Genomic DNA, 57671 nt, shown 5'->3' with positions numbered 1-57671 from the left:
GCATTTTGATGTATCCACAATCATTTAAGTTTTTTACGGCTCTGCTAATGGTCACCTCAGTTGCGCAATATCTTTCTGCTAACCATGCATTACTTGCAAAAAATTCTTTTCCTTGTGTAGCAATGGTGTAAATGTCTGAATAAATCATTTTTGCGAGATTGGTTACTCGTTTATCAGATTTAATAAAGTCAGGAAACATAGTGAAAGTTTGAGTAGTTTTTTTATTAGTCATGCGCTACTCACTTTCTTAGAAACTAGAAGGGAAGGTCGTCGTCATTAATGTCGATTTCACTACCTGAATTAAATGGTTGTGAATTATCATGTGGTTGTGAATTATCATTTGGTCGTTTTTCACCGTTTGGCTTGCTGCCAGTGTGGTCAATTTTGTCGTAACCTTTAACATTTAAGTTCCATTTGCCACTGTAATCAGATTGTTGCCATTCAGTATTAATGTTCAATGACTTACCAATAATGCCCCGCAATATATCGCTGATACTGTTGATTTCTGTACCGTCAGGCACATCAGCAGCTACTAGCAATGTGTTGAAGCGCTTGATTGATAGTTCAATATTATCGGGTGTCCAAACCACATTGTTAAATCGAATTTGACCACCAGCATATGCACCGTCTAGCACTTCGTAATCAAGCGTTAGCATTTCATTTTCAGTTTTCTTAGTCTTTGAATATTTTGAAGTTGGCAAAACTTTTACATTGTAATGTCCTGCTTCTTCTACAAAAATGCCGCCAAATGTGTTGCTACTGTCTACATTAAATAGTCCCATGATTAATTTTCTCCATTTTCTTTTGTAATTAGTTCTGCTGCTTTAATTAGTGTGCGATCATCAAGTCTGTTCTTAGCATGATTGCCATTTTCAACGTCTAAATCTATTAAGCGTTCACCACCGTCTTTATAAATGCGTCCGACAATGTCAAACGGTCCAGTGAACGCATTGAACGTTCTGCTGTTCATATCGGCTTCAAATCGTCCCTTGCCGTCTAGACCTGATGAACCGTTGTCAATTTGATGAGCAGTGGCAATAATATTTAAGTTGCTTTCTCTCAAAAAATCGCCTAATTTTCTGAACCATGTTTGCAGTTTCAAATAGTTTTGGCGTCCATCTTTTGAAGCGCCGTCAATATTTTCAAGCACCCAATTTTGTAACGCCGATACATTGTCAACCATAATGACCTGATAATCTTTATCTGCTAACATCTTTGTTAAATAGCTCATTACAAGCTTTTGCATATTTGGTGCGTCACTGTATTCAAATGAAATAACATCAACGTCATCAGTATCAGTCAGTGCATTTGTTGAGCCGTCAAAACTTAGTAATAGCTTTTTGCCGTCAAACTGTTTGATTAAACTTGTTTTACCCGTGCCACCGTCACCATAGATGAAATACATATTGCCAACTTTTGGTATTTCACCAGCCTTGTAAAATTTCAAAGCGTTCTCCTTTCTAGCTTCATCAGCTTTGCCATTTCTATTTGTGTCTTTTTCATCTTTTCAATTAACAAATAACTATCTTGATAAACAAACACTTCATCACCCTCAACCACTGAATAGCCAAACAAATCATTGCCGACTGGCTTTTTCAATGTCTCTGGTGTAAAAAAATTGCGTTCCATAAATTCCTGCGCATAATCTCGTTCCATTTAGCACCTCACATTTAGCGAATACGAAGTGATTGAGACTGTTTTAACTCAACCCCTGCAATTACCTGACCTGCCTTTAAATCGTTTAGCATGGCACGTTTATCAAACTTCTTGACGGTCTCTGTCTCGTAATATTTGCTAGGAATGACATTCTCATCTGTGATATTTGTTCCAGCTGGATTATTTTGAACATTAAAATTAAACAAATCTGTTTTAATCTGCGTACGGTCAAGGCGTTCCATATTGTCCTGTAAGTAAGCTTTTAAACGCTTAATTCTGTTTTCAATCGCTTTACGCTTCTTGGCTAGGCGTTCTTCTTCACTCTTATACCCTTGTACATCAGCTTCTAAGCTGCGAATAACTCGCCCGATATTGTCGGCTTTATCTTCAATGACCTCATCAATTGATTCTAATGTGTCAAACCATGCATCTTCATCTAGATCCATGCTGTATACTTGTTGCCATTTGCTACTTAAATCGTATAAATTCATTGTCTTTCCTCCGTGTCAACTCTTTCACCATATTCAATTAAGTAATCGACTGCTTTTTCTAGTGGCACATATTCACCATCAATTTTTACAATTTCATCACCCGCAATAATTTCATTATCTTGGTAGTCGTAACCCCATGGCAATTCATCATTAGGCGGGTCTATCAAATCTTTTGGCATGTTGTACCTCCCTGTGTTATTCTTAGAGGGTAATTTTGTGTCTAAAACTAATTACCCAACGTCTGACTATTGCAGTAGTTAGACGTTATTTTTATGTTCATTTCTCCATTTCAATTCATATTGCGGACCACGAATTGTATCTTTTGATATTTTTAATTGCTTAGCTAATCGCTCAAATAAAATTCTCTTTTGAACACCTTTTGCAGTCGGATATTTATCCCGTTCTTTTTTGAATATTCGATAACGTTCTTCGTGTTTCCTTGATTTCTCATTTTGAAAACTCGAAATCGTTAAATGATATTTCTGACAATATTGCTGTAAATATCTATGCTCTAAGTCACTGCCTTTAATGCTCATTTCCTTAGCAACTCGCATGATAATGGCATTCTTTTCAACATTCGAAATACGTTGCTTGCCATTGATATGCACATTCATATGCTTTTCAAAATCATGGAATGTTACCGTTTTAAGCGTTGGCTTGACCCAAGGGTTATTAGCCATGTTTTCACTTTTAAGAACGATATCTGATGGCAATTGAACTAAGTCACTTGATTTGGCAAAACTGTAATGCAACTTGCCCACACCAGTTGAACCGATATCATAATCACCCATCTTATTTCCTTTCTGTTGACCGCCAGCACCGATTGAAATGCGCATATGGACCCGTGTAAATCGTTTATTTCACATCTCAACCTGTGTTGACGGTCAACCATTTGATTAATTATTTTCGTTGATCACGCCACGTTTTTGTAACGTGATGTGCTGCTTCTGGTTCATTGAACACCATCATGACTAACCACTTAATGAGCCGACCAACGTAACGAACAATCTCACCGCCGTAATTTCTAGCAACTAATGCCGTTGCCATGATTACAATTGTTAATGCAATCGCTGGTGGTAATGCTGCTTTTAGCAATTCCCAAAAAAATAATGCTTCTGTCATATCTATCTCCCAATTTCTCCGTTGCCCCATCTTCTTAACAAGTCCTGCGAAAATCTACCGTCTATTCGCTCAACGCCTGCCGTGACAAATGAGGGTTCTTCTCTAATTTCTTTAAATTTATTTTCGCTATATCCAAGCAAGGCAGCTGCCGTTGGCAGGTCTACCCAAATACGTTGTTCTAGTGGTATTTCTAGTTTTGGTTTTGTCATAAGTTACCTGCTTTCCATAACCATGTAAGATTTCATCACTTCATCACTAATCAAGCCGCTTGCGTGAGCTTCAAGGACAATTTCACGTCCTTTTTCTGAAATAGAGTCTGGATCATAACCAGCTCTGATCATTGCTTGTTCAATGCTTTTAGCTGTCTCATTGACATCATCTGAAATTTCTATACCAACCATGCTTAATATCAGCTCATGATTAAACTTTGCTAATTTGTAAGCTTCAATTGCGCCCTCTGCGTTATCAGCCATCTTGTAAAAGTCTTTTGCTCTGCTGTCGCATAACTCATTAAGGCGTTCAATTGTTTGTTGTTGTCTTTTGATTAAGCGGTTTGTGTATGTTTCATAAATTGCAACAACAATTAAAAGTGAAATTAAAATCATCGTCATTTTTAGTCCTCACGTTCAATTGTTGGCAAAATGTCATTCTCTTTTAGTAAGTTGTAGATGAACAACCGACCTTTTTGAGTCCACTTGGTATTCATTTTTACGTCAGTACTGCCATCTTTCTTTGTGATGTCAACAGTATGACTGAACGTATATCCTTTATCCTGATACTTTGAATACAAAACCCATTGACCACCAATTTTGTACTGAACACCTAATTCATGTAACTTATCGTTCATTTGCTTAGCAGACCAGCCATAATCTTTAGCAATTTGTGTGATGGTTACCAACGATTTAGATTGCATGATTTTGTCATAGTAGTCAGCTTTTGGTCGTGACTCTGCAACTTGTTGGGTGAGCAAATCATTCTTAGCACGTTCATCTTTGACTTGTTTAGCTAGTGAGATGATAGTTTCAGGATCCATCAGAATTTCTTCAATCTTTTCATTAGACAGATAAGCACCATGCATACGAATGTCAGGTAAGACATCAGTCGTTACCCAGCGCTTGAATTTTTTAGCTGATGGTAATTTGCTGCTCAACACCAACGAATAAAGACCTGATTCATTGATAACTACTAATTTTTGAACTCCACCAGGGGTCTCTATTTCACCGACCCCTTTATCTTCACTATCAACATGAGATGCAATTGCATCTGCGGTACGCTTATAACCCAATATGTTAGCAACGTCTTTACCGACAAAATATGGTGTACCATCAATTAACGTTGTGCGAATTTCTGAATTTTCAAAATTGAATACTTGAACTTCATTTGCCATTGTTTATCTCCTTTACTTTTCTGCATCTTTCAGCAACTTCCATGATGTAATGCCAAATACTTTGGCAACTTTTTCGACATTGGTAACACTTGGACTAGACTCATTCCAGCCACGAATTGTTCCATTTCCCAGTCCCGCCTGTTGCTCCACTTTGCGAATAGATAAGTTCATATCTTTTGCATAAGCTGAAACAGCTTCATACAGTCCCATATTTTTTTACCTCCTTTGTAGGATATACCGTTGACATCGAATAGAAAATATTCTACACTAATGGTAAATATAAAAGGCATACAAAAAATGCCTTGAACATCACTTGTAAAATCAATCAAACATTTAGCGGTGTCGTGATTTTATAAGCTATTTAATAGTGCTGATTAGTAGCTAACCCCTATCAACATTTATTAGTTTATAGGATACTTTCTACATTGTCAACACTTTATGTACAATATTTTCTACAAAAGGTGGTTTAGCATGTCTATAACATTCAATGAACGTGTACGGACAGTATGGAAAGAGAAACGACCAGATATAAAATCTGTTCGTAATTTAGAAGAACATATCGGTTTGAGCAACGGTACTATTGCAAGTTGGAAGAAGTCCAGTCCATCTCAAGCCAAGATCGAGCAAGTAGCAAACTTTTTCGGAGTTTCTGTTGACTACTTATTAGGTAATACTGACGACATTCACGCAAGTAATAAATCTGCTGATAGTGAACCGGTAGATATAAAGAAAGTTGCTGAAAACGACACTTGGGACGATTACCTATCATCAGACGGTCGCCCGCTAACTGAACACGATAAAAAATTACTACGGGCTATATTTGGTGATTAAATGGGGCAACAAGATATAATTGATATCATAATAAGTGATATAAGAAGATTAGGAGTAGATTTTCGGGCAGTTGATGAATTAGATGCACTTGCTGTAATAAGTACATCATTAGATAGAGGTTTGTATGATAAGAATAGAGCTACCCCTTTCATACTTGCTCACGAGATGTTTCATAAAATGAACAACCACGGTAAGCGAAAGTACGATAATGATATTCGCAATGCGCAAGAGCATGACGCCAATGTGGCAGCTACTGCTTACCTTTGGTCTCTATACATACAAATGGGTGGTACAACGGAATATGTACAGCATTTTATAGATGTCAGCGGAACGCCCGACTATCTGATAGAACGTTTATTGAAAGTAGCTAATTAAACAATACGTGCAATAATGATCCACGTTAAAAGCTTTTGGGGTTAAGGTTATGAACAAATTATTTAAAATGGGCGCAGTAACGTTAGTTGCAGTTACTTTGGGAAGCGGATCGTTGGGAACAATTGCTGCTGTATCTAACAATAATGTTGTTTCTGCAGCAAAAAAACATAAAAAAGCTAAGAAACTAACTGATGGTAGAACCGTTAAGTTGCGCGACATTGACGTTAAAATTACTAGTTGGAAAGTTATTCCAGTCGGGCAAAAAGGTAATGAATATGGCAAAAAGCCAGTAATTGCTTTCTGGTATGACACCACCAATAAAACAAATAAAGAGATTGATCCAATTAGCGCTTGGTTAGCCGTGTTCAGTGTTTATCAAGATACTAGTAAGTCACAAGTAAATGAACTTGAGGTTGGTAGTTTACCTGATGAACAATTCTTAGATACACAAACTGAAACTATCAAGAAAAATGGTACGGCACCAAATGCCATTGCCTATGAACTTGATAGTGAGACTGTAAAGGTTAATTTGAAGGCTCACAAAGGTGATGGTGGTAAGTTAATTGCTAAACAAAAAATTGCTATTGAACAAGCAATTAAAGATGCTAAAGCACAACCAACACAAAGTACATCATCTGATGATGGTGTTCAATAACAAATAAAAAACACGCACACCCCCGTCGCCAAACAAGTGTGTACGTGCATTCCCATATTAACAAAGCGAAGTTTCCTGCGCTTTTATTTAACGTATCTATTATAACAGACCTAGATACGTCTTTAAACTATCTATATTTTTCCAAGAGAGGTTAGGTTTAAACTAATATGGCTGATATTGAAAAACGTGGCTCTAAATACTTAGCCCGTGTGTCGTATAAAGAAAAAGGTAAATACAAAAGAAAAAGCAAAGGCGGTTTTACAACAAAAAGCGCCGCTAAAACGTGGATAAAACAACAAGAAGCTGATAAGACCACCAGTAAATTCACAGTTGATAGCAAACAACTGTTTCCTGATTATTTTAAATCATGGTATGAACTATATAAAACGGACGCCAGTGACGCTCAACAACGTTGGTATAAATTCGCCTATCATGTTTATTCAGAGCGTTTAAACAATGTTACGTTAGCTAAATTAACTCGTCCAATATTGCAACGTTTCCTTAATGGTCTAGCCAAAGACTATGCTTTCAGTACCGTTAAAAAACTTAAAACATATATGGTACAAGCCATTAAAGGCGCACTTTATGACAACTTAATATCAACCGACCCGACAATTGGCTTAACATATACTGGTAAAGACGGCAAAAATAGAGAATTAAAATTCTTAGAAGAACCACAAATGAAAGCTTTGATAGAATATTTAACCACTATTCCTGTATTTGAACGTAGCGTTAGCGACATGATGATTATAATGGCGCTGAACACTGGTGCAAGGTACGAAGAAGTAGCTGCCTTAACTTGGGGCGATTTAATCAACAGTTCCATTTCAATCAATAAAGCGTGGGATCAAGTATCACGTAAGATTAAAGAAACTAAGAACAAATCATCTAATCGTGTAATAAGTGTTCCTAGCAATCTGATTATTGATTTAAAAGCATGGTCTCCTATTCATGCTAATAATGACTTCGTATTTTGTAATGATGAAACGGGACTACCTCAAACAAGCAATGCTGCTAACAAAAAGTTGCAAAAAGTCTTAATCAAAATAAAGTCACCTAAAAGAATAACGTTTCATGGGCTACGACACACTCACGCTAGTTGGTTGTTATCAAATGGTGTTGATGTTAAATATGTTTCCGAAAGACTAGGGCACTCTTCAATTACTATGACATTAGATATATATACTCATCTATTGCAAAAAACTAGAACTAATGAGGAACAAAAGTCTATTTCTCTGCTATCACAACTATAATTTTAGTGGCAAATTTAGTGGCAAATATTTTGATAAATAGTGATAAATGATGAGCTATTGTGAGAATTAGTATATTTTTATATCACCAATAAAGATTGATGTAAAGGCGTTTGTAGCGTGTTAACAGTGTTTATCATAAACTATCCAAATGCTCCTCGGCTCCATTTAATACCAGCTACAAACGTTGATATAAAGGCATTTTAGTTAAGGTTAGTGCCGAATTAGTGCCGAATTCATTTTTAGTTTGTTTGTTTGCAATTTCAGTCTGTTGAATGATTATTAATTTAGTCGTTCCACAGGCTTTTTGTTTATCAATACAAATTGATTGAATATCTGCTATTTTGTCTAAAAAAACTCCAAAATAGCATACATATTTACTTAGTGAGACTTTATTTATAAAACAACATCCAAAAGAAAAGCGCCAACGCTCTAAACGCTGACACTTAACACTCTAAACTTAGGACACTTGACGCCTGTATGTTTTCGCACACCTTACGAGCTTTTTATATACTGTCAATGTAGTAGATGAGTTAATATTTTGTGAATTTTTATATGAAAATGTACCTCAAATGACAGTTGTTCAAGTACAAAAATTTTTTTCTTACAAGTATCGGTTTACCTAAAGTTTGTAAAAATGGTGGTCACTTACAAAGAACCACCACGGTGTATGTTCGTACTCTCTCAACTAGTTTAATAAATGTACTTGTAAATACACTTGTTATAAATATGGGGCGTATTTATAAACACGCCCCAAAATATTCAATCTCTAAGAGACTATAACCGTTTTAAACTATTCAATGAACTAATTGGTGCCATTTAAGCAATGGTTGATAAAGTTAACAAATTCATTGGCCAGCTTGGTCAACCATCTAATAAATCAATTTGATTTCCTAAAATTTACCGTTTTTTATTGAAAATATTTATCTGTTTTGTTTCCGACGAGCATAGCTTCTCAAGGTTCTATATAAACTCGCAAGAATTTGAACGACAGTGACTATCAATGAGATTTTTTCTAATAAACTTGTTTTCGCTTTTGTTTTTCCCTTTTTCATTGAATCCCCCTATAATTGCACAACAAATCATCAATAACTACTTAGACAATACCAATCTTGATAAATATTTACAATGATTGTGCTCGAAACAACTATAACGATCAATCAATTTTCAATAAATAATTTTCATCTATCTTTTATCACTATGCATCCCATAGTGATATATCCAAAAAGTAAACGTATCAACGACACTACTTTTTCAGAACTGATAAAATGTCTGCTAACACACCGCGTTGATAAAACTGTTGTCTTTGAAACTTTGCTCTTTCAATTTCAACAGCTTGAGTTGCTTGTTCAGTAATTTCTTGTTCCAGTGTCGTTTCTGTTTTTTTCTGTGCAGCGTTTGTTGCTTGAATTAATTGTCGCATGCCATAATAATATCCCAAGAACCAGCCATTAAAGTAAGGCATAATCACATTTTCCATGACCAATTGATTATTATTGTGGGCTGTCACCTCATGGTATTCTTCTGACAACATACTAGCAATTTGCTTTTCTAGGTCACCGTTAATTTGCTGAACATGTGGCGATTGCATCACTAACTTTTCAAATTTTTGATCTGCCAAATGTTCAATGCTATCAATCCATTCAGCTGATTGATTTTCAATGAGTACTTCTTCAGTTAAACTCACAATTTCTAAATAGGCTGCCCGATATCCCTGTCGCATACCTTTCATTAAAATTGGTCGTAATATTTGATTTAATGACTTCACATCTAATGATTGATTTAACTTCTTAATCATTTGTTGTAATTGTTCTTTCAACATATCTTTTCCTACTTTTTATAAATGATATTCAAAAGGTCGAAGTCTCCTACCATAAGGTATTAGAAAAACTTCGACCTTTATCAAACAAGTTAAAACACTCGTATTATTTTTCCCTATTTTAAGCTAAAGCACCCATTGGATCCCAAGGAGCCAATTCTTTAGGTGTATTATTTTCGTACACATTGCGTAATTCTTCAGGCAAAAATTCCTTCTTAATAACAACTTGGTACGTAAATTGATCAAACCATTCATCAGACATTGTGAAGTAACCCTTGTGACCATTCTTATCGCCCCAAGAATTTTCAACCTTCCACTTTGTTGGTTGACCGTCTACTAGATCAACACCTGTCAAAACCATAGCATGAGTCATCAATGAATCACCATAATCTAGACGTTCTGCTTTAGTCATACTAAAATCAATATCAAATAGGCTATCCTCATCATACAATTCTGTATCCATTAAACCAGCAACACGATCCAACTTTGGTCCCATATCAACACCAAACCAAACATTTTCACCTGCAGACAATTGTTTAATAGCCAATTCCTTAAATGTCTTCAAGTCCAAATTTAGGTGTTTAACTTCACGACCACCGACTACTGATCCTAACATTTTAACACCATAAGTTTGATTATACGGCTTATCAGACGTTGGTGCATTAATGATTGAAATATACTCACTTAAATCCCAACCAACATACTTTTTAAAGAAGTCTTGTGGTGTAATTGCTTGTTCACGATGATATTCATTATTTGTATCACGGAATGAAAAATCAAATGATACAGGTGGCTCACCAAATGTTAATGATAACATGTGATAATTTTCTTTGTTAAATGCCGCAATTTTTGCTGACACTTGTTCATCTGTTGCTCCATCAACAACTAATTGACGCAATATAATAGCATCCTTGCGTAATTTTCCATTAAACAAACGGTTAAATTCAGCAGAATGTGATGATGCCTGTGATTCTGGGAAGGCTGATTGTGGTACAACACCATACTTCTCAATAATGGCAACGATCATATCCCATTGACCACCATCCTGTTGTGGTGTTGCTAATAAAAAGCTAACTTCACGATTTGTTGTTGGCTGATCAGCAGTGGCAACAATGTTATTGTAGAAATAGTTTGCTTTTTCTAGTTTATCCCAGAAAAATGTATAACTTTGTGACAATTCAAAATCACCAGGTAATCCATGCGTTGACTTCATATCATGGCGCATTGTATTTAACGCTGCAAACATCCAGCAACGACCTGACTGCAATTGATTAGCCACTGGTGAACTTTCCAAATCAACACTAAACGTTGGTGTTAATTCACCAGCACGTTGATTATTACGAGCCGATTTCAAAATACCATTGGTGGTTACAGCACCACGCAAAACTGCCGCCTTAGGGCTTTCATTCACAGCTTTTTTAAATGTTGTTAATTGTTCTTGGGTAATTTCACTCATTTTTTAACCACCTTTTTCTCATAATCATTTAAGTTTAGCGCTTTAATAACTAATATGCAATATATCCAACAATTCTTAATGAATGTGAATCCGATAAGCTCGATAGACGTAACCCTTCGACTGCAGATTAGATAATTCGACATTAAAGACTTGATAGCCCTCAGGTGTCACTTCAATAATATTTGAAGCATCCCCCTTCTTTGCATTGAGATAGCCAAAGTCAATTAAGAAATTACCATTACGTAATAATCTATTAGAACCAATACGATCTGTAAAATTAGCTTCTCCTAACGCCTGTCCATATGACCACACTTCCTTTGCTGTCATGGTCTTTAAATTAATTTTAATTTTACGACCAGCCGAATACTTTTTCGTTGTCTTTTTATCACCATAGCTTACTGCATAATTATTATCGTAAATAGAGATTGTTTCCTGATCATTCTTTTGTGAACCTGGAATGACTCGTGCATCATGTTGGCCACCATTAATAGTCGTCCCCTTAGCAAATTTCAATACATATTGTTGCCATTTTTTGGGCCATTCTTTTTTAGGCTTACCTGATAAAATCCAAACAGGCTTTAGCGTTTTATAATTTAATTTCATAACAAGATCCTGATGACGTGATGAAATAATGATACTATTATCTTTTTGATCATAATTAATTGCATTTTGATGCAACCAGTCAATTTTCCCGTCAGAACGTTTTGTTGTTGTATATTGTGCATATGTTTTTGTTGGGAAAATACGTTTTAAATCAATGACTCGTACAATTTTCCCTGTTTTACGGTTAATTTCAACCATCGTATCCTCAGTGAATTTTGATCCATCAGATACAGTTGCTAAGATATTCCCATTTGGTAATTCAATCACATCATGATGAATTGCCGTTGTTTCACCATCAGATTTACTTGTTGATTTAATATTTTCAGTTGAAGACGTTTTATTACTAAATTGATAATTGCGATATATTTTTCCCAAGTAATTTGTTTCAACTAAATCGTTATACACTAATTTTGTATTATTTTGTTTCCGCAAAATCAATAAATGCCCATTTTTGAGCGTTTTAAAAATATGTTGATTATAGTAAGTCGCGTACCATCGAATGGCCCCATCGGCATCAATTGCAAAAGGTTGCTTTGTTGTCCGCGTAAAAACAGTTAACCCATTTTTCCCAATGGCCATTTGTTCTTTATTTGCCATTTTGACAGCTATTTTAACGTTTGCTAATGCCTTAGGTAATGGTGACGTCTGTACTGAGATAACTTTTTCTTCAGTTTGGCCATCTTTATAAGTAATAGTCAGCTTAACTTGATTTGCATAGTTTGCATACAGCCCCACAACATTAAGACGATGATTTTTTGTTTGCTTGTTTACTGAATTAGTAATCGATGTCTGTGCCGTTTTACCAACAACCGTATAACTAACTTTTGCAGCACGGTCTGTATGAAAAATAACTAATGCCGTTAATGGTGACGTACGATATGGGTTAACCTTTACATACATATTATTAGTTGTATATTTCTTATTCGTCGCGATGTTTGTATATGTTTTATCTAATCCTTTTTGCTGGTTAATTAATTGATTACTGAGATGAACCCCTAAGTTATTTTTTATTTGGGTGTCAGTTAATAATTTCGGATGTGCTTCTCTGTATATCTTATAACCATGATGACCACCAATAAGGATAATCAAAACAATGATTAAAAGGGCCCCCCATTTAAAGAGCGTTTGCCATTTGCTTGCGTGCTTCATTATTAGTGCTCTCCTTTTATGTGTGCCTACTTTTTCTAATTAATCTCTAACATAGCGGTTTTATCTCATGAAATCAAGTTGATTGATAAAAAAATGATAACTTTTAAAAAACAAAACACCCATCAAGATTATCCTGATAGGTGTTTCGGATCAAGTCGGCTATCAAATAACCAACGATCTATTAAGGAGTAGGTTGTTTAAAGTAGCGTACTTTAAACGAATAGGTAAATTTCTATGAGTGTGGGCTATTGATAGGAATGGGCTTTCCTTATCAACAATACTTATAGTAAAGGTACCGACTTAAAAAAAATATAAATCTGACTAAAACTAACCTTTAATGTCGAAATTAATCAAAAAAAAGTGATTTCAATGCTACCAAAGTAACATGAAATCACAATTCATCATCTATTTAAGAGTAGAAAATATGAATAAAGTTGATGACTTACGCTAAGTATATCATAATAAATGACAAACTCAATCATTTTTCTAACCCAAATTTAATTTAACAACAATTATTACTTTTCATCACTATCTAACGCTTTTTCTCCTAATAACACTCTAATCATTTCTGGATAAACACCGCCATTTTGATTTCTTTTCATGACGAGTGCTGTCAAAGCTTGCTTCAAATAAAATTCATTGTGATCATTAATTGCACGCCAAGTTGCTGAGCCACCCATTGATTTAAAGGTAATATGTCCAGTTGCAGCATAAACATCTTGTTGATCTTCCATGTAATAATCGTAAACAATTACATCTCTATCTTCATACCGCTTAATAACTGTTAACATATTACTTCTCACTTTTTTATCACTTGTTGTTCAACTCACTAATTATAACGCAGATTATACAAATTACCAAAAAGTCATCGTTCGTTTAATCAGCAAGCAGTTCTTTAGCCAAGTAGAAACAACCATAGATACCTGCGTTATCACCATTACCAACAGATACAATGTAATGATCCAAATCAGGAACTGATAAATAGTCATGTAATTGTTCAGCAAATGATTCACGCACCATTGGTAAAAGAATCTCTCGATGAGGAACACCGCCACCAAATACAATGCGTTCTGGCCTCAATGTTGCTGTATAAGTTACTGCAGCTTGTGCAAGGTAAAAGGCCTCAATTTGCCATGCCAAATGATCATCAGGTAAATCTTTTGCAGAAATTCCCCAACGTTCTTCCATTGCTGGGCCAGCAGCTAATCCTTCTAAGCAACGATCTTCATGAAATGGACAGTGACCAGAATAATGATCTTCAGGATGTTTAGCCATCATAATATGTCCAGCTTCAGGATGTGAGTAGCCACCAACAAATTGACCATTAGCGATGATACCTGCACCAACACCTGTTCCAACCGTTAAGTAGACAATATTATCCACATCCGATGCCGCACCTGATATATACTCTGCCCAACCTGCAGCATTAACATCTGTCGTCCAATAGTAAGGAATGTCGCGCCAAGCTTTCATTGCCCCTAAAAAGTTATACCCAGACCAACCACGCTTAGGTGTGTCCAAAACATAACCATATGTTGCACTTTCTGGCTTAACATCTATTGGTCCAAATGAAGCAATGCCAATCGCTGCAATATCCTCATATTGATCAAAGAAATCTTGTACTTTCTTAACTGTTGTTGCACCATCTTCTGTTGGAAAACTCTCACGAGCCACAACAGCCTCTGGATCATCAACGGGTGCTACCGCCACCACAAACTTTGTTCCACCTGCTTCAATTGCACCAAGTAATGCCATTTGGCAATTCCTCCTAAATTATTAGTATACAAATATTTTAAGCGATATTCGATTTAATTGCAAACGGTTACAAACATTGTTATTAAAGGCTTACAAACGTTTACGCTTTTGTAGTTAGATTATTTTAAATCATGCTTTATTTCGGACAAAACATTGTCATCATTATTCCTTATTAAAAAAACGCCTATCTTGCGCGTTTAGATAGGCGTTTTTTAGTTTGTGGCATCGATGTCTCAAATTTTTGTCATTTACTCCACAACATTTTGAATATGCTCCTATTATAACGTATTATCCATAAAAATGGCGAATTAGTTTTTAATTAGTCGGCGATACATCCAGACCGTTAAAACATAATACATTATGTAGAGAATAAATATGATTATTAGTGATGGCCAAAAGCCAAGATAAGCATTCTTTTGTCCACCCATTAATGGTGCAAACATTTGTAGACCAAAGATAACATCTACCGTCCCGATTAACATTGGAATAAAGAATAAAATTCCTAAATCTTTGGCGACTGTTTTTGTCACAACCTTATTGCTGGTTCCAATCATTGTTAACACACGATAGCGTTTTTTATCATCTGCGACACCTGACAAAGTTTTAAACATTAATGTTGCTGCCAACATTGCCAAGAAACCTATTCCTAGGAAAATACCCATAAATTCAATGCCACCAAAAACACCTTTTAATTGTCCATAAGTTGCAAATGATCCCGTAGCAAATTCAGGATTAACATCCGCTAACTTGGCTTGCATTTTCATATTGTGCGATAAAGCTTTTTGGTTTGCCATCATATCAGCTACTTTAAACATTTGAACTGACTTAACAGTTCCTTGTTTTGTCATCTCTGCTGATGTTTTTGTAATAATCACTTTTGCACCATAGCGTTGATTCAAAATCTGATTGGCAACACCATCAAGTGTATATTCTGAGCCAGGTGTTTGCCGGAGATAATCACCGGTCAACCATTTTGTCTGTCCGGTTGAACTGTTTGATGTATAAACCTTGGTTGGCAACTTATGGGTGTTAAATTCTTCACCATTAAAGTAAACATTTTGTCCCTTAACAACGTAATGATAAGTTTGTTGCCAAGTAACATCTTTTAGGTTGTCTGTATTAACCTGCTTTGTCACATAAGCTGCAGTTAAAGGATAAGATTTTTCAGCTTGGTGTGGCAACATCTGATAGTAACCTTGTCCAACAGACATTGCACCTAGTGCCAAGGCAAACATCACCGCAATAGATGATAAAATACGTTGATAATCTGGTAACCGAAATGCTAACTGTCCATTAATAAAGGCACGTAAACCACGCATACTATACTTTGAGTGACGCATCCAATTTGTCACCATCTTCAGCGTCCGACTGATAAACCAGTACGTTCCCCAAACATTTAATACCAAAATAACTATAAAGCCAGCTAAGCCAACCTTAGCAATATCAGGCATCAGAACATAACTTGCAATCAATAGACCTAAGCCAATAAATCCTAACACTGGATCCAATACTTTATGTGGCTTAGGATGACTAACTTGTTTGTTAGCCAATAGTAACGTTAATGTATCTTGCTTACGTAATCGACGTCGATTGTATAAACCATTAAGCGTAAATAAAATAACGAAAAAAATTAATGTCGTCAACACAGATTTCATTGAAAATGATGCCCAATGATCTAGCTGTACCCCTAATAAATTCATTAAATAGTAACTACTAACACTCGTTAAGCCAATCCCAAAAACAATTCCAATGATTGTTGCAATGACACCAATGCTTAGTGTCTCCCTCATCAACAACGAACCAATTTGTTTTTTATTAGCACCCAACATTGACATCAAACCATATTCTGATTGACGCAATCGTAATAGGAAGCCATTTGCAAAATTCAGATACACAAATGTAATGATTCCTAATAAAATTTCACCAATAATGAAGATAACCGTTATTTGTGAAATCATCGAATTAGCTTCTAGAAAAGCCTTATTGGTTGCCATTGCACTAAACATATAAAAGATTGCTGCCGATATAATTAACCCAACAAATAGTACAATATAATCTCGCCATTTAGACCGTAACGATTTTAAAGCAATTCCAAACATACTACTATGCGCCTCCTAATTAAAATTTCCTAATTCAGACAACACACGCTGATAGAATATTTCTCGCGATTCACCATCACGAGTAATTGTTTTGGTTATTTGTCCATCTGTCAAAAATAAAATGCGTGAAGCAAATGAGGCCGAAAATGCATCATGAGTTACCATAACAATCGAAATACCCTCTGCTTCATTAATGCTCGTCAAGTAATTCATCATTTCACGGGCATTTTCTGAATCCAAAGCACCCGTTGGCTCGTCCCCAAAAATTAGTGTCGGATTGTGCACAAGTGCCCGTGCTGCACCAACACGTTGTTGCTGACCACCTGATAATTCTGTTGGATATTTATCAAGATAATCTTCAATATGCAATAATTGTGCAACTTTTTGAACAGATGTTTTAATTGTTTTATGATTTACCTTTTGTAAGGTTAACGGTAAACTAATGTTTTCTCTAACGGTTAAACTATCAATCAAATTATAATTCTGAAAAATAAAACCCATATCTTGACCACGAAATTTTGAAATGGCGTTATCATTCATATTTAAAATATCTTTACCATTAATCGAGACCGAACCTGATGTTGGTTTCATCAATGTCGATACGATGTTCAATAATGTTGATTTCCCTGAGCCAGAAGGTCCCATGATTGCAACGAATTCACCCTTACTTACTGATAATGAAAGATTGTGTAGCACATCTTGTTGTACACCGGCCGCACTTAAGTAACTCTTATTCAACTGATTTGCAACTAATACTGATTCAGTCATATTTCTTCTCCTAATCATTATTTCATTTGTGTTACAAGCAATACTATACACAATCTAATATTGGATTGTCAAATCATTTTTTTAATTTAAAAAGAAAAACATGGTTGGACCATAATTTTGTCCGACAATTAAGGCCGCGAATCTAACCATTTTAAACTGGTTGATTCACGGCCCTTTAACCACAGATTGAAGGTTTACTGTCACAATAATTACGTCATTATAAGTCTGCTTTTGCTTCAAACCCAAATCCTCTAATTATTGTTACAATTATCTTCAAAACATTTTTTATGCTTTTGTTGTTGTTATACTTCTGGTAACTTTAAGTCTTTTGCTTCAATGAGTTGTAATTTATCAATAAAAATGTACTTCATCAAAAATGCCAATGCAATTGGTATAACAAAGAATACAATTATAACTCGTATGCCAATACCAGTACCAGCTGATTCATTCAATGCTGTAATTGGTCCAATGAAACCTGACATACCAAAGCCGGCAGAAAATGGGGTGCCAGACATCTTTAACAAACTTGAAATACCACCAGTAATTGCTGAAGCAATAATAACTGGAATAAATAATTTTGGTTTTGACAGCATATTTGCCATTTGAATCTTAGGAGAACCCATGAAATGGGCAATAAATAGTCCCCATGAATTCTCTTTCATGCCCATAATAGCTAAGACCAAAGAAGCTGTAACGATTCCTGCATTCGCTGATCCAGAACCAACGCCAGCTAAACCAATCGCAGTTGCAATACCTACTGAAGAAAGTGGTGAAACAATTAAAACTGCAAAGATAACACCTAGTAATATACCCATGACTAATGGTGCCGTTTGTGTGGCGGCTTCTACCACCTGACCAATAGTATTTTGAATAGCAACCATCATTGGTAGGGTCATTAAACCAAGTCCACCACCAACTACTAAGACAGCTAATGGTTCAAAGACCGCCCTCAACTGTCCTAATAACTTATGAAAGATAATTGTTACAATACTAGCCATGAATGTAGTTAACATGATATTTAAAATAACGCCCGATCCGCTTATGATAAATTGACTATTATGTATCGTGACAACACCTGAAGATATAAAAGTTGCTAACGCCATTGACGCACTTTCAACTGTGCCAAATTTTAGTAATGCTCCTACAGCAAACGCTGCAATAATTGGTAAAGTACTTTGTGCTAAGGTTACCATCATTGTTAACGTCTTAACGATTTCAACCTGTGGCATTGCTGCTAATAGTTGACTAATAATTGCTGCTGGAATTAGTGCAACAATAATACCACTGGCATTACCATTTAAGATCGCGAAACCAAATTCTCTTTTACTTATTTTATGAACATCCATACTTCCCACCTCTTAAAATTTTTAATAGTTATACATGCAACACAACTTTATTTTTGATAACGCCTAATTCTCCTAATACATACCACCACAAAAAAAGAACTGAGTATTTATAAAAAATACCCAGTTCCTAATACGTCTTATGGTGGTCATTAAGCCGTATTATTTTGGTTCCGGATATTTTTTTATCCGAAACCTAGCAAAAATGCTTTTGGTCATTTCGGATAGTCACCTAAAAAACCAAAAGTAATACACCGTTTCAGTTGTCAACGTTATATTCGCCATCATTTTTGCTCCTCTACTTAATTGATAACTTTAATTTTAATTTATTTTTCATATTTGTCAATGCTTTTTAATAAAATAAACAAAAATAACGCCGTATGTCTACGACGTTTAGTACATAAATGCACTAGATAGTTATGAATTTAACTACCACGGGGAATATCTATAGTATATCTTGATGTTGCAAAATAAGCGAATAATTTGATTATCATTAAATTTTAACAAATTTACGAAATAAAAAAATCGCTCTGCGTAACCGCAAGGCGATATGGCGTGGATGACGACCCACAAATATTTTTTGATTGTGAAAGCGTTGATGTTGATTAAGAGTCGTCTCATCACCCTCTTACTGCTCGAATTATTTTAAACAAATATCGTTCTAATTTTTTCTGAAGGAGAAGAGTTTTCAGCAAGTTTTTAAGATCAAACGATTATTCGAACAGTAAGAGTGAAATGCGACAATAACATCCCAATGATCCCCATACCACTGGTGTTTCAAAATCTTTGATAGTTTCGTATACGTTCCCCCGTATCCTTAACACATTTATCATTGTAAGCGTTTTCAGTGTATTTGTAAACCTTTTCATTAAATTTTTTTATTTTCTTTGTATGAATCCCATGAATTATATGTATTTGTAATTAAATTCTATCAAATGCATCTTTATTTAAAGTAAAAGAGCCAGTATTTTCATACTGGCTCTTGCCTGTTAATATTAGTTATCAGCTTATTTTGCATACTCGATTGCACGAGATTCGCGAATAACCGTGACCTTAATATGTCCCGGATAATCCAGATCATTTTCAATTTGATTTCGAATATCCCGAGCTAAGACAGTTGCTTCAATATCTGAAACAGCCGCTGGTTCTACAATAACACGTACTTCTCGGCCAGCTTGAATAGCATACGACTTTTCAACACCGTTAAATTCATTTGCAATCGCTTCAAGTTGTTGCAAACGTTGAACGTAGTTTTCTAACGATTCCGATCTTGCACCTGGACGTGCCGCTGAAATGGAATCAGCAGCAGCAACAAGCACAGCAATAACAGAATCTGGTTCAACATCCCCATGGTGTGAAGCAATCGAATTAATCACGACCGGACGTTCTTTGTACTTGGTTGTCAATTCTACACCAAGTTCCACATGAGAACCATCTACTTCATGATCTACAGCCTTACCAATATCGTGTAACAGTCCTGCGCGCTTGGCAAGCGTAATGTCTTCCCCTAACTCAGCTGCCAACAAGCCAGTTAGTTTTGCGACTTCTATTGAATGAACAAGCACATTTTGTCCGTAACTTGTTCGATAGTTCATCCGACCAACAGTTTTCACTAGATCTGGATGCATATTATGGATTCCTAAATCAAAAATTGTCTGTTCACCAACTTCACGAATATGTTCGTCCATCTCTTTACGCGATTTCTCAACCATTTCTTCAATGCGAGCTGGATGAATCCGACCATCCGCAATTAATTTCTCCAATGTGTTCTTAGCGATTTCTCGACGAATTGGATCGAAACCACTTAAGACAACAGCTTCCGGTGTATCATCAATAATTAAATCAATACCAGTAACCGTCTCAAGTGCTCGAATATTACGACCTTCACGTCCAATAATCCGACCCTTCATATCGTCATTAGGCAGTGTAACAACAGAAACGGTTGATTCAGCTACCATATCGGCAGCTGATCTTTGAATCGCACCAACAACAAGATCCTTAGCACGTTTATCCGCTTCTGCAGCTGCACTTTCCTCACTATCTTTAATCATGACAGCACGCTCAGCTACAAGCGCTTCTTGAGTTTCTGATAAAATTTGATTTCGAGCATCTTCACGTGTTAAGTTAGCAACTTCAACCAACTTATTCTCACGTTCAGCCACAAGTTCTTCTGCTCGTTTTTGCTTATCATTAACACTTTGCCGTTGATGATCTAACTTTGTTTCTTTACCCGAAATAACTTCTTCACGTTTTTGCAATGAAGCATCTTTTCGATCCAACACAGATTCACGACTTACCAAACGTTCTTCTTGTGACTTAACCTCAGAACGACGTTCCTGTAATTCACTTTCGATACGTTGTTGGTAACGTTGGCTTTCATCTCGCGCCTCAACTAGAGCATTTTTCTTTAATCGCTCAGCATCAGTGGCAGCTTGATTCGTTATATCTGTAGCAGTTTGATGTGAAATAGTTAATGTATGGTTAATTTTTGTCTTAGCCACTGTGTAACCAATTCCACAACTTATTACGATTGCGACAAGCAACAACAGGATGATCAATAATATGTTCATCTTGTTTCTCCTGTCTAAAGAATTGACGTTTATGTCAAATCAATAGTGTTTTTTTGCGCTTAATAACACATGTTTAATTTTAGGCTTTTATTTAAAATAAGTCAATGAGATGAACAACTGATGTAAGTTACAAAAGACCGTTATATCAACATTTTGATGATATAACGGTCTTTTACCTTGATATTTTACCAAGCATTTAATTTTTAACACGTACTCGTAAAATATAACTCATTATGCAGCGTACAGTAATTGCTACGATTGGTGCAACATATAACCATGAAGAGATAAAAATCCCTAATCCAGCAGCCAATAATAACAAAATAATAATTGGTAAACTAGTTAACGTCAACATTTTTTTATCAATCTGCATTAAACGATCTGCTGTTGCCCATAAGCGTTCCAAATCAGCAACACTTGCCACATGAATATCTGCATTAATATCTGGACGATTCACGGCCACTGTAATTGCTTTTGTTTCCGCTGGCAAATTATCTTGATTCGTCACAATCATTGTATGTGGCGCAGCTGCCCAAGCAGTACGTTGTGCTGCCTTTTCACTTGGCGTCAAATCAGATTGTACCTCGCCTAAAGAGGTCATGATATTTGTTAGTTGCATTGTTGCCCCAATCGTATCACCAGAAGCAATTTTTACATCCAAATGTCTTTTCGTAAAGAATCGATCTAATGAAATAAGCGCTTTATTTAGAGTGTCACCAAAGGTAATCACACCAATAACCTGCAAACTATCCACAATATAGCTGACTGAATTACCTAACATTTTATAGGTCTCTAAAGCTTCTAAATCAACAACGTAATTTTCAGCTAACACTTCAGCAGCAGATAATACTGCAAAGCGCTCATTTAAGATGACCCCTCTTACCCCTGCACCATCAATAATTTCTGGTTCTGACGCCGTTGATGGAAACACACCATGCTTTTCAGCATACTGCATAATTGCTTGTGATAACACTGATGAATCATTCATTGCTAGCAATCCTGTTGCAATACCCAATATATCAAAATCGCTATACCGCTTATCTAATGACATAATTGAATGTACTGTGATCCGATTATCAGTTAAAATACCGCTTTTTTCAGTAATAATCGTTGTGACATCGGGTAATGATTCAATCACACGTGCATTTCTAAAATTAACCCCATTTGTTGCTAGTTTTTCAAGACTTTGCTCTCTATGCCATCCTGACCACAAAGCAGGCCAATTAGCATCGGTGATGATTAAAACAGATACCATGGTTGTTAAACCATAAATCCAATTTGTAGTTAAGCCAAAAAACAACAAGGCATATACTGATAAAAACATGGTAGCGATATTCAAGCGATGTGCCGTACGTTTCATGGGCTGATTTAAAATAATAGATAATGTCTCTTTCTGCAACAAGCCTAAAGAAACCAATAATAGTGCCACACCCAAACACAATATCGGCAATGTCATTGTGACGATCATACGACCGTTTGCATTAGTTAAATAAATCCACAGTACAACAAGATACCAAACTGTCTGACCCAAAACTGGTAACCACAGTGTCACTATTTTCATTTGCTTTTGTTGATACAAAGCTTGTTTAATTATACGATCATCTAAATAAACAATCATAACAGCAACAATTCCAAAAACGGTCATTGTCATATTTGAAATATGCGCTGTAATTAGTGCAGATGTTCCAATTAATGTTGGTAAGAATATCGCAGAAAATATTGCTAAAACAACCATCAACACTGCATATTGAAAATATCGAATTTGACGTATCGGCATATCTTAAACTCCTCACATATTCAGAATGATATTGATACAAAAATAACCGTGTCCCATGGACACGGTTATTTATAAAGGAGATGGAGGGATTCGAACCCTCGCGCCGGTTTCCCGACCTGACGGTTTTCAAGACCGTTCCCTTCAGCCAGACTTGGGTACATCTCCATTAATTGCGGGTGTAGGATTTGAACCTACGACCTTCGGGTTATGGGCCCGACGAGCTACCAGACTGCTCCAACCCGCGATAATATAAAATTATAACATCACAATGGATATCAAAGGAGATAGGGGGATTCGAACCCTCGCGCCGGTTTCCCGACCTGACGGTTTTCAAGACCGTTCCCTTCAGCCAGACTTGGGTATATCTCCATATGTGTTCATAGTTAACACAATAACCACAAAAGATATCATACCTCTTTATTTCAGGCATGTCAAGAAAAACTATTCCAATTATAAATAACTCAGTTACGTATTATTTTTTTAACAACAAAAAATAGGACAAGCATCCTATTTACAGTATACATTAATTTGGGTACTATGATACCACATTAAGCTAAAGACAAAAAGCAAATATACTATCGTTTTATCTTATATTCAAAATTATCCAAAACCATTAACGAAGGAAAAATGATTGGATTAATTGGTTTAGTGACTATTATATTTGGTATCTTATTGACAATACTTGGTCAAACAGCACCACTCATACGGTTATTTTTTGGTGATAAAAGTGTCATTTATCAAATCTGTTGGGGTAGCTTACTATTCATCATTGGCACAATAATCCTAATTTATCATGCCATTCATATATAATATATCAAAACAGCACCATTACTAAATGCAATGGCGCTGTTTTGATTGCACGCAAAAGACATCATCAGACTATTATACTAACGTTTATAAATATTTTGTCGCAAAATTTAAAACAATTGTTTTGTCCAATAAATATATTGTTATGTTCTCAATATCTATCATATTTTTTATTGGAAAAGAAATAAAATGAAACAATTATTTTATGTTTATTTAATTTTTTAAACATTGTTCAATAATACAATATATATGCCATGTTATATGTTATCTTTTGGGAAGATTAATATTATTGAGGCATATCATGAAAAAGTATATTCAACCAATTATCATATTTTTTATTATTGCAATATTTGTTTCTAGTCCGATTATCCTTAACAAAACACCTGTGTTAGGAGTTGATGGCTATTTTCACTACAACAGAATATATGAAGCTGCAATGCAGATCAAACACTTAAATTTTTCAATGCTAAATTTATATTCATTTCAACAATCTGGACGCATTGTAAATGCACTATATAGTCCCTTCTTTACCTATATTTTCGGATTATTATTATTGATTGCCGGCTCTTGGCTAAGATTTCAAATCATATTAAATATTTTAGTTATCTTTACAGCAGGTTTTACCACTTATTTTGTCTCAAGAAAAATAGGATTTAGCCAAACCATGAGTATGGGATTAGGAACTATTTATTTAAGCACTAATGCCATTGCATCATTCTTAATAGTTTCTGGATGGCGTTCAATAGGCTTAGCATTTCTGCCCTTAATGATTTTACCTATCATGGACATGTTAAAGGGCCATTTTGGCCTAAAACATGCTCTTTTACTCGCATTAACCGTCAGTTTACAAGTTCAAGGACATTTACTAAGTGCCGCATTTGCAATACCTGTATTGATTTCTGCATTTATTGTTGGGTTCATTCAAACACCTAAAAAATGGTCAATGATTAGGTATCTAGTTATAGCAGTTATTACTTCGATTATATTATGCTTAAATACTATTTTGCCTTATCTACAGGTATCAACACATAACGTGTTAGTACCACCAACGCGCATAGATGTCACAGATAGTATCTTTAATCCATTTGATATTTTTTCAACAAATGGTATTCCCTTGTTAGGCAACCACATATCAGTATCTGAAAACATATTGGCCCTTTTAGCAGTACTAGGAATTGCTTTAATTATGATGTTCTGGAAAAGAACATCTATTTTAAGTAAAATTTTAATTATTTCAGGACTTACCTATTTTGTCTTAGGTAGTAATTTAATGCCATGGTCAATTATCCAACGAAATTTACCTGAAATTAGCAATTTTTTACAATTTTCATTTCGATTTACACTCGTTGGTGAAGTATTTATTTTAATTGGCACATTATTGGCTATCAAAGAATTAATAAATAACGCCAATCTTAATTTTAATAAATTACTAGAATTCACAACGATTACAATGGCTATCATTAGTGTTATCAGTCTAGCAACCTCGGTTTCAAACAACGTTATTTCAAACGATAAACAGACCACTACTGTTGCACAAAGTGCCGCAATCAATCCAAAAGATTTAAGGTCCAACCCCCTAGATGGTCATCCAGTAAATACAACAACTGACTTAAGGCCAGCTTGGAGTAGCCCCGATTTAAGTCAACTTATAAATACAGTAGATCGAACAACACCAGACTACTTACCAATTATTAAAGTTGATAATAACACAGATTATTACGGGCTATATACTGAGCATGTTTTAGCAAGACATCATACATTTAATAAAGATGTGCAATCAAACGGTGTCTTGCATATTTCTTGGCATCAAAATAAAACTCATCAAATTGAAGTGCCTGCTTTTATATATAAAAATACAAATGCTTACCTTAATAACAAAAAGCTAAATAACGCCACTATTTCTAAAACATCCATCGGAACATTGAATCTTAATGGTGTTAAAGGTAAAAATGTTCTGACGTTACACTATAAAACTAGTCATATGTTTAATTTGATAATCATAATTTCTGATTGTAGCTGGTTACTTTTACTTTGTTATTTTATATTTATAAACATACTAGTAAAATTTGATAAAAAATCATCTCAATTAATATCACATTAAACAGAAAATTTCACTAATCTATTCAATTTGATTGTTGGTCAAATCATTCTAATAACATTATTATTTCGTTGAATAGTTTAACTATTAAACAACTGAACTTGCCATCAGTTTGGTTGTTTTTTTATGTGTCATTTTGCGAGTAGAAATTATTTTCGAAAGATTTTGTCGTAAATTTGTCGCAAATGTTTTAGTAAATAATACTATCTAATGGTTAATTATAAGAATAATGACCATATCAAAGTAAACAAAAAGCCTGACATAACAACGTTTTACTGTTATATCAGGAACTCTATAAAATCATTAAAATGCGAACGGAGGGGGTCGAACCCTCACGGTATTTCTACCACAGGATCCTTAGTCCTGCGCGTCTGCCAATTCCGCCACGATCGCATACCATGTTGCTCAACGCCAACATAGCTAATGTTATCAAAGATAGTTAAAACTTGCAACATTTCTAAAAACGACTATTTTGAAATTCGTTCTTAATGATTTACTTCATTTTTTGGTGCGACCATCGTTAATCCAATCCGTTGCCGTTTCTTATCAATTTCAGTCACCCAAACAACCACAATATCACCAACGGCAATGATATCATGTGGATTAGTAACGCGTTGTACTGATAATTTTGAAATATGAACCAGCCCATCTTCATGAACACCAATATCGACAAAAGCTCCAAAATCAACAACATTACGTACTGTACCCTGCAATTGCATACCAATACGTAAATCATCTATTGTTAATACATCTGATCTTAATGTTGCTGCTGGTGCAGCATCTCGTAAATCACGACCTGGTGTTTCTAATGACACAATAATGTCATGTAAAGTTGGATAGCCAATATTTAATTCATTCGCAAAGTTTGGTGTATCGAATTTTTGCAATTTTGACTTTATTTCTGAACCCAGTTGGTCCACATTAGCAGCTTTCAAAATTTTTTTGGCAACTCCGTATGACTCTGGGTGGATATCTGTATTATCTAATTGATTTTTCCCATCTGATATACGTAAAAATCCGGCCGCTTGTTCAAATGCTTTCGGTCCTAATTTTGGTACTTTCTTTATCTCAGTCCGCGACTCAAAGCGCCCATTTTCATTGCGATAAACCACAATATTTTGGGCCGTTATCATATTCAACCCTGCAATGTGGGTTAATAATTGTGGTGATGCTGTATTCAAATTAACGCCAACTTGATTAACCGCTGTTTCAAGAACATGATCTAATTCTAAAGACAATTCTTTCACTGGTAAATCATGCTGATATTGACCCACACCAACTGCTTGTGGGTCAATTTTAATTAATTCAGCCATTGGATCTTGTAACCTGCGAGCAATTGAAATGGCAGAACGCTGTTCAACCGGTAAATCAGGAAACTCAGCACGTGCAACATCACTAGCTGAATAAACCGATGCCCCAGCTTCATTGGTGACAACATATCTCAACTCTGGTAAATCATTTTTAATAATGTCTGCAATAAATTTTTGTGATTCACGTGAAGCAGTACCATTCCCAATTGCAACCAATGATATATGATATTTTTTAACCAATGCAATCACTTTTTCACGTGCGCCTTGCGGATCATACTTTGCTGCTTTATGTGGATAAATTACAGCTTTATCTAAAAATTGACCGGCTTCATTAACGACGGCTAACTTAGATCCGGTACGAATACCAGGATCAAATCCTAAAACAATTTGTCCACGTAATGGCGCTGCCATTAATAAATGATATAGATTTGTACCAAATATCTTAATTGCATCCCCGCTTGCTCGATTAAATAATGTTTTCCTAATTTCTCGCGCAATTGCAGGACCGATAAAGCGCCTATAAGCATCAATTGCAGCAGTAATCAAAATATCCGCTATTGGTCCTTCACGATGACCTACTAATCTAAATTTTAAATAACGTGCAATTGCATCCTCATCCGCAATAATATTGACCGTTAAGACACCCTCATTTTCACCACGATTAATTGCTAAAATTTGATGGTTTTGAATATTCTTAATGGCAACATTGAAATCATAATATAATTCAAAAACACCTTGTTCATCTTTCTTATTAGCACCACGTTTTATTTTTGCAACAAAACGCCCATTTTTTAATGTAAATTGACGTACCCAATCACGTAGCCCTGCATTTTCACCAATGACCTCTGCAAAAATTTCATGCACTCCTGTAAAAACAGATGCCGTATCTGGTAATCCTTTTTCTGAATTCACATACTTTTCTGCTTCCACTTGCAAATCAATATCAGGAAAAGTTTGAATAAGCTGTGCAAATGGCATTAATCCTGCCTCTTTAGCCAACGTTGCTTTTGTTTGTCTCTTTTTCTTAAACGGTAAATAAATATCTTCTACTTTTTGCAAAGTATCAGCTGTTACAATTGCACGTTGTAAATTTTCAGTCATCATATGTTGTTCAGTAATTGCTTTAAAAACAGAATGCTTACGAGCCTGTAAATCTATCAATTGCTTTGTATGTGTTTGAATATCTCTGATTTGAACTTCATCTAAATTACCGGTTACTTCTTTACGATAACGCGCTATAAAAGGTACTGTGTTTCCTTCATCCAGTAGCTTATTAACCGCTGCTACCTTATTAGTAGGTATGTTTAAATTTTTCCCAATTTGTTGTGCAATATTAATTTCTAATACATCAGTCATTTTAATTACCTTTATTTTTTAAGACGCAATCGATGTAAAAATACGTCGAATTTGTGTTAAGAATTTATTCATATATTTATCTTGCTTTGCTTCAGAGTCCCTAAAATTAACAATATTAACATCTTGTGCTGCCACATCTAAAGCATCAGCCATCTGTTTTGTTGCAGTAATATAATCTGCAAATATTTGTTGAAGATTTTTATGTAGGCCTATTAAGCGTACCGGTGCTATAATCTGATTAAATTTTTGTGAAACATTTTGATAAATATCAACAGTATTTTCAAATGCTGTTGCAATCTCTTTAAACTCTAACACTGACATTTTATCTAGTTCTTCTTTTTTTAGAGCGTTATCAATTTTTTCAAAAAAAGGAGCAACTTGATTTCCTGCTTCTTGAATCGTTTCAAACATTTCACTCAATAATAATCCATAGCGTTGATTTGTCATATACTTACTTTTTGCCATTTGTTTTCCTCATTTTAAATTATTATCGCTTATCAATTTAATTATTAAAGATAAAAAGACCAGGAAAGTTTCCCAGTCTTTCAAATTTCAAATTCAATTAGCTTGTATGGCAATTCCCCATTTTGCCTACAAGATATCATGACACTAGTTTACGGTGTCAAGTAATGCATATTTGCCATCACGTCGCTTATAAACCACTGCTGGCAAATCTGTTTCAGCATCTTGGAAAATAAAGAATTCATGACCCAAAAGTTCCATTTGAAGAACTGCCTCTTCAACATCCATTGGTTTCAAATCAACGTGCTTTGTTCGCACAATCTTTAAACCATCTTCTGCTTCGTCATCAGTTGATGGTGCTGCAGGATCAACCATGAAATCAGTATTTTCAATACCCTTGTAACCCTTTTCACGGGACTTACGATTAACTTTAGTCTTATACTTGCGAATTTGACGCTCTAATTTATCAGAAACAAAATCAACTGTTTGGTACATATCTGTTTGCGTATCCTCTGCACGAAGTAACAAATATGGCAATTGAATAGTTACCTCAGTTTTAAATGTACCTTCTTTGTATGATCGTACATTCACGCGAGCGATATAACTAGCTTCAGTATTTAAATAACGCTCTAGTCGAGAAATACGCTTCTCAATGTATTCTGACATGGCATCAGTGATTTCAATATTCTCACCACGTACTTTAAATTCTAGCATAATCCTGTCTCCTGTCTGACTATATTTATAAGATATATCCCCAAAAATTATATCTTACACGTCCCGATATAATCATTTCTGTATCCTATCGGTAAGTATATTGTAACATATTGATAATAAAAAAAGAAAGCGTTAACATTCAACAACCATCATTATCGCGCGAGCGTTAACGAAATAATCTTAGTCGCACCAGCTGCGACTAAGCATTGTGCAGCATGTCTTAAAGTTTGTCCCGTTGTATAAATATCATCCACAATGCAGATACTTTTTTCTGAAATATCTTCTGTTGACGAAGCTATACTAAATGGTTGATTTGTTAATAATCTTGCCTGTCGTGTTTTATGAGATTGTGTCATTTTTTTTGTTTCTCGACAGCGTAACAATGGTTCAAACGTTAAACCCTCTAGCCAACCAACTACCTGATTGTATCCTCGGTGACATAAAGTGTCATCTGTAATAGGAATAGGGACTATTTTATCTACATTTACTTTAAATAACCTTTGTTGTAATTCATATTTAAAAATATTTCTCAAATGATATCCACCTTGAAATTTATAAGCTTTAAAATATGACTGCATTTGATTATTATATTTAAATAGTGCTTGGTTATTAATATTTGGATAGCCTAATCGAAGCCACCAAGTACAATCTGAACAATATTTTTCATTAGTTTCAGACTGACATCCAAAACATCCTGTATTGGGCATTATTCGTTGAAATCCATCTTGACAAGTTCCACAAATCATAGATTGCTGACGCACTGAAAAGTTAAAAAAATCATTAAGTTGCCATTCATCATTAAATATCATGCCACATAGTTCACATTTCATACAACTTTCCTAATGTATTTAAGTAGTTGATTTCCATTATTGCATTACTCAATGCACTTGTTTTTTCTTGTACATATACTTTTACTAATCCATCTGGTCGTTGCGTACTACGGCCACATCTACCAGCTATCTGAATTAAGGTTGCTGTTGAAAAGATTAATTCGTCACCACCTAAAATAAGGACATCAATTCCCGGAAAAGTAACGCCACGTTCTAAAATGGTTGTTGTTATTAGTCCATCTAACTGACCATCACGCATTTTTTGAACCTTTTCTAACCGGTCTTTATCGGTCGCATATGTGCCCATTATTTTAATACTTTTAATTTTTAATGCCGTATTCTTTAACTGCATTAATATATTAGTAACATCAATCACTTCTGGTACAAATAATAGAAATTTTATACCTAATTGTTTTAATTTATTCATTTGTTTGATTAACTTATGAGGTATCTTTTTACGCCAAGCTCCCACTCTCTCTAATTGAATATTTGGCAAACAATAACCATGAAATCGTCTAGGCAACATTGATAACTTCACTTGCTTTTTATTAATCATTTTTTTTAATGCAATATTCAAAGTAGCTGTTAAATAAAATATAATCCCATTATTTTTTTTAGCTTGCTTAACCGCTCTTATCAAAAACGGATTATTGGCATACGGGAATGCATCAACCTCATCAATAACAATTAAATCAAAAGCAGCTTTAAATTTGAATAATTGATGTGTCGTGGCTAATACCAATTGTGTATATTGATATGTGTCTTCTGTTCCACCATATAAAGTTATAAATGATAATTGAAAGCTTTGCTTTATTCTTTTTCTCAACTCCAAAACAACATCTACACGAGGCGAAACGATTGCAATTCGCTTTCCTTGTTTTATTGCTAAAGATAACATTGGGAAAAGCATTTCTGTTTTACCAGCTCCGGTTACCGCATAAGTTAGGTGTGATCGATTATCTATCAATGCCTCAATTTGTTGACTAGCAATCCGTTGTTGCAAGCTAGTTAATTTTCCAGACCATATGCACGGACTTTCTGGTATTACAAAATCATTTGGTTCTGGAATCGTAACCAAATAATCTTGTGAAGTTATTCTACCTAACTTTGCACATTGCCAACAATATAAAACATTATCTGGTAATTGCCATTCATTCAATATGAAACTATGACACCGACCACATTGATTTTTATGAATTGCTGGTTCTATGTTCACCTTTTTTGGTAATTGACTCAATTTGTTTTCTGTACAAGTTATTAGACGACCATATAGTAAAGATTCATCATATTTTTTCATTATTACCACCCAATTAATAAGGACGGTAATAAACCAATAATGTTCAAAAATTTTGATATTCTTTGCAAAATGACTGATTACCATCATTCTGCCTAGTACTATTTATAAAACATAAAAAAAGACTCACAATTAATTGTGAGTCTTCTCTATTCGCATCGCAATGTCCTATCCTCGCAGGAGGCGATCCTCCAACTACTTTCGGCGTAACTGAGCTTAACTGCTGTGTTCGGTATGGGAACAGGTGTGACCTCAGTGCCATCATCACGACACGTTTCTAATTGAGTGAACTTAGTTCCCTCAAAACTGAATCATAATTGCTTTTTTGCCTTACACCACTTGCTACTTGGTTAAGTCCTCGAACCATTAGTACTAGTCCGCTCCATGCGTCACCGCACGTCCACTTCTAGCCTATCTACCTCATCATCTTTGAGGGGTCTTACTTCATTGCTGAATGGGAAATCTCATCTCGAGGCGAGTTTCACACTTAGATGCTTTCAGCGTTTATCTCATCCGTACATAGCTACTCAGCGATGCTCCTGGCGGAACAACTGATACACCAGTGGTACGTCCACCCCGGTCCTCTCGTACTAAGGGCAGCTCCTCTCAAATTTCCTACGCCCGCGACGGATAGGGACCGAACTGTCTCACGACGTTCTGAACCCAGCTCGCGTACCGCTTTAATGGGCGAACAGCCCAACCCTTGGGACCGACTACAGCCCCAGGATGCGATGAGCCGACATCGAGGTGCCAAACCTCCCCGTCGATGTGGACTCTTGGGGGAGATAAGCCTGTTATCCCCAGGGTAGCTTTTGTCCGTTGAGCGATGGCCCTTCCATGCGGAACCACCGGATCACTAAGCCCTACTTTCGTACCTGCTCGACTGGTAAGTCTCACAGTCAAGCTCCCTTGTGCCTTTACACTCTGCGAATGATTTCCAACCATTCTGAGGGAACCTTTGGGCGCCTCCGTTACCTTTTAGGAGGCGACCGCCCCAGTCAAACTGCCTGCCAGACACTGTCTTCCACCACGCTTAGTGGTGTGAGTTAGAGTGTTCATACAACGAGGGTAGTATCCCACGTTTGCCTCCATCGAAACTAGCGTCCCGATTTCTACGGCTCCTACCTATGCTGTACAAGCTGCACAAACACTCAATATCAAGCTACAGTAAAGCTCCATGGGGTCTTTCCGTCCTGTCGCGGGTAACCCGCATCTTCACGGGTCTTTAAATTTCACCGAGTCTCTCGTTGAGACAGCGCCCAGATCGTTACGCCTTTCGTGCGGGTCGGAACTTACCCGACAAGGAATTTCGCTACCTTAGGACCGTTATAGTTACGGCCGCCGTTTACTGGGGCTTCAATTCGTACCTTCGCCGAAGCTAAGCACTCCTTTTAACCTTCCAGCACCGGGCAGGCGTCAGCCCCTATACGTCATCTTACGATTTTGCAGAAACCTGTGTTTTTGATAAACAGTCGCCTGGGCCTATTCACTGCGGCTCAGCTTGCGCTGAGCACCCCTTCTCCCGAAGTTACGGGGTCATTTTGCCGAGTTCCTTAACGAGAGTTCACTCGCTCACCTTAGGATGCTCTCCTCGACTACCTGTGTCGGTTTGCGGTACGGGCAGGTAAACACTAACTAGAAGCTTTTCTCGGCAGCGTGACATCACAGACTTCCCTACTTGATTTCGGTCCTCATCACAACTTGTCCTTATGACAGCAAGCATTTGACTCACTCTCAGACTCATTGCTTGACCCAGCTTTTCCAACTGCTGGGTTCTGTTAGCCTTCTGCGTCCCTCCATTGTTCAAACATGTTCACCTGGTACAGGAATCTCAACCTGTTAGCCATCGACTACGCCTTTCGGCCTCGCCTTAGGTCCCGACTAACCCTGGGAGGACGAGCCTTCCCCAGGAAACCTTAGTCATACGGTGGACAGGATTCTCACCTGTCTTTCGCTACTCATACCGGCATTCTCACTTCTAAGCGCTCCACCAGTCCTCACGGTCTGACTTCATCGCCCTTAGAACGCTCTCCTATCGCGCCACTGATGTGGCACCCGTAGTTTCGGTGGTGTGTTTAGCCCCGGTACATTTTCGGCGCAGAATCACTCGACTAGTGAGCTATTACGCACTCTTTAAATGGTGGCTGCTTCTGAGCCAACATCCTAGTTGTCTATGCAACTTCACATCCTTTTCCACTTAACACACACTTAGGGACCTTAACTGACGATCTGGGCTGTTCCCCTTTCGACAATGGATCTTATCACTCACTGTCTGACTCCCGGACATACGTGATTGGCATTCGGAGTTTATCTTAATTTAGTAACCCGAGATGGGCCCCGCACCAAAACAGTGCTCTACCTCCAACACGCTATCTTCCGAGGCTAGCCCTAAAGCTATTTCGGAGAGAACCAGCTATCTCCAAGTTCGATTGGAATTTCACCGCTACCCACACCTCATCCCAACATTTTTCAACATGTACGGGTTCGGGCCTCCAGTGCGTTTTACCGCACCTTCACCCTGGACATGGGTAGGTCACCTGGTTTCGGGTCTACAACAACATACTCGAACGCCCATTTCAGACTCGCTTTCGCTACGGCTCCGGTCTTTCCACCTTAACCTTGCATGTTATCGTAACTCGCCGGTTCATTCTACAAAAGGCACGCTATCACCCATTAACGGGCTCTAACTTGTTGTAGGCACATGGTTTCAGGAACTTTTTCACTCCCCTTCCGGGGTGCTTTTCACCTTTCCCTCACGGTACTGGTTCACTATCGGTCACTAGGGAGTATTTAGCCTTACGAGATGGTCCTCGCAGTTTCCGACCGGATTTCACGTGTCCGGCCGTACTCAGGATCCTACACGGGAGTTTGCTTACTTTCGCATACGGGGCTATCACCCTGTTTCGCTCAGCTTCCCAGCTGCTTCTGCTAATAAACAAATTTGTAACTCCACAACGGTAGTCCTACAACCCCAGTGTGCAAGCACACTGGTTTGGGCTCCTCCGCGTTCGCTCGCCGCTACTGACGGAATCGATTTTTCTTTCTTCTCCTGTTGCTAATGAGATGTTTCAGTTCACAACGTCTACCTTCGTTCAACTATGTATTCATTGAACGATAACTTGCATCACAAGTTGGGTTCCCCCATTCGGAAATCCCCGGATCATAGCTTACTTACAGCTCCCCGAGGCATATCGGTGTTAGTCCCGTCCTTCATCGGCTCCTAGTGCCAAGGCATTCACCATGCGCCCTTAATAACTTAACCGATCAACTCTCGTTGATGATTTCGTTTGAGTATTGTGACTCAATGGTCACAAGCGATTTTAAACTGATTTAAAAAACTCAAAAAATTACGCGGTGTATTTTTTCGGCTCAATTTAATTGATTAATATCAATTGAAATGAATTTAAAAATTTACAATTATGATTCAGTTTTCAAAGAACTAATAAGCAACCGTTTGGTTGCGATGGAGAATATCGGGATCGAACCGATGACCTCCTGCTTGCAAAGCAGGCGCTCTCCCAGCTGAGCTAATTCCCCATATCATGGGACTGAGAGGACTCGAACCTCCGACCTCACCCTTATCAGGGGTGCGCTCTAACCAGCTGAGCTACAGTCCCAGAGATTCGACTCTCTGTCTTCATTGAGTGTAAATCACTCAAAACTAAATATCGTTTCGTTGATTGTGTAGGTTTCCGATTTTCCTTAGAAAGGAGGTGATCCAGCCGCAGGTTCTCCTACGGCTACCTTGTTACGACTTCACCCTAATCATCTGTCCCACCTTAGACGGCTGGCTCCTAAAAGGTTACCCCACCGGCTTTGGGTGTTACAAACTCTCATGGTGTGACGGGCGGTGTGTACAAGACCCGGGAACGTATTCACCGCGGCGTGCTGATCCGCGATTACTAGCGATTCCGACTTCATGTAGGCGAGTTGCAGCCTACAATCCGAACTGAGACATACTTTAAGAGATTAGCGCACCCTCGCGGGTTGGCGACTCGTTGTATATGCCATTGTAGCACGTGTGTAGCCCAGGTCATAAGGGGCATGATGATTTGACGTCATCCCCACCTTCCTCCGGTTTGTCACCGGCAGTCTCACTAGAGTGCCCAACTAAATGCTGGCAACTAATAATAAGGGTTGCGCTCGTTGCGGGACTTAACCCAACATCTCACGACACGAGCTGACGACAACCATGCACCACCTGTCACCTTGTCCCCGAAGGGAACGTCCTATTTCTAGGATTAGCAAGGGATGTCAAGACCTGGTAAGGTTCTTCGCGTTGCTTCGAATTAAACCACATGCTCCACCGCTTGTGCGGGTCCCCGTCAATTCCTTTGAGTTTCAACCTTGCGGTCGTACTCCCCAGGCGGAGTGCTTAATGCGTTAGCTGCGACACTCAAGGGCGGAAACCCTCGAACATCTAGCACTCATCGTTTACGGTGTGGACTACCAGGGTATCTAATCCTGTTTGCTACCCACACTTTCGAGCCTCAACGTCAGTTACAGTCCAGAAAGCCGCCTTCGCCACTGGTGTTCTTCCATATATCTACGCATTTCACCGCTACACATGGAGTTCCACTTTCCTCTACTGCACTCAAGTCATCCAGTTTCCAAAGCCATTCCTCAGTTGAGCTGAGGGCTTTCACTTCAGACTTAAATAACCGTCTGCGCTCGCTTTACGCCCAATAAATCCGGATAACGCTTGGAACATACGTATTACCGCGGCTGCTGGCACGTATTTAGCCGTTCCTTTCTGGTAAGATACCGTCACACACTGAACAGTTACTCTCAGTGCCGTTCTTCTCTTATAACAGTGTTTTACGAGCCGAAACCCTTCATCACACACGCGGCGTTGCTCCATCAGGCTTGCGCCCATTGTGGAAGATTCCCTACTGCTGCCTCCCGTAGGAGTATGGGCCGTGTCTCAGTCCCATTGTGGCCGATCAGTCTCTCAACTCGGCTATGCATCATGGCCTTGGTAAGCCTTTACCTTACCAACTAGCTAATGCACCGCGGGTCCATCTCTTAGTGATAGCAGAACCATCTTTCAACCAACAACCATGCGGTTGTTGGTATTATACGGTATTAGCACTTGTTTCCAAATGTTATCCCCTGCTAAGAGGTAGGTTACCCACGTGTTACTCACCCGTTCGCCACTCTTTGTCAGATAAAATCAAATCTGAGCAAGCTCGTCATTTCATTTAAAGACAAAGCGTTCGACTTGCATGTATTAGGCACGCCGCCAGCGTTCATCCTGAGCCAGGATCAAACTCTCATTTTAAAAGCTTGAGTATAACTCATTGTTTTTTTGTTGTTTAACAGAAGTTAAACGAATTTATTAGCGAATTGACTTCGCAAATGTTTTTGTATCAAGCAAATTGCTTGATGACCCTACACATTTGTTTCATCGAAACGATATTCAGTTTTCAATGATCAACATTTCGTTGTCTTGCTGACAACTTAATCTATAATACAGAGAGAAGAATAATTTGTCAATAATTTTTTTAACAACTCATTGATAAATTGAATATAATTTTCTTTTAAAATAATACCATTATTGTTCACAATAATATAAAAATAAATTATATTTTCCTCCAATTGTTCTCCCGCAAAAGACAACTTTTATATAATACCCCTATGCAAAATATAATGCAATAGTTTTTGATAATATTACTCAAAAAAACATAATTATTACGTGTTATACTATTAAAAGAACTTGAATAAATTAAGGATGTCAATATGTCAAACAAAAATAATAAAATAAATCCTGAAAATTTTCTAGCAATATTACTACAATATAGTCGTAATTCTCATTACAATCATATTAACGTTAGTGTTAGATTAAACAGAAATCCTGCTTACACTCGTCAGGTAATGAATATTAAATTAAAGCGTATCTCTAAAAAATACGGTAACGACGAACGTCTATATGTATCAATGACAGCTGAAGAAGCACAACCATTCTTATCGTTGATTAATCAACTAAAAGAAGAAATGTTTGCAAACTTTGCTGATAAAATCATTTGGCATACAAATATTCTTGAACGCAATTTACAAGAATTTGGTTATCATCAAATTTGCGAACGTGATCAATATAACAATTTAGAATTTGAACTACTACTATAAAGATGCACCAATATTATATATAATCTATTTATCTTAAAACTGATCAAGTAAATTTTAGAATTAGCCTAAAATTCACTTAATCAGTTTTTGATTTATTTATAACCCTTTTACCAATAGGTTCCATAATTATAATTTGTATATTAAATTAGTGAATTTACATTTATTTACTTATCTATTGGAACAGGATATTGTGCAGTATACAACGCTGCAATAATACCATGAGCCACCGATACATTCAACGAGCGTACTGACCCTGTTTGGGGAATATATATCATTTCATCAGCAGCTTCAATTAATTCATCAGCTAAACCAATTTGTTCCTCCCCAAATAAAAAAACACTCTTCTTTGGAAATTTTATTTCAAAGACATTATGTAATTCATAACCTTCAGTATTATCTACTGCATAGATAACATATCCTTCACGGTGCCATTGCGCAAATAATTTTTGATAATCTAAGATACGGTAATGGCTAATATGTTCATAATGCTGTGTACCAACTGCACCTTTTTTATTCCATTTTTTGGCACCCTCTGTATTTTCTTTATCCATTGGATTATCTGGATTTAAAAATACAATTTCTCTTCCCGAAAAAGCATTATGATTTCTTACCGCCGTTGCTTTATTAAAATCATGTGTTAGATTCTGTAAAACTGTAATCATTGCGCCACGACGCTGATCTAATGCTTGCATAATTTGATCATTAGTCATCCCTTTAAAATTTGCTCCCAAATTACGGTAATCCATACCGTTTTGTAAATTAATATGACTCATTGTTTATCCCCTATATTATTTTCATTTCACTAATCTATATTAATGATTATACCTAATTAAGGTACTAGTTTACTTTCTTAAAAGTGCTCGTTAAAAAATGTTTGATTATATGCAAAAAGACTCACAATTAATTGTGAGTCTTCTCTATTCGCATCGCAATGTCCTATCCTCGCAGGAGGCGATCCTCCAACTACTTTCGGCGTAACTGAGCTTAACTGCTGTGTTCGGTATGGGAACAGGTGTGACCTCAGTGCCATCATCACGACACGTTTCTAATTGAGTGAACTTAGTTCCCTCAAAACTGAATCATAATTGCTTTTTTGCCTTACACCACTTGCTACTTGGTTAAGTCCTCGAACCATTAGTACTAGTCCGCTCCATGCGTCACCGCACGTCCACTTCTAGCCTATCTACCTCATCATCTTTGAGGGGTCTTACTTCATTGCTGAATGGGAAATCTCATCTCGAGGCGAGTTTCACACTTAGATGCTTTCAGCGTTTATCTCATCCGTACATAGCTACTCAGCGATGCTCCTGGCGGAACAACTGATACACCAGTGGTACGTCCACCCCGGTCCTCTCGTACTAAGGGCAGCTCCTCTCAAATTTCCTACGCCCGCGACGGATAGGGACCGAACTGTCTCACGACGTTCTGAACCCAGCTCGCGTACCGCTTTAATGGGCGAACAGCCCAACCCTTGGGACCGACTACAGCCCCAGGATGCGATGAGCCGACATCGAGGTGCCAAACCTCCCCGTCGATGTGGACTCTTGGGGGAGATAAGCCTGTTATCCCCAGGGTAGCTTTTGTCCGTTGAGCGATGGCCCTTCCATGCGGAACCACCGGATCACTAAGCCCTACTTTCGTACCTGCTCGACTGGTAAGTCTCACAGTCAAGCTCCCTTGTGCCTTTACACTCTGCGAATGATTTCCAACCATTCTGAGGGAACCTTTGGGCGCCTCCGTTACCTTTTAGGAGGCGACCGCCCCAGTCAAACTGCCTGCCAGACACTGTCTTCCACCACGCTTAGTGGTGTGAGTTAGAGTGTTCATACAACGAGGGTAGTATCCCACGTTTGCCTCCATCGAAACTAGCGTCCCGATTTCTACGGCTCCTACCTATGCTGTACAAGCTGCACAAACACTCAATATCAAGCTACAGTAAAGCTCCATGGGGTCTTTCCGTCCTGTCGCGGGTAACCCGCATCTTCACGGGTCTTTAAATTTCACCGAGTCTCTCGTTGAGACAGCGCCCAGATCGTTACGCCTTTCGTGCGGGTCGGAACTTACCCGACAAGGAATTTTGCTACCTTAGGACCGTTATAGTTACGGCCGCCGTTTACTGGGGCTTCAATTCGTACCTTCGCCGAAGCTAAGCACTCCTTTTAACCTTCCAGCACCGGGCAGGCGTCAGCCCCTATACGTCATCTTACGATTTTGCAGAAACCTGTGTTTTTGATAAACAGTCGCCTGGGCCTATTCACTGCGGCTCAGCTTGCGCTGAGCACCCCTTCTCCCGAAGTTACGGGGTCATTTTGCCGAGTTCCTTAACGAGAGTTCACTCGCTCACCTTAGGATGCTCTCCTCGACTACCTGTGTCGGTTTGCGGTACGGGCAGGTAAACACTAACTAGAAGCTTTTCTCGGCAGCGTGACATCACAGACTTCCCTACTTGATTTCGGTCCTCATCACAACTTGTCCTTATGACAGCAAGCATTTGACTCACTCTCAGACTCATTGCTTGACCCAGCTTTTCCAACTGCTGGGTTCTGTTAGCCTTCTGCGTCCCTCCATTGTTCAAACATGTTCACCTGGTACAGGAATCTCAACCTGTTAGCCATCGACTACGCCTTTCGACCTCGCCTTAGGTCCCGACTAACCCTGGGAGGACGAGCCTTCCCCAGGAAACCTTAGTCATACGGTGGACAGGATTCTCACCTGTCTTTCGCTACTCATACCGGCATTCTCACTTCTAAGCGCTCCACCAGTCCTCACGGTCTGACTTCATCGCCCTTAGAACGCTCTCCTATCGCGCCACTAATGTGGCACCCGTAGTTTCGGTGGTGTGTTTAGCCCCGGTACATTTTCGGCGCAGAATCACTCGACTAGTGAGCTATTACGCACTCTTTAAATGGTGGCTGCTTCTGAGCCAACATCCTAGTTGTCTATGCAACTTCACATCCTTTTCCACTTAACACACACTTAGGGACCTTAACTGACGATCTGGGCTGTTCCCCTTTCGACAATGGATCTTATCACTCACTGTCTGACTCCCGGACATACGTGATTGGCATTCGGAGTTTATCTTAATTTAGTAACCCGAGATGGGCCCCGCACCAAAACAGTGCTCTACCTCCAACACGCTATCTTCCGAGGCTAGCCCTAAAGCTATTTCGGAGAGAACCAGCTATCTCCAAGTTCGATTGGAATTTCACCGCTACCCACACCTCATCCCAACATTTTTCAACATGTACGGGTTCGGGCCTCCAGTGCGTTTTACCGCACCTTCACCCTGGACATGGGTAGGTCACCTGGTTTCGGGTCTACAACAACATACTCGAACGCCCATTTCAGACTCGCTTTCGCTACGGCTCCGGTCTTTCCACCTTAACCTTGCATGTTATCGTAACTCGCCGGTTCATTCTACAAAAGGCACGCTATCACCCATTAACGGGCTCTAACTTGTTGTAGGCACATGGTTTCAGGAACTTTTTCACTCCCCTTCCGGGGTGCTTTTCACCTTTCCCTCACGGTACTGGTTCACTATCGGTCACTAGGGAGTATTTAGCCTTACGAGATGGTCCTCGCAGTTTCCGACCGGATTTCACGTGTCCGGCCGTACTCAGGATCCTACACGGGAGTTTGCTTACTTTCGCATACGGGGCTATCACCCTGTTTAGCTCAGCTTCCCAGCTGCTTCTGCTAATAAACAAATTTGTAACTCCACAACGGTAGTCCTACAACCCCAGTGTGCAAGCACACTGGTTTGGGCTCCTCCGCGTTCGCTCGCCGCTACTGACGGAATCGATTTTTCTTTCTTCTCCTGTTGCTAATGAGATGTTTCAGTTCACAACGTCTACCTTCGTTCAACTATGTATTCATTGAACGATAACTTGCATCACAAGTTGGGTTCCCCCATTCGGAAATCCCCGGATCATAGCTTACTTACAGCTCCCCGAGGCATATCGGTGTTAGTCCCGTCCTTCATCGGCTCCTAGTGCCAAGGCATTCACCATGCGCCCTTAATAACTTAACCGATCAACTCTCGTTGATGATTTCGTTTGAGTATTGTGACTCAATGGTCACAAGCGATTTTAAACTGATTTAAAAAACTCAAAAAATTACGCGGTGTATTTTTTTCGGCTCAATTTAATTGATTAATATCAATTGAAATGAATTTAAAAATTTACAATTATGATTCAGTTTTCAAAGAACTAATATTGAGTGTTAATCACTCAAAACTAAATATCGTTTCGTTGATTGTGTAGGTTTCCGATTTTCCTTAGAAAGGAGGTGATCCAGCCGCAGGTTCTCCTACGGCTACCTTGTTACGACTTCACCCTAATCATCTGTCCCACCTTAGACGGCTGGCTCCTAAAAGGTTACCCCACCGGCTTTGGGTGTTACAAACTCTCATGGTGTGACGGGCGGTGTGTACAAGACCCGGGAACGTATTCACCGCGGCGTGCTGATCCGCGATTACTAGCGATTCCGACTTCATGTAGGCGAGTTGCAGCCTACAATCCGAACTGAGACATACTTTAAGAGATTAGCGCACCCTCGCGGGTTGGCGACTCGTTGTATATGCCATTGTAGCACGTGTGTAGCCCAGGTCATAAGGGGCATGATGATTTGACGTCATCCCCACCTTCCTCCGGTTTGTCACCGGCAGTCTCACTAGAGTGCCCAACTGAATGCTGGCAACTAATAATAAGGGTTGCGCTCGTTGCGGGACTTAACCCAACATCTCACGACACGAGCTGACGACAACCATGCACCACCTGTCACCTTGTCCCCGAAGGGAACATCCTATTTCTAGGATTAGCAAGGGATGTCAAGACCTGGTAAGGTTCTTCGCGTTGCTTCGAATTAAACCACATGCTCCACCGCTTGTGCGGGTCCCCGTCAATTCCTTTGAGTTTCAACCTTGCGGTCGTACTCCCCAGGCGGAGTGCTTAATGCGTTAGCTGCGACACTCAAGGGCGGAAACCCTCGAACATCTAGCACTCATCGTTTACGGTGTGGACTACCAGGGTATCTAATCCTGTTTGCTACCCACACTTTCGAGCCTCAACGTCAGTTACAGTCCAGAAAGCCGCCTTCGCCACTGGTGTTCTTCCATATATCTACGCATTTCACCGCTACACATGGAGTTCCACTTTCCTCTACTGCACTCAAGTCATCCAGTTTCCAAAGCCATTCCTCAGTTGAGCTGAGGGCTTTCACTTCAGACTTAAATAACCGTCTGCGCTCGCTTTACGCCCAATAAATCCGGATAACGCTTGGAACATACGTATTACCGCGGCTGCTGGCACGTATTTAGCCGTTCCTTTCTGGTAAGATACCGTCACACACTAAACAGTTACTCTCAGTGCCGTTCTTCTCTTATAACAGTGTTTTACGAGCCGAAACCCTTCATCACACACGCGGCGTTGCTCCATCAGGCTTGCGCCCATTGTGGAAGATTCCCTACTGCTGCCTCCCGTAGGAGTATGGGCCGTGTCTCAGTCCCATTGTGGCCGATCAGTCTCTCAACTCGGCTATGCATCATGGCCTTGGTAAGCCTTTACCTTACCAACTAGCTAATGCACCGCGGGTCCATCTCTTAGTGATAGCAGAACCATCTTTCAACCAACAACCATGCGGTTGTTGGTATTATACGGTATTAGCACTTGTTTCCAAATGTTATCCCCTGCTAAGAGGTAGGTTACCCACGTGTTACTCACCCGTTCGCCACTCTTTGTCAGATAAAATCAAATCTGAGCAAGCTCGTCATTTCATTTAAAGACAAAGCGTTCGACTTGCATGTATTAGGCACGCCGCCAGCGTTCATCCTGAGCCAGGATCAAACTCTCATTTTAAAAGCTTGAGTATAACTCATTGTTTTTTGTTGTTTAACAGAAGTTAAACGAATTTATTAGCGAATTGACTTCGCAAATGTTTTTGTATCAAGCAAATTGCTTGATGACCCTACACATTTGTTTCATCGAAACGATATTCAGTTTTCAATGATCAACATTTCGTTGTCTTAGTGACAACTCAATCTATGCTACAGAAACAAATTCAACTTGTCAACACTTTTAATATTACCAAATAATACTTATTCATGCCATAAATTTGAACCTTGTAACTGCCAACTCGATTAATATTACACACTTCAATAAATAAAGTCAATATTTTTTTCAAATATCACTACTTTTTAAATTTTATTAAAAATAATAACGTTCATTAATTCATCGCATCGATACAAGAATACATGCGAATGATACTAGGGAAACTTTAGACAAAAGTAACTTTTGGTAAATAAAAAAAGAGGTGTCAATCTACCTTGTTTAATACTGGTAGATTGACAACCTCTTAAATATGTTGTCAAAGACAATAATAACCTTACGCCGTACCCTATTTCACTAATTATGTTTAACAATCCATTTTAGAAAAGCGCCAATTGATTTTCGTCAGGCATGCCATTCAAAACACCATTTTCATCCAAAAACTGTAATAATGTTTTCGAAATACCTCCTCTTTGTGCAAGGTCTTCTTTAGACAAAAATTCTCCTTCTGCTCTGGCGGCAATAATCCGTTTCGCAACATTATCGCCTAAACCAGGTACAGAATTGAATGGTGCAATTAACGTGTTGCCATCAATTAACCAAGCATCAGAGTCTGATTTATAAAGATCAACCATACTGAAATCAATTCCTCGCTCTAATGCTTCATTCGCGATCTCAAGCACTGTTAACAAATCCTTATCCTTTGCAGAAGCATCATTACCTTGATGTTTAATCTCCATAATTTTTGCTTTAGTGCTATTTAGTCCCCGTGACATCGCAACGATATCAAAATTGCTAGCACGCACTGAAAAATAAGCTGCGTAATACAGAGTCGGGAAGTAAACTTTAAAATAAGCAATCCGTAATGCCATTAAAACATATGCTGCCGCATGCGCCCTTGGAAACATATACTTAATCTTTAAGCCAGAGTCAATATACCATTCAGGAACACCTGCTGCACGCATCTCCGCTTGATATTCATCCGTAATTCCCTTACCTTTTCGAACTTTCTCCATAATCTGAAATGATGACTCAGGATTAACACCATAATTGATTAAATCGGTCATAATTTTATCACGGGTTCCAATAACAGTACCAATTGTTGCCACACCCCGTTCAATCAATTCATCGGCATTTCCACGCCAAACATCAGTTCCATGCGATAGACCAGAAATTTGCAATAATTCTGAATAATTTTTAGGATGCGTTTCTTCTAACATTCCTCGAACAAACGCAGTTCCAAACTCTGGCACACCTAATGTCCCTGTTTTAGAAAAAATTTGTTCCTCGGTAACACCTAGTATTTCTGGTGAAGAAAATAAACTCATCACGCCCGGATCATTCATTGGAATGGTCGTTGGATCAATTCCTGACATATCTTGCAAAGCACGAATCATTGTGGGATCATCATGCCCTAAGATGTCCATCTTTAAAATATTATCGTGAATAGAATGAAAATCGAAATGCGTTGTTCGCCAAGTTGCTGATAAATCATCAGCCGGATATTGAATTGGCGTGAAATCATAAATTTCCATATCATCAGGCACAATCAAAATACCAGCAGGATGTTGTCCAGTTGTTCTTTTAACACCAGTCGCTCCCATTGCTAGTCGTTCAACTTCTGCACCTCGATACTGTTTATCATGATCACGTTCGTACGCCTTAACATAGCCAAAAGCGGTTTTATCTGCAACCGTCGCAATCGTTCCAGCACGAAAAACGTTATTTTCACCAAACAGTGATTTCATATAATTATGCGCAAATGGCTGATAATCACCTGAGAAATTCAGATCAATATCTGGCACCTTGTTTCCTTTAAAGCCTAAGAAAGTTTCAAACGGAATGTTATGACCGTCCCCAATCAGCTTCGTACCATCAATTGGACTATATTTTTCAGGCAAATCATAACCCGACTCATAATCACGTGGGTTCACAAATTCAACATAATCACCATTAACACTACGGTAGTGTGGCGGCAATGCATTAACTTCAGTAATCCCAATCAATAAAGCAATCAAAGATGAACCAACTGACCCACGAGAGCCTACCAAATATCCATCTTTATTTGATTTCGCAACTAATCGCTGTGCAACTAAATAAATAACTGCGAACCCGTTTTTAATAATTGAATTAAGTTCTTGCTCGATTCGTGCTTCAACAATTTCTGGTAAAGGATTACCATACATGCGATAAGCCGTTTCGTAAGATTTTTGACGAATTTCATCATTAGCGGTTGGCATATTAGGTGGATAATTACCTGTTTTGATTGCTTCAACATCATCAATCATATCCGCAACAACATGAGTATTATCAATCACCAACTGCTTAGCAAGTTCAGCGTCCATCCAACTAAAATCATCTAAGATTTCTTGTGTTGTCCTAAAATGTAGTTCAGGTAAAGCATAACGATTTAATGGATTAGCACCACCTTGTGAACTTACCAAAATTTTACGATAAATGGCATCTTCTGGGTTAAGATAGTGCACATCTCCCGTGACGACAACTGGCTTATTCAACTCATTACCAATTTTAACAGCCTGCATCATTAATTCACGTAATCTCGCCTCATCCTTAATGAGTTCACCTTCAATTTGAGGTGCGTAATTAGATGAAGGCTGAATTTCAATATAATCGTAATACTTTGCTTTTGCTTTTGCTGCTGCATACCCTTTTTGCATGAGGGCTTCCCAGAATTCTCCTGAACTATCACCAGTTCCCAATAATAACCCGTCACGATATTTATTTAACACAGAACGTGGTACTCGTGGGTTACGATAAAGATAATGAACATTAGATTCAGAAATTAATTTATATAGATTTTTAACGCCAGTTTGGTTTTTAATCAAGATTACAGCGTGATTTGGCCGGCCGTGTCGCCAGGCATCATTATCTGTCATATGATCATTTAATTGGTCTGCATGCGTAATACCGTAAGACTTGCGAGCTTCTTCCAAAAATATCCGATTTAAATGCCCTGTTGTCTCAGAGTCAAAAATCGCCCGGTGATGTTGTTCTAGTACTACCCCAAAATGTTTTGCCAGAGTATTTAAACGATATGAACGCATATTTGGATATAAGAAACGCGCTAATGTCAGGGTATCAATCACAGGATTAGTAATAACCCCCATACCATGACGCTCATATCCTTCGTTCATAAAGCCCATATCAAATGTCACATTGTGACCAACTAAAATTGCATCACCATAAAACTCTCGAAAGGCCGTAAAAACGTCCTTTTCTGATTTAGAACCATGCACCATATCATCAGTAATTGATGTCAAATTAACCGTTGTTTCACTCAACGGAAAACCTGGATCAATAAATTCTGAAAATTCAGCCGTAACGTTACCCTTTACCATTTTAACAGCTGATAATTCGATAACTTTATCATATGCTGCTGACAAACCCGTTGTTTCCACATCAAATACCACATATTCTGCATCAGCCAACTCAATATGTGCCGGGTTAAAGATAATTGGTTCACCATCTTCAACGAGATTTATTTCAACACCATAAATCATTTTAATATTATTCGTCGCTGCCGATGAAGCTGCTTCTGGAAAAGCCTGGGCTCCAGCAGTATCTGTGATGGCAATTGCATCCATTCCCCAGTCACTAGCTTGTTTTACATAATCTTTAATGCCGTTTGTCGCATCCATCGTCGACATTAATGAATGTGTATGTAATTCAATTCGTTTACGATCACCTTCATAATTTTCATGACGTGGTTCATGACTAACTATTTGAATATCGTACGCCATCATCGTTAGGTCGTGTAAAAAATCATCCTGTTGCACTGGTCCACGGGCACGAATCCACATACCTGCTTTAATATTAGCAAAAAATGCCTCATCATTTTCATCACGTGAAAATTTTTTCAAGATAAATGAACTCGTATAGTCCGTGACCTTCATCGTTAGTAATTGGCGTTCAGATTTTAAAATTTTTACTTCAGCATCAAACACATAGCCTTCGACAATTACTGAACGTTCTTCATCAATAATGTCGACCATCTCAGTAATTTCAGCATCATTCGCAATCTTGCGGCCTAAATTATTACCACCATGACTGGTATGCCCGTGATTACTTGTCTGTCGATGCTTTGCAGCCTGCTCTAATTGTACTTGGGCTAATTGTGCTAATTGTTCATCTTGTGATGCCCGTTGTGCCATGGCTTCTGCTTGTGACTGAGCAACCAACTCATCATCAACATGAATTTGAAATGGTAGTTGACCGCTCACACCAATTTGTTGATAACTTTGTTGAATTAACGTCAATCCAGTTTGTTGGGCATAATTAGCCCAAGCTTGTGAATCAAAACGTAATATCAATTGATTATCATGTATTTCTGGCATGATTTGATCAAATGCTCGTTGGAAAGCACCCGGTTCATTTTGATGTTGTTGTAAAATCCAACGCCAATAATCAACAATTTGAGTCAATTCAGGTTGTTTTACGAGATTAATCTCATATTGAATGCTTGCAATATTTGCAAATGTCGTTTGTAGTTTATTAATTAACGTTGCTAAAGTTGTCACATCTGGTAATTTTGGTAATGATAGGTGAAATTGCCAAATTCGTGATTTCTTATGGATCGTTAGTTTCGTTAAAGCTGCTGCTTGGAAAGTGCTGGGCACCTCCTCATATTGCAACTGTTGTAACAATACTTGAAATTGTTCTTGCGGGTTCAACGCCATCACTTATAGCCCCTTTCGTTACTTTTACAATCTATTGCTATTATACATTGTCCAGGCGTCATGAAAATATCAAAACGATTAATTGATTAGACAAATACAAAAAAAGAGGAAGCAACGGGCTAGTTGCTTCCTCTTAAGATAATAAACAGCACATCATACTGCGTCATTATCACTAATAAAACTGGATGGGCTTCCAACTTTATTATTAAAAGGTATACTCACATATACCAATTTAAGGAGTAGTTGCAGGAACGGGCATTCCTGCTAGGTTATGAGTAATCATTATGGGCATCGATAGGACATCTCTGTATCCCTCATCGATAGTTATACTATAAAGCTAAAATCTTAAAACAAATATAAAGTCATTCAATTGATTTAATCTTTATGGCCATTCAAAAATACTTGAAGCGTTGATACAAGTTCTTCAGCTCGCACTTCAATTGCCTCATCTGCTTGACGAAGTTTCACTTCAACGATACCTTCACTAGCTTTCTTACCAACTGTTACTCGTACTGGCAAACCAATAAGATCTGAATCTGCAAATTTTACTCCCGGACGTTCATTACGGTCATCTAACAGTACTTCATAACCAGCAGCCGTTAAACGATCATTTAATTCATCCGTTAATTGTGCTTGCGCTTCATTTTTATACTTAATTGGTACCAAATGCACATCCCATGGTGCAACAGCTGCTGGCCATGACAAACCGTTTTCATCAGCGTTCTGTTCAGCAATCGCTGCTAGCAAGCGTGAAACACCTATACCGTATGATCCCATAATAATATCAGCTTGACGCCCATTTGCGTCCAATACTTGTGCACCCATTGTTTTAGAGTACCGTGTACCCAATTTAAAAATGTGTCCAATTTCAATTCCCTTAGTAAACTGTAAATGACCTTTGTTATCAATTGCAGGATCACCCTCACGTGCAATACGCACGTCGGCAACTTCATCAATTCGGAAATCTCGATCAACATTTGCATTAAGATAATGGAAGCCAGCTTCATTACCTCCAACAACCAGATTAACCATATCAGTTACCCACTCATCAGCAATGATTTTGACATCTTCACCAACACCAACAGGACCCAATGAGCCAAATGGTGCGCCTAAATATTGTTGTGCTTCATCTTCTGTTGCCAAGCGGAGCTCATTAGCATGTAAATAATTTTGAACCTTTACTTCGTTAACTTCATAATCCCCACGTACCAAAATCATAACAGGTTGATTATCAGCCATCATAAACAACGTCTTAACCAATTGGTCAGCTGACGTCTGTAAGTAATTGGCTAATTCAGCAATCGTTGCCACTTCAGGCGTTGCAATTTTTTGTAATTCAGCTAATGGTGCATGTGACTTATTAGGTGTATATAAATCCTTTGCCATTTCCAAATTAGCTGCATAATCTGATTCATCAGAATATGCAATTGTATCTTCACCAGCAGCTGCTGGTGCAGAAAATTCTTTTGAATCAGAACCACCCATGGCACCCGCATCACCAACAATAACACGATAATTTAAACCAACCCGATTAAAGATATTAACATATGCAGATTCCATTTTCTTGTAAGCTTCATCTAGACCAGCTTCGTCTATAGAAAATGAATACGCATCCTTCATAATAAACTCACGACCACGTAAAACACCAAAACGTGGTCGATCCTCATCACGCAATTTGGTTTGAATTTGATATAACGTTAGTGGTAATCGTTTATAAGATTTAATATCGTCACGAATCAAGGTTGTCATTGTCTCTTCATGTGTTGGGCCTAAAATCATATCACGACCATGACGATTCCTTAATTTAAATAAATTTGGTCCATAAGTTTCATAACGGCCTGATTCTTGCCACAATTCAGCAGGCAAAAGAACTGGTGCAGTCATTTCAACAGCATCAATTTTTGCCATTTCTTCACGAATAATTGTATTAATTTTATTTAGTACACGCTGTGCTAATGGTAGATATGCATATACACCGGCAGTTACTTGACGTACATAGCCGGCACGTAACATCATTTGATGTGAAATAACTTCGGCATCAGCTGGTGTTTCACGTAACGTTGGAATAAAAACTTTTGATTGTTTCATGAATTATACCCATTCCTAATCTTTGTGCTTAAAAGCACATTAAAATTCTTTTTCTATCTTACCACATTTGTCTACCAACAGCATTTTCGAGCACAGGGTCACTTAATAAAATACCGCAAAATATCGTTACCTGTCACAGCAATCATTAAAATAAACAATAACCCAACACCAATCAAAGTCACTGTCAATTCCGCTTTTTCTGGTACCGGTCGTCTAATGATTGCTTCAACTGCATTTAACAATAACTTGCCACCATCTAGGCCAGGAATTGGTAGTAAATTCATCATGCCAAGGTTCACTGATAACCATGCCATAAATGAAATAATTGCTAAAATTCCCATCCGACTTACTTCAGAAGTATTTTTATATATTGCCACCGGTCCGCCTAATTTATTTAACGAGAAACCTTGTACAAGATTTTTAATCGCTCTAAAAATTTGAGTCATTGATTGGCCTGTTGCTTGGAACCCATAACGTAACCGAGCACTAATGGCTGTTGTTTGTTTTGAAGTCACACCAATTTGACCAATGACCATCCCCCCATTTTTAATACCATGTGGCTCTAGAATGGCTTGTTTTGTGTGTCCTTGACGTTCATAAGTTAGTACCACGCGTTGATCTGGTAACAATTGAATGGTATTCTGCATGTTTTGCCATGAAGTCACCCGCTTACCATTAATTTCAGTAATCGTATCATTATGACGTAAACCAACCATGGCAGCTGGTGAATCTTTTGCAACTTGATCAATTGTTGTTGTTGAAACACCAGGTAACATGAAAGCTAACCCAATAAATAACAATAATGTCAAAATAAAATTATTCATTGGTCCGGCAAAATTTATCAAAGCACGTTGCCATAATTTTGCAGATTCAATGTGCGTATCTCGTGGCGCAACCAATACCTTCGTGCCATCTGCCTCAATAATTGACGCATCATGATCTACAGGTACCCGAACAAGTTCATCACTATCCGACCAATAGCCTTCAATGAACATATCATCTACCAAATCAACTCGATTGACCGTGATTGTACGACCACCGACCAATTCCTCTTGCTCAGATAAATTAATACGAGTAATCACTTCGTCAACAACGACAACCGTTACTGACATTCCTGGTTGAATTGGTTCTTCATCTGTATCGCCACGGCCAGCCATACGCACATAACCACCAACTGGGAGAATTCGCCAAGTATAAGTTGTCCCATTATGCTGCGTCTGTAGTAATTTTGGTCCCATTCCTATCGCAAATTCTCGTACACGAACACCTGATTTCTTCGCAAAATAAAAATGGCCAAATTCGTGAACAATGACGATAACACCAAAAACAATAATAAATGTAATAATCGCTGTCATTCTTTTCTCCGTCCCTAGTCTAAGTAGGGCTAGTATACAATAAAAACAGGGCGAAAGGATAATTTGTTCTATAATTTATGGTTAAAACTGGAAAGGGGCTGAGACATAAGTCGTTATGATCAGCTGAAAAAGACGCTAATCTATCAATTTTGATTGGTAGATTAGCGCCTTTAAACATGTTCCAAAAGACTGAAGCCTTACTGTAACAATCGGCTTCAAACCGTCTTTTGTCACACGCTCTTTGACCTTATAATTAAAATACACCTAACAAATACATTAATGGTAACACAATCAACATTGAGTCAAATCTATCTAAAATGCCACCATGTCCCGGCAATACTGTACCAGAATCTTTCACATGGTAAAAACGTTTTAATGCTGATTCAATCAAGTCACCGAATTGACCTGCGACTGACAAAATAATACTAATGACTAGCATGATTCCCCAATTGTAAGTTTGTGGGAAAAAGTATGTATAAATCGCAGCGACAACCACGGCGATAACACTACCGCCAATTGAACCCTCCCATGTTTTATTTGGGGAAATGGCCGTTAATTTATGTTTACCAAGTTTACGACCAACTAGGTAAGCACCTGAATCGGTAATCCAAACGATTAAAAAAGCATACATCAACGTAGCAAACCCAGCAGCTCTGGCAGTTACCATCATACCAAAGCCCATACCAACATACATCATTGTAAGTGTAAATACGCCCGCATCTTCAAAATTAAATTTATTACGTGCAACAACCGTATGCAATAACATTAATATAACGAATATATAAAGCATTGACGACCGTTGTAACGTCACTGGTAATTCAATTTTTTGCCAGATACCTGTTGGTAACGTCATAATCAAGGCCCCTAACATCGTTAGGATCGCCCCAAAATCAACTAACAGTGTGCGGCGCATCAAAACAACTTCTGATGCGGCAACGACAGCTAGTACTGATGCTGCGATCTGAATCCAAATACCACCTGCAATCAAAATGGGAACAAAAATGGCTAACGCAACCACTGCCGTAATGACTCGTGTCTTCATGATCTTTTTCTCCTATTTTTTATCACTCTTATTTTCTGTCAAGCCACCAAATCGACGGTGACGTGATTGATATGTTAAAATCGCGCGTTTGAATACGGTTGGTGTAAAATCAGGCCAATGTTCATTAACAAAAACAAATTCAGCATAGGCAACTTGCCATAACAAGAAATTTGATAAACGCTCTTCACCACTTGTTCGAATCAATAAATCGGGATCAGCGTAATCCTTTAAACTTGCCGTCATCATGGCTCGACTCATCATGTCTTCATCAATTGCATCAGGTGCTAATGCACCACTGGCGACTTGTTTAGCAATTTTTTGCACACCCGAGACAATTTCAGAGCGTCCACCATAGTTAAGAGCAAAATTCAATACCATGCCTGTATTATTTGCAGTCTGCGCAATTGCATTATTAACTGCTTTTTGCGTGAAACTAGGTAACTGATCAACATAGCCAATCACATTTACACGAACATTATTTGCCACAAGCTCAGGTACAAATGTGTCAAAAAATTTACCAGGTAACTTCATCAAAAAACCCACTTCAGTTTCTGGTCGTTTCCAGTTTTCAGTTGAAAATGCATACAATGTGAGCACTTTAACGCCTAAATCACTGGCAACTTTTGTTATATCTTTTACAACTTCCATACCACGTTGATGTCCAGCAACTCGTGGTAAGTTTCGACGTTTCGCCCATCGGCCGTTACCATCCATAATAATTGCAATATGATTTGGAATCTGTTGCTGATTAAGCATAATGGTTTGCTCATCAGTATCTTCCTCATGTCGATCATTAAAAAACACGATTTTTCCTCCGCTATTTGACAAATAATCACTATGAATATGAAAATATAAACCACATCATAACCTTATATATTATACCAGTTTGTGTCTTTAGATTTAGGCATTAGCCATTATTTATCAAAAATTTTGTTTGTATTATCATCAAAAGCACCAGCTAACAATGCCTCAATGGTATCCAACACACCATTATGATTATTATCATTAACAGCAAGATTATTGACACGAACCTTCATAAAATCTTCTGCATTTGGCATGACAAATGGATATTTAACATATCTTAACATCTCTAAATCATTACCATTATCACCAAACGCTGCCATTTCTTCAGGTTTAATGCCCCATATTTCCCCTAATTCTTCAAGGCCTGTTCGTTTATTCACACCTGGTGCTAAAATATCAACCGTACCAAAGCCAGACCCTGTTGTGTGCAATTCCTCACCAAATGCTGCCCGTAACTGTTGAATATGTTGATGCACATCAATCCCTTGTTCCCAAACAAATGTGAAACGAAAAATATTATCATCAATATCTTTAAATTTTTCAACTTGATGAACAACTGGATAAAATTGTTTTACCATACTAATAATTTCAGGTGTCGCATGATTAGAGACATAGGCGCCATTGTGCCCTGATAAAACAATCAGGTTAGTCATATCAGGATTGACACTATTATTCCAATCAATGACCCGATCAATTTGTTCACGAGTAATACTTGATTCAGCAATCACTTCGTCATGATTCATAACTAACGCACCATTATCAGAAACGTAAGTAACACGATCAGGATTAACTGGATTAAAATATGAACGTAATTGCTTATATTGGTTACCACTTGCTGCAACAAAACGAATGCCTTTTGAATCTAATTCGTCCAATAAATCTTCCATACGTGCGTAATCAAACGTTCGATCATCTCGTAATAATGTGCCATCCATATCTGTTGCAATTAATTTAATTGTCATTTTTTAATCTTCTCCTTTAACCTAAATATCATTACTTTACTTAAAACATAATTAGAAACTATCACAAAAATATTCTGAATAATATTCCAAAGCATATCGTTTTGATGCAACATCTGTACACCAAATTGCAAGATAATGTATCCTATCACACCAGTTGCTATTCGAGCAAAGAAAAATTTAAACATTTCCAGTAAAATATTAATAAAGCCTGATGTCTGACTATCAAATACCCATTTTCGATTTGTTAAATAAGCAAACAATACACTCAGTAGCCAGGCTAAAAGGTAGGCGCCATTTATTGATAAATGTGCCCATCGTGCACCAGCATACACAATGATACTGACTAATGTGGTTAAACCACCAAATATCAAATACATAATTTGCATTCGATACTTGTTTATTAATTCGATGATTGTCTGCATGTTATTACTCCATTTCACTAATTCGACAAAATAATACTCAAAATATTATATCAAACTCCCAAGTAAACGGTTAGTTTGCTACAATAATGTAGTGAGTTCTTACAATTTTTTTAGAAAGGCATTCTTATGAATATAGATTCTCATGATAATGTATCTCGTTTAAACCAGCTTAAAGAAGCGCCTGTTGATAATCAGCCAATGACTCGTCAACGCCGTCTAAAAACATCATCGCGTTTAAAAGAAATGCAATGGATTGCCTTAATTGTCAGCGTCATTGCTCAAAATATCGTTTGGTGGGTATACCCGTTAATTTATTCAAACAATCTTGCTGGTGGTCAATGGCAACATAACCCGCTACTAATGACTTATAGTCTTATCTTAGCTATTGCAATCTTTTTAACTTTTAACCATGGTTTCTCTCGTTGGATCAATTATATCGTTATCTTAATTCCGCTCTTATTTTTATATTTTCTATATAAACAATTTACCGGACAACAGGTCATGTTGCTTGCATTACTCCCAATCTCGTTACTATTAATCAACATACCATTATTAAACTTGCAAAATATTCTTGGCCTAATATTATATTCAGGTGTTGCAACCCTTGTCATGCCTGTGGTCATTTTTTATCAACAGAATACGTATTTAACTGAGCCTTTTATCCTGAGTTTATTGCCACTATTTTTTAGTTATCTCTATTTCATGAGTAGTCTATTTGTGACAGAAGGCCGCAATAAACGACTAACTTCTTTAATATTTGGTGTTATTTTATTGTTGAATGTTTTAGCATTACCTTGGAATTTTTGGACAATTCTAACAACAATCATTATCGTCTTTACTTGGATGGTGCTGATTAATTTCAATTTGAAACAACGTTATCGCATGATATTTTTTACAGTGCTACAGACTATCACCATTATGGTCATTTTCTTACAGCAAATATAAATACAATCCAGTCACAGACAAACGATTTCTTCCGTTTTGTTTGTGCTTTTTTATTATCTAATTAACATATTAAAATTTCATTATATCATTACTTTTCAACCAACATACTTTCATCATATGAACTATATTGATAAAAAATTGACTAATCAACTAATTTAAAATTTAATAACAGAATGACTTTTCAAAAACATATTAACGATTTATAATATATTTATGGATGAACAATTATCAGAATTTTTTAAATTATTTTCGAATGTTCTACGATTGAAGATACTAAAAATATTAGTCAATCATGAACAAAACGTCTCAGATTTCGTTAACGCAACTGGCTATTCGCAATCAAATATATCGCAACAATTAAAAATGTTGAAACAGGCCGACATTGTTGATTCTCATAAACATGGTAAGCAAGTCTTTTATGCTTTAAAAGATGATCATATTCGGTTAATTATTGCTTTAGCAACAAAACACTTGGAGGAAAAATTATAATATGCATAATCACCATGAGCATGCAGGCGTTCCAAAAAGGCAATTACCTTATCTAACAGGTATTATTCTCAATACGCTCTTCATCATTGTTGAAATGATATTCGCACACTATGCCCATTCAACTGCCCTTTTTGCTGATGCTTTACATAGTATCAGTGATGTTGCTTCATTAATTTTAGCATGGGCAGCCGTGGCCGTTTTTGGGTTACGTGCCACATCGACACACACATACGGCTGGCATAATGCAACTATTTTAGCAAGTTTCATTAATGCTCTCTTTTTGTTAATGGCTGTTTTTGTTATTTGGTATGAAGCCATCGTGAAACTCGTTAATGGTGGCACGGAACCAGCTGGAAATCTTATTATGATCGTGTCAGCTGTTGGTATCCTTATTAATTTTGTGGCTGCAAAGTTTTTTGCGATGGCTGGCGATCACAAAGATGATATTAATGCCAAGGGCGCCTATGTTCACTTAATGGCTGATGCAGGTGTTTCACTGGGTGTCGTTATTGCTGGATTATTAACCATGCTATTAAATTGGTATTGGATCGATCCAATGATTTCAATCATTATCGGCTTTGTCATTATTATTTCATCTTGGGATATTTTTAAACAATCAATCTTATTGATTTTCAATGGTGTACCAGAAAATATCGATGAAGAAGTCGTTAAACAGGCAATCTTAGATAATCCACAAGTTATCAGTTTACACGATTTACACAT

Annotated in this window: 44 protein-coding genes, 6 tRNA genes, 6 rRNA genes and 1 pseudogene (2 of these 57 cut by a window edge); 9 read left to right on the top strand and 48 right to left on the bottom strand. The window is 37.8% G+C overall.

Annotated features, from left to right (window positions below):
• The 12 genes and pseudogenes from AC3B5D_RS00495 to AC3B5D_RS00440 all read right to left on the bottom strand — a co-directional run.
• Positions 1 to 232, bottom strand: partial view of an LvrA C-terminal domain-related protein gene (locus AC3B5D_RS00495; RefSeq protein WP_489840040.1) — the start only. It extends 587 nt beyond the left edge of the window; only the first 232 of its 819 coding nucleotides appear in the window; it begins with the start codon at positions 230 to 232; its stop codon lies off the left edge, out of view.
• A gap of 22 nt (positions 233 to 254) precedes the next feature.
• Positions 255 to 782, bottom strand: coding sequence for a DUF669 domain-containing protein (locus tag AC3B5D_RS00490; protein ID WP_489840041.1), 528 nt, complete (start codon positions 780 to 782; stop codon positions 255 to 257).
• Between the two features lie 2 nt (positions 783 to 784).
• Positions 785 to 1447, bottom strand: a complete 663-nt coding sequence (locus AC3B5D_RS00485) for an AAA family ATPase (RefSeq protein WP_489840042.1) — start codon at positions 1445 to 1447, stop codon at positions 785 to 787.
• Positions 1444 to 1656, bottom strand: coding sequence for a hypothetical protein (locus AC3B5D_RS00480; RefSeq protein ID WP_489840043.1), 213 nt, complete (start codon positions 1654 to 1656; stop codon positions 1444 to 1446). Before AC3B5D_RS00480 ends, AC3B5D_RS00485 begins: the two co-directional genes overlap by 4 nt.
• A gap of 14 nt (positions 1657 to 1670) precedes the next feature.
• Entirely contained in the window at positions 1671 to 2147 is a 477-nt protein-coding gene (locus AC3B5D_RS00475; RefSeq protein WP_489840044.1) for a siphovirus Gp157 family protein, read from the bottom strand.
• Positions 2144 to 2332 (bottom strand): annotated as a pseudogene (locus tag AC3B5D_RS00470) (YqaI family protein); the annotation flags it as partial. The gene AC3B5D_RS00475 and the pseudogene AC3B5D_RS00470, both read right to left, overlap by 4 nt.
• A gap of 72 nt (positions 2333 to 2404) precedes the next feature.
• Positions 2405 to 2983, bottom strand: coding sequence for a hypothetical protein (locus AC3B5D_RS00465; protein ID WP_489840045.1), 579 nt, complete (start codon positions 2981 to 2983; stop codon positions 2405 to 2407).
• A 64-nt stretch (positions 2984 to 3047) separates the two neighbouring features.
• Positions 3048 to 3269 carry a hypothetical protein gene (locus AC3B5D_RS00460; protein WP_489840046.1) on the bottom strand — a complete coding sequence of 74 codons (222 nt, stop codon included), beginning with the start codon at positions 3267 to 3269 and terminating at the stop codon, positions 3048 to 3050.
• A gap of 2 nt (positions 3270 to 3271) precedes the next feature.
• Entirely contained in the window at positions 3272 to 3478 is a 207-nt protein-coding gene (locus AC3B5D_RS00455; protein ID WP_150177407.1) for a hypothetical protein, read from the bottom strand.
• A gap of 3 nt (positions 3479 to 3481) precedes the next feature.
• Positions 3482 to 3880, bottom strand: coding sequence for a hypothetical protein (locus AC3B5D_RS00450; protein ID WP_150177409.1), 399 nt, complete (start codon positions 3878 to 3880; stop codon positions 3482 to 3484).
• A 2-nt stretch (positions 3881 to 3882) separates the two neighbouring features.
• Positions 3883 to 4656, bottom strand: a complete 774-nt coding sequence (locus AC3B5D_RS00445; RefSeq protein WP_489840047.1) for a phage antirepressor KilAC domain-containing protein — start codon at positions 4654 to 4656, stop codon at positions 3883 to 3885.
• Positions 4657 to 4668: 12 nt separating this feature from the next.
• Positions 4669 to 4866, bottom strand: a complete 198-nt coding sequence (locus AC3B5D_RS00440; RefSeq protein WP_150177414.1) for a helix-turn-helix domain-containing protein — start codon at positions 4864 to 4866, stop codon at positions 4669 to 4671.
• 261 nt (positions 4867 to 5127) lie between these two features.
• On the opposite strand from AC3B5D_RS00440, the gene AC3B5D_RS00435 reads away from it, so the two are divergent.
• From AC3B5D_RS00435 to AC3B5D_RS00420, 4 genes are all read left to right on the top strand, one after another.
• A complete protein-coding gene (locus tag AC3B5D_RS00435) occupies positions 5128 to 5487 on the top strand; it encodes an XRE family transcriptional regulator (protein WP_150177416.1) in 360 nt (119 codons plus the stop codon).
• Positions 5488 to 5862 (top strand): hypothetical protein, encoded by a 375-nt coding sequence (locus AC3B5D_RS00430; RefSeq protein WP_150177418.1) that lies wholly within the window; start codon positions 5488 to 5490, stop codon positions 5860 to 5862.
• Between the two features lie 49 nt (positions 5863 to 5911).
• Positions 5912 to 6517, top strand: a complete 606-nt coding sequence (locus AC3B5D_RS00425; protein ID WP_150177420.1) for a DUF5067 domain-containing protein — start codon at positions 5912 to 5914, stop codon at positions 6515 to 6517.
• 167 nt (positions 6518 to 6684) lie between these two features.
• Positions 6685 to 7770, top strand: a complete 1086-nt coding sequence (locus tag AC3B5D_RS00420; protein ID WP_150177422.1) for a site-specific integrase — start codon at positions 6685 to 6687, stop codon at positions 7768 to 7770.
• 920 nt (positions 7771 to 8690) lie between these two features.
• On the opposite strand, the gene AC3B5D_RS00415 is transcribed toward AC3B5D_RS00420, so the two are convergent.
• The 14 genes from AC3B5D_RS00415 to AC3B5D_RS00350 form a co-directional block, all read right to left on the bottom strand.
• Positions 8691 to 8822 carry a hypothetical protein gene (locus AC3B5D_RS00415; RefSeq protein ID WP_489840048.1) on the bottom strand — a complete coding sequence of 44 codons (132 nt, stop codon included), beginning with the start codon at positions 8820 to 8822 and terminating at the stop codon, positions 8691 to 8693.
• Positions 8823 to 9013: 191 nt separating this feature from the next.
• The gene (locus tag AC3B5D_RS00410; RefSeq protein WP_489840049.1) at positions 9014 to 9589 is read right to left on the bottom strand and encodes a hypothetical protein; all 576 of its coding nucleotides are present in this window, start codon (positions 9587 to 9589) and stop codon (positions 9014 to 9016) included.
• A gap of 118 nt (positions 9590 to 9707) precedes the next feature.
• Positions 9708 to 11042 carry a C1 family peptidase gene (locus tag AC3B5D_RS00405; RefSeq protein ID WP_489840050.1) on the bottom strand — a complete coding sequence of 445 codons (1335 nt, stop codon included), beginning with the start codon at positions 11040 to 11042 and terminating at the stop codon, positions 9708 to 9710.
• Between the two features lie 75 nt (positions 11043 to 11117).
• Positions 11118 to 12794: an aryl-sulfate sulfotransferase gene (locus AC3B5D_RS00400; protein ID WP_489840051.1), complete on the bottom strand. Its 1677-nt coding sequence runs from the start codon at positions 12792 to 12794 to the stop codon at positions 11118 to 11120.
• Positions 12795 to 13309: 515 nt separating this feature from the next.
• A complete protein-coding gene (locus AC3B5D_RS00395; protein ID WP_489840052.1) occupies positions 13310 to 13585 on the bottom strand; it encodes a hypothetical protein in 276 nt (91 codons plus the stop codon).
• Between the two features lie 85 nt (positions 13586 to 13670).
• Positions 13671 to 14549, bottom strand: a complete 879-nt coding sequence (locus AC3B5D_RS00390; protein WP_489840053.1) for an ROK family protein — start codon at positions 14547 to 14549, stop codon at positions 13671 to 13673.
• A 308-nt stretch (positions 14550 to 14857) separates the two neighbouring features.
• The gene (locus tag AC3B5D_RS00385; protein ID WP_489840054.1) at positions 14858 to 16648 is read right to left on the bottom strand and encodes an FtsX-like permease family protein; all 1791 of its coding nucleotides are present in this window, start codon (positions 16646 to 16648) and stop codon (positions 14858 to 14860) included.
• Positions 16649 to 16663: 15 nt separating this feature from the next.
• Positions 16664 to 17416 (bottom strand): ABC transporter ATP-binding protein, encoded by a 753-nt coding sequence (locus tag AC3B5D_RS00380; RefSeq protein ID WP_489840055.1) that lies wholly within the window; start codon positions 17414 to 17416, stop codon positions 16664 to 16666.
• 302 nt (positions 17417 to 17718) lie between these two features.
• Positions 17719 to 18762, bottom strand: coding sequence for a PTS sugar transporter subunit IIC (locus AC3B5D_RS00375; protein WP_489840056.1), 1044 nt, complete (start codon positions 18760 to 18762; stop codon positions 17719 to 17721).
• A gap of 1004 nt (positions 18763 to 19766) precedes the next feature.
• Complete coding sequence (rny, locus tag AC3B5D_RS00370) at positions 19767 to 21329, bottom strand: ribonuclease Y (protein WP_489840057.1); 1563 nt, start codon at positions 21327 to 21329, stop codon at positions 19767 to 19769.
• 196 nt (positions 21330 to 21525) lie between these two features.
• Entirely contained in the window at positions 21526 to 23103 is a 1578-nt protein-coding gene (locus AC3B5D_RS00365) for an HAD family hydrolase (RefSeq protein ID WP_489840058.1), read from the bottom strand.
• 75 nt (positions 23104 to 23178) lie between these two features.
• Positions 23179 to 23268, bottom strand: a tRNA-Ser gene (locus tag AC3B5D_RS00360).
• A 5-nt stretch (positions 23269 to 23273) separates the two neighbouring features.
• Positions 23274 to 23347: transfer RNA gene (locus AC3B5D_RS00355), tRNA-Met, on the bottom strand.
• A 35-nt stretch (positions 23348 to 23382) separates the two neighbouring features.
• Positions 23383 to 23472 (bottom strand) — tRNA-Ser (locus tag AC3B5D_RS00350).
• 739 nt (positions 23473 to 24211) lie between these two features.
• Between AC3B5D_RS00350 and AC3B5D_RS00345 the strand changes: the two genes are divergently transcribed.
• Positions 24212 to 26011 carry a hypothetical protein gene (locus AC3B5D_RS00345; protein WP_489840059.1) on the top strand — a complete coding sequence of 600 codons (1800 nt, stop codon included), beginning with the start codon at positions 24212 to 24214 and terminating at the stop codon, positions 26009 to 26011.
• Between the two features lie 306 nt (positions 26012 to 26317).
• Here AC3B5D_RS00345 and AC3B5D_RS00340 read toward each other — a convergent pair.
• From AC3B5D_RS00340 to AC3B5D_RS00290, 11 genes are all read right to left on the bottom strand, one after another.
• Positions 26318 to 26401: transfer RNA gene (locus tag AC3B5D_RS00340), tRNA-Leu, on the bottom strand.
• 92 nt (positions 26402 to 26493) lie between these two features.
• Positions 26494 to 28674 carry a Tex family protein gene (locus AC3B5D_RS00335; RefSeq protein ID WP_489840060.1) on the bottom strand — a complete coding sequence of 727 codons (2181 nt, stop codon included), beginning with the start codon at positions 28672 to 28674 and terminating at the stop codon, positions 26494 to 26496.
• 18 nt (positions 28675 to 28692) lie between these two features.
• The gene (locus AC3B5D_RS00330; RefSeq protein ID WP_489840061.1) at positions 28693 to 29139 is read right to left on the bottom strand and encodes a hypothetical protein; all 447 of its coding nucleotides are present in this window, start codon (positions 29137 to 29139) and stop codon (positions 28693 to 28695) included.
• A 144-nt stretch (positions 29140 to 29283) separates the two neighbouring features.
• Positions 29284 to 29850: a ribosome hibernation-promoting factor, HPF/YfiA family gene (hpf, locus tag AC3B5D_RS00325; protein ID WP_489840062.1), complete on the bottom strand. Its 567-nt coding sequence runs from the start codon at positions 29848 to 29850 to the stop codon at positions 29284 to 29286.
• A gap of 152 nt (positions 29851 to 30002) precedes the next feature.
• Entirely contained in the window at positions 30003 to 30680 is a 678-nt protein-coding gene (locus tag AC3B5D_RS00320; protein WP_489840063.1) for a ComF family protein, read from the bottom strand.
• The gene (locus tag AC3B5D_RS00315; protein WP_489840064.1) at positions 30670 to 31977 is read right to left on the bottom strand and encodes a helicase-related protein; all 1308 of its coding nucleotides are present in this window, start codon (positions 31975 to 31977) and stop codon (positions 30670 to 30672) included. The genes AC3B5D_RS00320 and AC3B5D_RS00315 overlap by 11 nt, the downstream gene beginning before the upstream one ends.
• Before the next feature lie 152 nt (positions 31978 to 32129).
• A 5S ribosomal RNA gene (gene rrf / locus AC3B5D_RS00310) occupies positions 32130 to 32246 on the bottom strand.
• A gap of 74 nt (positions 32247 to 32320) precedes the next feature.
• Positions 32321 to 35236: ribosomal RNA gene (locus tag AC3B5D_RS00305) — 23S ribosomal RNA — on the bottom strand.
• Positions 35237 to 35438: 202 nt separating this feature from the next.
• Positions 35439 to 35511 (bottom strand) — tRNA-Ala (locus AC3B5D_RS00300).
• A gap of 6 nt (positions 35512 to 35517) precedes the next feature.
• Positions 35518 to 35591: transfer RNA gene (locus AC3B5D_RS00295), tRNA-Ile, on the bottom strand.
• Between the two features lie 89 nt (positions 35592 to 35680).
• A 16S ribosomal RNA gene (locus tag AC3B5D_RS00290) occupies positions 35681 to 37255 on the bottom strand.
• Positions 37256 to 37848: 593 nt separating this feature from the next.
• Here AC3B5D_RS00290 and AC3B5D_RS00285 point away from each other — a divergent pair.
• The gene (locus AC3B5D_RS00285; protein ID WP_489878285.1) at positions 37849 to 38100 is read left to right on the top strand and encodes a hypothetical protein; all 252 of its coding nucleotides are present in this window, start codon (positions 37849 to 37851) and stop codon (positions 38098 to 38100) included.
• 164 nt (positions 38101 to 38264) lie between these two features.
• On the opposite strand, the gene AC3B5D_RS00280 is transcribed toward AC3B5D_RS00285, so the two are convergent.
• From AC3B5D_RS00280 to AC3B5D_RS00230, 11 genes are all read right to left on the bottom strand, one after another.
• The gene (locus AC3B5D_RS00280; RefSeq protein WP_489840066.1) at positions 38265 to 38873 is read right to left on the bottom strand and encodes a TrmH family RNA methyltransferase; all 609 of its coding nucleotides are present in this window, start codon (positions 38871 to 38873) and stop codon (positions 38265 to 38267) included.
• Positions 38874 to 39023: 150 nt separating this feature from the next.
• Positions 39024 to 39140 (bottom strand): 5S ribosomal RNA (gene rrf / locus AC3B5D_RS00275).
• A 74-nt stretch (positions 39141 to 39214) separates the two neighbouring features.
• Positions 39215 to 42130 (bottom strand): 23S ribosomal RNA (locus AC3B5D_RS00270).
• Between the two features lie 250 nt (positions 42131 to 42380).
• Positions 42381 to 43955 (bottom strand): 16S ribosomal RNA (locus tag AC3B5D_RS00265).
• The 16S, 23S and 5S rRNA genes sit together here with 2 tRNA genes alongside, the layout of an rRNA operon.
• Before the next feature lie 569 nt (positions 43956 to 44524).
• Positions 44525 to 48841 carry a PolC-type DNA polymerase III gene (locus tag AC3B5D_RS00260; RefSeq protein ID WP_489840067.1) on the bottom strand — a complete coding sequence of 1439 codons (4317 nt, stop codon included), beginning with the start codon at positions 48839 to 48841 and terminating at the stop codon, positions 44525 to 44527.
• 375 nt (positions 48842 to 49216) lie between these two features.
• A complete protein-coding gene (locus tag AC3B5D_RS00255; protein WP_489840068.1) occupies positions 49217 to 50929 on the bottom strand; it encodes a proline--tRNA ligase in 1713 nt (570 codons plus the stop codon).
• A gap of 98 nt (positions 50930 to 51027) precedes the next feature.
• Complete coding sequence (gene rseP, locus AC3B5D_RS00250; RefSeq protein WP_489840069.1) at positions 51028 to 52284, bottom strand: RIP metalloprotease RseP; 1257 nt, start codon at positions 52282 to 52284, stop codon at positions 51028 to 51030.
• Positions 52285 to 52537: 253 nt separating this feature from the next.
• Positions 52538 to 53326, bottom strand: coding sequence for a phosphatidate cytidylyltransferase (locus AC3B5D_RS00245; RefSeq protein WP_489840070.1), 789 nt, complete (start codon positions 53324 to 53326; stop codon positions 52538 to 52540).
• A gap of 12 nt (positions 53327 to 53338) precedes the next feature.
• Entirely contained in the window at positions 53339 to 54130 is a 792-nt protein-coding gene (uppS, locus tag AC3B5D_RS00240; RefSeq protein WP_489840071.1) for an undecaprenyl pyrophosphate synthase, read from the bottom strand.
• Positions 54131 to 54240: 110 nt separating this feature from the next.
• Entirely contained in the window at positions 54241 to 55092 is an 852-nt protein-coding gene (locus tag AC3B5D_RS00235; RefSeq protein ID WP_489840072.1) for a Cof-type HAD-IIB family hydrolase, read from the bottom strand.
• Complete coding sequence (locus AC3B5D_RS00230) at positions 55089 to 55514, bottom strand: GtrA family protein (RefSeq protein ID WP_489840073.1); 426 nt, start codon at positions 55512 to 55514, stop codon at positions 55089 to 55091. The genes AC3B5D_RS00235 and AC3B5D_RS00230 overlap by 4 nt, the downstream gene beginning before the upstream one ends.
• A 126-nt stretch (positions 55515 to 55640) precedes the next feature.
• Between AC3B5D_RS00230 and AC3B5D_RS00225 the strand changes: the two genes are divergently transcribed.
• From AC3B5D_RS00225 to AC3B5D_RS00215, 3 genes are all read left to right on the top strand, one after another.
• Positions 55641 to 56459, top strand: coding sequence for a hypothetical protein (locus AC3B5D_RS00225; protein WP_489840074.1), 819 nt, complete (start codon positions 55641 to 55643; stop codon positions 56457 to 56459).
• Positions 56460 to 56672: 213 nt separating this feature from the next.
• A complete protein-coding gene (locus AC3B5D_RS00220; RefSeq protein ID WP_489840075.1) occupies positions 56673 to 56948 on the top strand; it encodes an ArsR/SmtB family transcription factor in 276 nt (91 codons plus the stop codon).
• Position 56949: 1 nt separating this feature from the next.
• Positions 56950 to 57671: the 5' portion of a cation diffusion facilitator family transporter gene (locus AC3B5D_RS00215; RefSeq protein WP_489840076.1), read on the top strand. Its footprint extends 175 nt past the window's final position; only the first 722 of its 897 coding nucleotides appear in the window; the start codon lies at positions 56950 to 56952; its stop codon lies beyond the right edge, outside the window.

The sequence above is a fragment of the Weissella sp. ESL1177 genome (genome assembly GCF_058107185.1).
The sequence above is the reverse complement of the archived record's forward strand: the minus strand, read 5'-3'. Positions and strand labels throughout refer to the sequence as shown.

Bases quoted from the DNA above. Each gene is read 5' to 3' on its own strand.
- AC3B5D_RS00490 (WP_489840041.1), bottom strand. From the start codon at position 782: ATGGGACTATTTAATGTAGACAGTAGCAACACATTTGGCGGCATTTTT.
- AC3B5D_RS00480 (WP_489840043.1), bottom strand. From the start codon at position 1,656: ATGGAACGAGATTATGCGCAGGAATTTATGGAACGCAATTTTTTTACA.
- AC3B5D_RS00475 (WP_489840044.1), bottom strand. From the start codon at position 2,147: ATGAATTTATACGATTTAAGTAGCAAATGGCAACAAGTATACAGCATG.
- AC3B5D_RS00465 (WP_489840045.1), bottom strand. From the start codon at position 2,983: ATGCGCATTTCAATCGGTGCTGGCGGTCAACAGAAAGGAAATAAGATG.
- AC3B5D_RS00460 (WP_489840046.1), bottom strand. From the start codon at position 3,269: ATGACAGAAGCATTATTTTTTTGGGAATTGCTAAAAGCAGCATTACCA.
- AC3B5D_RS00455 (WP_150177407.1), bottom strand. From the start codon at position 3,478: ATGACAAAACCAAAACTAGAAATACCACTAGAACAACGTATTTGGGTA.
- AC3B5D_RS00450 (WP_150177409.1), bottom strand. From the start codon at position 3,880: ATGACGATGATTTTAATTTCACTTTTAATTGTTGTTGCAATTTATGAA.
- AC3B5D_RS00445 (WP_489840047.1), bottom strand. From the start codon at position 4,656: ATGGCAAATGAAGTTCAAGTATTCAATTTTGAAAATTCAGAAATTCGC.
- AC3B5D_RS00440 (WP_150177414.1), bottom strand. From the start codon at position 4,866: ATGGGACTGTATGAAGCTGTTTCAGCTTATGCAAAAGATATGAACTTA.
- AC3B5D_RS00435 (WP_150177416.1), top strand. From the start codon at position 5,128: ATGTCTATAACATTCAATGAACGTGTACGGACAGTATGGAAAGAGAAA.
- AC3B5D_RS00430 (WP_150177418.1), top strand. From the start codon at position 5,488: ATGGGGCAACAAGATATAATTGATATCATAATAAGTGATATAAGAAGA.
- AC3B5D_RS00425 (WP_150177420.1), top strand. From the start codon at position 5,912: ATGAACAAATTATTTAAAATGGGCGCAGTAACGTTAGTTGCAGTTACT.
- AC3B5D_RS00420 (WP_150177422.1), top strand. From the start codon at position 6,685: ATGGCTGATATTGAAAAACGTGGCTCTAAATACTTAGCCCGTGTGTCG.
- AC3B5D_RS00415 (WP_489840048.1), bottom strand. From the start codon at position 8,822: ATGAAAAAGGGAAAAACAAAAGCGAAAACAAGTTTATTAGAAAAAATC.
- AC3B5D_RS00410 (WP_489840049.1), bottom strand. From the start codon at position 9,589: ATGTTGAAAGAACAATTACAACAAATGATTAAGAAGTTAAATCAATCA.
- AC3B5D_RS00405 (WP_489840050.1), bottom strand. From the start codon at position 11,042: ATGAGTGAAATTACCCAAGAACAATTAACAACATTTAAAAAAGCTGTG.
- AC3B5D_RS00400 (WP_489840051.1), bottom strand. From the start codon at position 12,794: ATGAAGCACGCAAGCAAATGGCAAACGCTCTTTAAATGGGGGGCCCTT.
- AC3B5D_RS00395 (WP_489840052.1), bottom strand. From the start codon at position 13,585: ATGTTAACAGTTATTAAGCGGTATGAAGATAGAGATGTAATTGTTTAC.
- AC3B5D_RS00390 (WP_489840053.1), bottom strand. From the start codon at position 14,549: ATGGCATTACTTGGTGCAATTGAAGCAGGTGGAACAAAGTTTGTGGTG.
- AC3B5D_RS00385 (WP_489840054.1), bottom strand. From the start codon at position 16,648: ATGTTTGGAATTGCTTTAAAATCGTTACGGTCTAAATGGCGAGATTAT.
- AC3B5D_RS00380 (WP_489840055.1), bottom strand. From the start codon at position 17,416: ATGACTGAATCAGTATTAGTTGCAAATCAGTTGAATAAGAGTTACTTA.
- AC3B5D_RS00375 (WP_489840056.1), bottom strand. From the start codon at position 18,762: ATGGATGTTCATAAAATAAGTAAAAGAGAATTTGGTTTCGCGATCTTA.
- rny (WP_489840057.1), bottom strand. From the start codon at position 21,329: ATGAACATATTATTGATCATCCTGTTGTTGCTTGTCGCAATCGTAATA.
- AC3B5D_RS00365 (WP_489840058.1), bottom strand. From the start codon at position 23,103: ATGCCGATACGTCAAATTCGATATTTTCAATATGCAGTGTTGATGGTT.
- AC3B5D_RS00345 (WP_489840059.1), top strand. From the start codon at position 24,212: ATGAAAAAGTATATTCAACCAATTATCATATTTTTTATTATTGCAATA.
- AC3B5D_RS00335 (WP_489840060.1), bottom strand. From the start codon at position 28,674: ATGACTGATGTATTAGAAATTAATATTGCACAACAAATTGGGAAAAAT.
- AC3B5D_RS00330 (WP_489840061.1), bottom strand. From the start codon at position 29,139: ATGGCAAAAAGTAAGTATATGACAAATCAACGCTATGGATTATTATTG.
- hpf (WP_489840062.1), bottom strand. From the start codon at position 29,850: ATGCTAGAATTTAAAGTACGTGGTGAGAATATTGAAATCACTGATGCC.
- AC3B5D_RS00320 (WP_489840063.1), bottom strand. From the start codon at position 30,680: ATGAAATGTGAACTATGTGGCATGATATTTAATGATGAATGGCAACTT.
- AC3B5D_RS00315 (WP_489840064.1), bottom strand. From the start codon at position 31,977: ATGAAAAAATATGATGAATCTTTACTATATGGTCGTCTAATAACTTGT.
- AC3B5D_RS00285 (WP_489878285.1), top strand. From the start codon at position 37,849: ATGAATATTAAATTAAAGCGTATCTCTAAAAAATACGGTAACGACGAA.
- AC3B5D_RS00280 (WP_489840066.1), bottom strand. From the start codon at position 38,873: ATGAGTCATATTAATTTACAAAACGGTATGGATTACCGTAATTTGGGA.
- AC3B5D_RS00260 (WP_489840067.1), bottom strand. From the start codon at position 48,841: ATGGCGTTGAACCCGCAAGAACAATTTCAAGTATTGTTACAACAGTTG.
- AC3B5D_RS00255 (WP_489840068.1), bottom strand. From the start codon at position 50,929: ATGAAACAATCAAAAGTTTTTATTCCAACGTTACGTGAAACACCAGCT.
- rseP (WP_489840069.1), bottom strand. From the start codon at position 52,284: ATGACAGCGATTATTACATTTATTATTGTTTTTGGTGTTATCGTCATT.
- AC3B5D_RS00245 (WP_489840070.1), bottom strand. From the start codon at position 53,326: ATGAAGACACGAGTCATTACGGCAGTGGTTGCGTTAGCCATTTTTGTT.
- AC3B5D_RS00235 (WP_489840072.1), bottom strand. From the start codon at position 55,092: ATGACAATTAAATTAATTGCAACAGATATGGATGGCACATTATTACGA.
- AC3B5D_RS00230 (WP_489840073.1), bottom strand. From the start codon at position 55,514: ATGCAGACAATCATCGAATTAATAAACAAGTATCGAATGCAAATTATG.
- AC3B5D_RS00225 (WP_489840074.1), top strand. From the start codon at position 55,641: ATGAATATAGATTCTCATGATAATGTATCTCGTTTAAACCAGCTTAAA.
- AC3B5D_RS00220 (WP_489840075.1), top strand. From the start codon at position 56,673: ATGGATGAACAATTATCAGAATTTTTTAAATTATTTTCGAATGTTCTA.